Genomic DNA, 57,671 nt, shown 5'->3' on the forward strand with positions numbered 1-57,671 from the left:
CCGTGCACCAGCGGGTCCGCCGCCTGGAGCAGCGCGGCGTCATCCGCGGCTACAGCGCCATCGTCGACCCGCAGGCCATCGACCTGCCGCTGACGGCGTTCATCTCCGTCAAACCGTTCGACCCCAGCGCCCCCGACGACATCGCCGAACGGCTCGCCGACGTCCCCGAGATCGAGGCGTGCCACAGCGTCGCCGGCGACGAGAACTACATCCTGAAGGTCCGGGTGGCCACCCCCATCGAGCTGGAACACCTGCTCGCCCGGGTCCGCTCGCTGGCCGGAGTCTCCACCCGCACCACCGTCGTGCTCTCCACCCCGTACGAGGCCCGCCCGCCCCGGATCTGAACCCGGCGCGGGCACCGGGGAGACTGGAGCCCATGACCGACAGCTCCACCCCGGGACGGGCCAGGACCGTCCTGCTGCGCCGCGGCGAGGTGCACAGCCCCGCCGATCCGTTCGCCACCGCGATGGCCGTCGAGGGCGACCGCGTCGCCTGGGTCGGCTCCGAGGGCGCCGCCGACTCGCTCGCCGCCACCGCCGACGAGGTCGTCGACCTCGACGGCGCCCTCGTCACCCCCGCCTTCACCGACGCCCATGTGCACACCACCGCCACCGGGCTCGCGCTCACCGGCCTCGACCTGACCGGCTCCGCCACCCCGGCCGAGGCCCTGGAGCGGATCCGCGCCTACGCCGCCGGCCGCCCCGCCGGCGCCGCGCTGCTCGGCCACGGCTGGGACGCCTCCGGCTGGCCCGGCGGCCGGCCGCCCACCCGCGCCGAACTCGACGAGGCGGCCGGGCACCGTCCGCTCTACCTCAGCCGCGTCGACGCCCACTCTGCGCTCGCCACGACCGCGCTGCTCGACCTGGTGCCCGGCGTCACCGCGCTCACCGGCTACCGCGCGGACGGACCGCTCACCGGCGACGCCCACCACGCGGTGCGGCACGCCGCCGACGACGCCCTCACCGACGCGCAGCGCGCCGACGCCCAGCGCGCCACCCTGCGCCGCGCCGCCGCCCTGGGCATCGGCACCCTCCACGAGTGCGCGGGCCCGGACATCTCCAGCGAGGACGACTTCACCGCGCTGCTCGCCCTCGCCGCCGCCGAGCCGGGGCCGCGGGTCGTCGGCTACTGGGGCGAACTCGTCACCGGCGCCAAGGACGCCGCCCGGGTGCGCGACCTGGGCGCGGCCGGCGCCGGCGGCGACCTCTTCGCCGACGGCTCCCTCGGCTCCCACACCGCCCATCTCCACGCCCCGTACCACGACGCGGACCACACCGGCACCGCCCACCTGGACGCGCGCACCATCGCCGCCCACGTCGCCGCGTGCACCGAGGCAGGACTCCAGGCGGGCTTCCACGCCATCGGCGACGCCGCCCTCACCTCCGTCACCGAGGGCGTACGGGCCGCCGCGGAGCAGGTCGGCCTCACCCGGGTGCGGGCGCTGCGGCACCGGGTGGAACACGCCATGCTGCTCACCGGCGAGCACATCGCCGCCTTCGCCGAACTCGCGCTCACCGCCTCCGTCCAGCCCGCCTTCGACGCGGCCTGGGGCGGCGAGGAGGGCATGTACGCCCAGCGGCTCGGCACCGAGCGGGCCCGCACCCTCAACCCGTACGCCGCCCTGCTGCGCGCCGGGGTGCCGCTGGCGCTCGGCTCCGACGCGCCGGTCACCCCGCTCGACCCGTGGGGCACCCTGCGCGCCGCCGCCTTCCACCGCACGCCGGAGCACCGCGTTTCGGTACGGGCCGCGTTCGCCGCGCACACCCGGGGCGGCTGGCGGGCCATCGGCCGGGACGACGCGGGGGCCCTGGTGCCCGGCGCGCCCGCCGACTACGCGGTGTGGCGGACCGGGGAGCTGATCGTCCAGACCCCGGACGACCGGATCGCCCGCTGGTCCACCGACCCGCGGGCCGCCACGCCCGGGCTGCCGGACCTCACCCCGGGAACACCGGTGCCCGAGTGCCTGCGTACCGTGGTGGGCGGGCAGATCGTGTACGACCGGCTGAACGAGTGAGCCCGCGGCCCGCCGCATACCGCCGAACGACGTGCGCTGTACCGGTCGCCCGCGGCGGCCAGGCTGGCACTGACCTGGAGTTTTCCTGAGAAACCCCAGGTCACACGAGTGTTGACAGGCGGCGGTCGGCGGACGGTAGGTTCGGCCGGGTCCACCACAGGACGTCCGGCCGGCGCTCTTTCCGCGCAGTCGTCGAACGCCGCTGGGCCAGAGGGTGGGGCGCCGCCATAGGGCGCCCCGTCACTGGGAGCCAGGTCCAGCGCCCGCGGCACGGGGGCGGAAGGTTTCGTCCGGCCGGCTGGTGCGACCCGGGTGGGGCCCGGATGCTCAGTAGACAACGGCTCTCGGTCGATCCGCAGCCAGCGGGTCCCAGGTCGGCCCGAAGGGCACCGGGCCCCGATCCCGCAGCGTGGTGAACCCCGCCGCGCACCCTGCCGCGCGCGCTATCCGAGGTACCGTCACCTCAGCACCGCTCGATCTGCAGGAAGGCCACGACCGTGCCATCGGGCCCCGAAACCGCCGCCGTGAGCAGTCAGGACGGCGACGCGGCCACCCCGCGCGTCATCGCCCAGCCGTCGTCAGGGACGCCCCCGCGCCCCGGTGGCACCACCGCCGGGGCGCAGGAGCCGCCGCCCGCGCGCCGCCCCGGACGGCTGCGCCGGCTGGGCGCCGCCGCGCGCCGGCTGTGGCCGGCCAGCCTGGTGGCCGCCCTCGCCGGGGTGGCGCTCGCGCTGGCCTTCCCGCCCTACGACCTGTGGCCGCTGTCGGTCCTGGCGGTGGCCGCGCTCTCGTTCCTCACCCGGGGCCGCACCGGCCGGCAGGGCGCCTGGCTGGGCTTCGCGTTCGGGTTCCCGTTCTTCCTGGTGCTGCTCAAGTGGCTGAACACCATCGGCTGGGACGTGGTCGTCGGCCTCTCGCTGCTCCAGGCGCTGTTCCTGATGGTGCTGGGCTCCGGCCTGGCCCTCACCTCCCGGCTGCCGCTGTGGCCGCTGTGGGCGGCCTGCCTGTGGGTCGCCGAGGAACTGGTCAGGGACCGGCAGCCGCTCGGCGGCTTCCCCTGGGGGCGGCTGGCGTTCGCCAACACCCAGACCCCCTTCACCCCGCTGGCCGCGCTCGGCGGCGCGCCGCTGGTGACCTTCGCGGTGGCCCTGTGCGGGGCGCTGCTCGCCTGGGCCGGGTGGGCCGGATGGCGGCTGGTGGCCGAGCACCGGGCGGCGGCCGGGGGCCGCGGCGAGCGGCCCGCCCCGCGCCGCGCCCTGCCGGCGGTCGGCGCGGCCTCGCTGGCCGCCGCCGTCGGCCTGTCCGGGTACGCCGTGCCGGTGGGCACCGACGCCGCCGACACCGTGCGGATCGCCGTCGTCCAGGGCAATGTGCAGCAGCCCGGCATGGACTTCCTCGGCCGTCCGATGCTCATCCTCAACAACCATGTCGAGGCCACCGAGCAACTGGCCGCCGATGTCGCGGCCGGCCGGGTCGAGCAGCCGGACCTGGTGATCTGGCCGGAGAACGCCTCCGACCTCGACCCGTACAAGTACCCCGAGGCGCGGCAGGCCATCGACCGCGCGGTGGCGGCGGTCGGGGTGCCGATCCTGGTGGGCGCGCTGGTCGACCACCCCACGAAGGAGGGGTACGTCGAGAACCAGGGCATCGTCTGGGACCCGGTCACCGGGCCGGGCGCCTCGTACACCAAGCAGCACCCGGTGCCGTTCGGCGAGTACGTGCCCTTCCGCGAGCAGCTGAGCACCTTCATCTCGCGCCTGGAGCGGGTGCCCCGCGACTTCTACCCCGGGGACCGCACCGGCGTGCTGGATGTCGGACCGGCCCGGCTCGGCGATGTGATCTGCTTCGAGGTGGCCTACGACGGGATCGTGCGGGACACCGTCAACGCCGGGGCGCGGGCGCTGGTCATCCAGACCAACAACGCCACCTACGGCAGGACGGGACAGCCCGAGCAGCAGCTGGCGATGTCCTCGCTGCGCGCCGTCGAGCACGGCCGGGCGGTCGTGACCGCCGCGCCCAGCGGGCTGAGCGCCATCGTGGCGCCGGACGGCACCGTGGAGCAGGTGACCGAGGAGTTCACCCAGGACGTGCTGGTCGGCGAGCTGCCGCTGCGGGACGCCAGGACGGTCGCGGACCGGGTGGGCGCGGCGCCGGAGTGGGCGCTGGCGGGCCTGGGGCTGCTGGCCTGGCTGGCGGTGCCGGTCCGGGCGAGAGGGCGTACCGGTCGGGGGAGGGGCGAGCAGGGGGACGGGGCGGCGGACGCCGGAGCGGCGAGGTGACCGAGGGCCCGGCGCTGGACCGGGTGCTGGTGATCATCCCGACCTACAACGAGGCGGAGAACCTGCCGCCGCTGCTGGAGCGGCTGCGCCGGGCCGTCCCCGGGTGCGACATCCTGGTCGCCGACGACAACAGCCCGGACGGCACCGGCAAGATCGCGGACGAGGCCGCCGCCGCGGACGAGCGGATCAAGGTGCTGCACCGCCGGGGCAAGGAGGGGCTGGGCGCCGCCTATCTGGCGGGGTTCGAGTGGGGCCTGGCGCGCGGGTACGGCGTGCTGGTGGAGATGGACGGCGACGGCTCGCACCAGCCGGAGGAGTTGCCCCGGCTGCTGCGCGCGGTGCGGGCCGGCGCGGACGTGGTGATCGGTTCGCGCTGGGTGCCCGGCGGCCGGATCGTGCACTGGCCCAAGTACCGGGAACTGCTCTCCCGGGGCGGCAGCACCTACTCCCGGCTGCTGCTGGGGCTGCCGATCCGGGACGTCACCGGCGGGTTCCGGGCCTTCCGCGCGCCGGTGCTGGACGCCGGGCTGCTGGCGGACGTGGCCTCGCAGGGCTACTGCTTCCAGGTGGATCTGGCGCACCGCGCGGTGCGGGCCGGGCACCGGGTGGCGGAGGTGCCGATCACCTTCGTGGAGCGTTCGTACGGCGACAGCAAGATGAGCCGCGACATCGTGGTGGAGGCGCTGTGGCGGGTGACGGCGTGGGGCGTGGCGTCCCGGTTCAGGAAACTGACCCGGACCGGCACACTGGAACCATGACGAGCGGCTTCCCGAACCCGTACGAAGGTGCCCGCGGGCGCCCCTCCGGCGCGCACTCCGTGGCGACCCGGCGCCGGTCCCGGCCTCTGCTGCCCCTGGGGGTGGCGGTCTGGGCGGTGCTGGAGATCTGGCTGCTGACGCTGGTCGGTCAGGCGTGGGGCGGGCTCACCGTCTTCCTGATCCTGGCCGGCGGGCTGCTGGTGGGTGCCCTGGTGATCAAGGGCGCCGGGCGGCGCGCCTGGCAGCAGCTGACCGCGAGCGTCCGGGCCGCGCAGGAGCCGGGGGCGGCGAAGGAGCGCCCGGAGCCGGCGGGGCGGCGGCGCAGCAACGCGCTGACCATGCTCGGCGGCCTGCTGATCATGGTGCCGGGGCTGCTGTCGGACGTGCTCGGGCTGCTGCTGGTCTTCCCGCCGACCGCCGCGCTGCTGACCCGGCTGGGCGGGCACTGGCTGCGGCGCAGCACCGGTCCGGTGGGCGCGGTGTTCACCGATGTGCGCGCGGCGCAGCAGCAGATGCGGATGCGGCGCCCGGACGGCAAGGTCGTGCCGGGCGAGGTCCTGGACGAGGACGGTCCGGTCGTGGACGAGGACGGTCGGCGGGACCGGCGCGGGGAGGACGGGCGGCCGTGATCCCCCGTCCGGCCCATTCCCCGGACACGACAGCGCGAGGGCCCGGGTCACCGATGAGGTGACCCGGGCCCTTCCGCGACGCGTGCGCCGCTCCCGGTGGTCCGGCTGCCGTCAGGCGGACTTGCGGCTGTCGCGCGGGTGCACGGCGATGTTCATCGCACCGGAGCGCAGGACCGCCAGCCGTTCGGCCAGCACTTCCTCCAGCTCCTCCCGCGTACGCCGCTCCATCAGCATGTCCCAGTGCGTACGGGCCGGCTTGCCCTTCTTCTCCTCGGGGCTCTCGCCGTCCACGAGCAGGGCCTGCGCACCACAGACCTTGCACTCCCACTCCGGCGGGATCTCTGCCTCGACCGAGAACGGCATCTCGAATTGATGTCCGTTCTGGCATGCGTACTCCACGGCCTGGCGCGGGGCCAGGTCGATGCCGCGGTCGGTCTCGTAGCTGGTCACCACGAGCCGCGTGCCGCGAAGAGCTCGCTCACTCATGAATCGTGCCTCCCGGGCTCATCGCCCACAGGACAGGTGTCGCTGTCGTCATCGGTCAGGTCAACGTCCGGTCGGCGGTAAAGATTCCCGTGTGGGTCATGCGTCGCCCGTCGTGCCGACTCTTCTTGTACCCACCGACGTCCGGTTTGTCACATCAGGGCTGAGATGTCACCCGGCGTCCGCACAGGATGGCTCATGGTCACGGTCCGTCCGATGGGATCGAACGCGTAGAATACCCGGCTGCCGCTCCCGCGTCGAAATCCGGTCGGACATCCGCTCGGACGGCGACGGGAACACTCTGCCGAAAAGCCGCAGGAACCACTGCGCCACCGGGCCGATGGTGAGCGCGAAAACCGCCGTGCCGACACCCACCGTGCCCCCCAGCAGAAAACCGGCGGCCAGCACCGCCACCTCGATGCAGGTGCGCACCAGCCGCACCGAGCGCCCGGTCACCCGGTGCAGCCCCGTCATCAGCCCGTCCCGCGGCCCCGAGCCCAGGCGCGCGGTGATGTACAGCCCGGTCGCCGCCCCCAGCAGCACGATCCCGCCGGCCAGCAGCGCCACCCGGGCGGGCAGACCGGCCGGCTCCGGGATCACCCGCAGCGCGGCGTCCAGCGACAGCCCGACGAGGATCACATTGGCCACCGTGCCCACCCCCGGCCGCTCCCGCAGCGGGATCCACAGCAGCAGCACCAGCGCGCCGACCGTGATCGACACCGTGCCCATGCTCACCCCGGTCTGCCGGGAAACCCCCTGATGGAGCACGTCCCACGGGCTGGTGCCCAGCTCCGAACGGACCAGCAGGGCGCACGCCGTGCCGTAGAGCACGAGTCCCACGAACAATTGGACAAGCCGGCGGGCCCGGTGCATCTGGACTCCTGGTGACGGTGGTGCGGGGGTTCTCCCGGTGGACTGGACCATGGCATTGTGGGACGCGGTTGGATCGACCGGCCATGGCCAATCGAGGGAAGGTGGCCCGCAACCGATGCCCCAGTGGACCTCAACCGTGGGTGCCGCCCAGCTGGCCCGGCTCCTCGGCTCCCAGAAGGGCGCGCCCGGCGGCCGGCGCGCCCCCGCCTACCGGAACCTGGCCGACGGCGTCCGGCTGCTGGTGCTGGAGGGCCGGGTCCCGGTCGCCGCCCGGCTGCCCGCCGAACGCGAACTGGCCGCCGCGCTGTCGGTCAGCCGCACCACCGTCGCCGCCGCCTTCGACGCGCTGCGCACCGACGGCTTCCTCCAGTCCCGGCGCGGCGCCGGCAGCTGGACGGCGGTGCCGCCCGGCCGTCCACTGCCCACCCGCGCCCTCGACCCGCTGCCGCCCGAATCGGCCGAAGGCGTCATCGACCTGGGCTGCGCCGCGCTGCCCGCACCCCAGCCCTGGCTCTCCCGCGGCTTCGAAAGCGCGCTCGCCACCCTGGGACCGGCCGCCGGCACCCACGGCGACTTCCCGGCCGGACTGCCCGAACTGCGCCGCGCCCTGGCCGACCGGTACACCGCGCGCGGCGTGCCGACCATGCCCGAACAGATCATGGTCACCACCGGCGCGATGGGCGCGGTGGCCGCGATCTGCCGGATGTTCACCCCGGCCGGCGAACGGGTGGCGGTGGAGCACCCCAGCTACGCCAACGTGCTCCAGCTCATGCGGGAGGCCGGGGTACGGCTCGTCCCGGTACCGCTGCGCGACAACGGCCTGGGCGGCTGGGACCTGGCCGGCTGGCGGCGGGTACTGCGCGAGGCGGCACCCCGGATGGCGTACGTGGTGGCCGACTTCCACAACCCCACCGGCGCGCTGGCGAGCGACGAGCAGCGCCGGGAACTGGTGGCGGCGGCCCGGTCGGCCGGTACCGTCCTGGTGGTGGACGAGACCATGGCGGACCTGGCACTGGACCGGGGGCCCGGGGAGAGCGAGCCGCGCCCGGTGAGCGGGTTCGACCCGGGCGGCTCGACGGTCGTCACCGTCGGCTCGGCCAGCAAGTCGTTCTGGGCCGGCCTGCGGATCGGCTGGGTCCGCGCCACCCCCGACGTGATCCGCGCGCTGGTGGCCCGGCGCGCCTACGCCGACCTCGGCACCCCGGTGCTGGAACAGCTCGCGGTCGCCGCGCTGATGACCGGCGGCGGCTGGGACGCGGCCGTCGCCCAGCGCCGGGAGACCATCCGCGCGCACCGCACCGACGTGGTGGCGGCGCTGCGGGCCCGGCTGCCGGAGTGGGAGTTCGCGGTGCCGCGGGGCGGGCTGACCCTGTGGGTGCGCACCGGCGGGCTGTCCGGGTCGCGGATCGCGGACACGGGGGAGCGGTTCGGGGTGCGGGTGCCCTCCGGGCCGCGGTTCGGAGTGGACGGGGCGTTCGAGGGCTATCTGCGGATCCCGTTCACCGTGGGGGAGCCGACCGCCTCCGAGGCGGCGGCCCGGCTGGCGGCGGCGGCCCGGTTCGTCGCCGAGGGAGCGCCGCAGGTGGCGCAGACACCGAGGGGATACATCTCGTGACGGACATCATGATCGCGGCGGCGGCCACGGACGGGGGCACGGCGGCGGAGCTGGAGCGGCTGCGGGAGATCGAGCGCGCGGCCGGGGAGCCGTTCCGCGCGCTCGGCATGGCGGCGATCGCGGACGACGCGCCGCCCTCGCCCGCCGTCCTGGACGGCTACCGCCGGGCGGGACGGCTGTGGCTCGCGCTCCCGGACGGCGCGGGGCCGGACGCGGCCGTCGGCTATCTGCTCGCCGACGAGGTGGACGGCGGGGTCCACATCGAGCAGGTGTCCGTCCACCCGGCGTGGGGCCGGCGCGGCATCGGGCGCGCCCTGATCGACGCGGCGGCCCGGCCGGGCACCGCGCAGACCCTGACCACCTTCACCGAGGTGCCGTGGAACGCGCCGTACTACGCGCGGCTGGGCTTCCGCCCGCTCACCGAGGCGGAACTGACTCCCGGCCTGCGGGCGATCCGCGCCCACGAACGGGAACTGGGCCTGGACCGCTGGCCGCGTGTCTGCATGCGCCGGCCGGCGGCGGACACCGGGCCGGCCGCCGGCTGACCGTCCGTACGGTGGCTCACTTGGCGTCCGCGTAGCACTCCACCACCGCCGTCGTGAAGGGGAAGCGCGCCGGGGTGCGGCCGAAGACCGTCTCCGCCGCCGTCACCGACGCCCGTTCCAGGGCGGCGCGCACCGTGTCGGTCTCCTCCTCGGGGCAGTGCACGATCACCTCGTCGTGCTGGAAGAACACCAGCTCGGCCCGCATCCCGCGCAGCGCGCCGCGCAGCGCCGCGAGCAGCAGCAGGGCCCAGTCGGCGGCGCTGCCCTGGACCACGAAGTTGCGGGTGAAGCGGCCCCGGGCCCGGGCGGCGGGGGAGGTGTCGGACCAGTCCTCGCTCTGTGGCTCCGGCGGGCAGGTGCGGCCCAGCCAGGTGCGCACCAGACCGCCCTGCTCGCCGGTGCGGGCCGCCTCGTCCACATAGGCCACCGCCGCCGGGAAGCGGCGGCGCAGATCGGCGAGGTACCGCAGGCCGTCGCCCGAGGTCTGGCCGTAGATCGCGCCGAGCAGCGCCAGTTTGGCCTGCTCGCGGTCGCCGGAGAACGCGCTCCGGGACAGCGAGGTGTACAGGTCGGCGGCCGAGCCCGCCACCTCCAGCAGGCCCCGGTCGCCGGAGATCACCGCCAGCACCCGCGGCTCCAGCTGGTCCGCGTCGGCCACCACCAGCCGCCAGCCCGGGTCGGCGACCACCGCCCGCCGCACCACCCGGGGGATCTGGAGCGCCCCGCCGCCGTTGGAGGTCCAGCGGCCCGACGGGGCGCCGCCGGGTACGTACGTGGCGCGGAACCGGCCGTCCCTGACCCAGGTGCGCAGCCACGACCAGCCGTGCGCGGTGTGGATGCGGTACAGCTTCTTGTACTCCAGCAGCGGGGCCACCGCCGGATGGTCGATCTCCCGCAGCTCCCAGGCCCGGGTGGAGGTGAGCGTGATCCCGGCGCCCCGGAAGGCGCGGATGATGTCGGCCGGCAGATCGGGCCGCACCCGCTGCCCGGGGCCGAAGGCGCGGGAGATCTCCTCGGCCAGCTCGGCCAGCCGCCGGGTCTCCTGCCCGCCGGGGTAGCGCTCGCCGAGCAGTTCGTCGAGCATCGCCCGGTGGAGGTCAGCGCGCCAGGGCAGTCCGGCACGGGTCAATTCGGCGGCGACCAGGGCGCCGGCCGACTCGGCGGCGAGCAGCAGCCGCAGCCGGCCGGGGTGCGTGCCGCGGGCGGTGCGCTCCAGCTGGCCGGCGTACACCTCCACCAGCGCGGTGAGCGGGTCGGTGCCGGCCGGCAGCGGCGGCGGTCCGGTGTCGAACAGCGAGGGCTGGCCGGTGTCGGCCGAGGCCGGGCGCGGGTCCTCGGGGACGGGCAGCCCGTGCAGCCGGGCCCAGGCGGCGGGCAGTGAACGGGGCAGGCCGTAGCGCCCCTCGTGCCCGAGGAGCAGCGCCTCGGCCAGCTCCACGTCGTAGCAGCGCTCCACCCGCACCCCGGCGGCCAGCAGCCGGGGATGGAGCGCGGCCGTGGAGCGCCACACCCAGCGGGCGACCCGGGGCCGCGCGGCGACGGCGGTGGCCGCGTCCGGCTCGCGCGCCACCGGGCCGCCGATCCGGCCCCGGTCGTCCAGGGCGCACACCAGGGCCGAGCCGTCCGGCTGTTCCGCCAGGGCCCACCGGCCCCCGTATTCGTACACGTTCTCGATTCTGTCAGGCGGTACCGACACCGCGCGGGAACGACGCGTCCTATGATCGCGGCGTGAGCAGCCGTGAACAGCAAACCCGCCCGTCCGTCGCCGCGACCGGGGACACCGACCGCAGCGACCCGGCGTACCGGGCCTGGCTGAAGGAGGCGGTGCGCAAGGTGCAGGCGGACGCCAACCGCAGCGCCGACACCCATCTGCTGCTCTTCCCGCTGCCCGAGACATGGGGCATCGACCTGTATCTCAAGGACGAGTCCACCCACCCCACCGGCTCGCTCAAACACCGGCTGGCCCGCTCGCTGTTCCTGTACGGCCTGTGCAACGGCTGGATCCGGCCCGGCCGGCCGGTGATCGAGGCGTCCAGCGGCTCCACCGCCGTCTCCGAGGCGTACTTCGCGCGGCTGATCGGCGTCCCGTTCATCGCGGTGATGCCGCGCACCACCAGCCGGGCCAAGACCGAACTGATCGAGTTCCAGGGCGGTACCTGTCATCTGGTGGACGACCCGGCCACCGTGTACGACGTCTCGGCCGCGCTCGCCGCCGAGACCGGCGGGCACTACATGGACCAGTTCACCTACGCCGAGCGGGCCACCGACTGGCGCGGCAACAACAACATCGCCGAGTCCATCTACCAGCAACTGCGCCTGGAGCGCTACCCGGAGCCCGCCTGGATCGTGGCCACCGCCGGCACCGGCGGCACCTCGGCGACCCTCGCCCGTTATGTGCACTACATGCAGTACGACACCCGCATCTGCGTCGCCGACCCGGAGAACTCCTGCTTCTACGACGGCTGGCTGGCCGGCGACCCGTGCGCGGTGAGCGAGAACGCCTCGCGCATCGAGGGCATCGGCCGGCCCCGGATGGAGCCCAGCTTCGTGCCCGGCGCGATCGACCGGATGATGAAGGTGCCGGACGCCGCCACGGTGGCCGCCGTACGCGCCCTGGAAGGCGCCATCGGCCGCAAGGCGGGCGGCTCCACCGGCACCGGGCTGTGGAGCGCCCTGAAGATCGTCGCCGAGATGGTGGCCGAGGGACGTACCGGCTCGGTGGTCACCCTGATCTGCGACCCGGGCGACCGCTACCTCGACAAGTACTACTCGGACGAATGGCTGGCGCGGCAGGGGCTTGACATCGCCCCGTACCGGCACGCCATCGACGGCTTCCTGCGCACCGGCCGCTGGAGCTGCTGACGCCGCTGCGCCGGGCCCGGGCCGGGACCGGCCCCCGCCGCCCGGATCAGCCGGCCGCGCCCGCCGGCTCCGGCCCGGCGATGATCAGCTCGGCGACGTGCTCCTCGATCTCCTCCCGGTCGTCGGCCGCGAGCCCCGCGTCCATCACCAGGGTGTCCACCTCGTCCAGCGAGGCGAACGAACTGAGCCCCGTTGTCCCCCACTTGGTGTGGTCCGCGACCACGACCACCCGGCGGGCCGAGCGGATGAAGTGCCGATTGGTCTCCGCCTCGGCGAGGTTGGGCGTGGAACAGCCCGCCTCCACCGAGATGCCGTGCGTCCCGAGGAACAGCACGTCGAAGTGGAGCGAGCCGATCGCGGCGTCCGCGACCGGGCCGACCAGCGTCTCCGAGGGGGTGCGCACCCCGCCGGTCAGCACCACGGTCGCCGCCCCGCTCTCCACGCCGCGCCCCTCCGCCGGGCGGCGTGCGGCGTGGAACACATCGGCCACCCGCACCGAGTTGGTGACCACGGTGAGATCGGGGATGTCCACGAGCTGCTGAGCGACCGCGAAGGTGGTGGTGCCGCCCGCGAGCGCCACCGCCGTGCCGGGCACGACCAGGGACGCCGCCGCGCGGGCGATGTCGCTCTTGGCGGTCAGCTCCAGCTCCGACTTGGCCTCGAAGCCGGGCTCGTGGGTACGGGCCTGGTCGACCGGGACCGCCCCGCCGTGCACCTTCTCCAACGTGCCCTGCCGCGCGAGCACGTCCAGGTCGCGCCGCACCGTCATGTCCGAGACCTGCAGCATCCGCGTCAACTCGCTGACCCGGATTCCGCCTCGGCGGCGAACCTCCTCCAGGATCAGGGCGCGTCGCTGCCCGGCCAGCAGATTCTGGTTGTCGGCCACGGGATCCTCTCCGGGGTGCCGGGGGCGTCCGCGCGTGCGCGGGAGCCCCGGCGTTCGCCCCCTTGGCTGCTGAAGGAGTCATCTTCGCATGTTCGAACCACCGCCGACGCGGAGAAGCCTTCTATCATGAACACCTCACCGGAGCCCGCGGTGGAACTGCTGGTCCACGGAGTCGGTGGCACCACACCCCAGAAGATGCTGGAGGACCCCAGAACCACCCGCGTCACCGGCGACAACACCGCCTCCCTGCACCGGCGGACGGACGACGCGGCCGACCGGCCCTGGAGCGACACCACCCCGTCGCGCGAGGCCTACTCCTGGTCCAACCTCACCTCGGGCAACGGCGCACGCGCCCTGTGGCTGCTGTTACTCCCCTTCATGGTCGTCAACCTCGCCCACTGGATGCGCCCCGACGTGCGCGGCACCCGGCGCACCCAGCGGCTCTACGACCTCCTGGTGCGGCTCATCGCCCTCTCCCTCACCGTCCTGCTGGTCGCCGGAGCCTGCTCGGCCGCGCTCGACCTCCTCGCCTGGCAGTGCGGCGCCTCGGCCGCCTGCACCGCGCACACCTCCTGGCTCGGTTTCTGGGGCCCGGACGGCGGCTGGTGGGCGCAGCCGGGGCGCCGGCTCGCCCTGGCGGCCACCGTGCCGCTGGCGCTGGTCGCGCTGCTGTGGTGGCTCTCCCACCGCACCTGGAGCGCGTACGAGTCGGCCTCGCCGCCGGTGCGCGCCCTGCCGGACGGCCCCGACCGGCCGCTGCTGAGCCTGCCCGGTTTCTGGTACGGGCGCACCCTGGTGAGCCGGCTGCGCGCCGCGCACACCGCGGCCGGGCTGCTCACCGTCACCGCCGTGCTGCTCACCGCCACGGGAACCTTTGACCGCACGGTGGGCTGGTGGCTGCTGGCCACGCTGACCGCCGCCGGCTGGATCGCGGTCGCGGCCATGGAGCCGGGGCACGGCCGCAGCGAGGAGGAACCGGACGAGTCCGAGACCCCGGTGCTGGTCGGCCGGCTGCCGTGGGCGGCGCTGGCGCTGCTGGCGGTGACGCTGGTGCACACCGGGTGGAGCCGGCCGCACTGGGAGGCCGAGGGGGCGCTGCCCGCGGGTGACGGCTTCTACCCGGTGCTCGCCATCGTCCAGGGGGCGCTCGTGCTGGGCCTGGCGCTGACCGCGTTCTGGCTGCACCGGAACGCGCCGCGCATGGACCGGGGCGCGCTGCTCGGGCTCGGCGGCGCGTCGGTGGCCATGATCGCCTGCGCGCTCGCCGGGATGCTCACCGGCGCGGTGGTGCAGTGGCTCGGCGCCTGGCTGGAGCCGGGATCCGCGTCGACCGGCGCCCCCGGCGCGGTGATCGCCGGGCCGCCGGTGCAGCTCAGCTGGCAGTCCAGCACCATCCCGGCGCTGCTGGTGGTGCTGCTGGTGCTGGGGGCGGCGGCGCTCCGGTCGGTGCTGCGCCGCCGGGCCGCGCTGGAGCCCGGGGTGCGGGGCCGCTACCCGGACGAGAGCTGTGCGCCCGATCGCGAACGCAGTCGCGCCATCGCCTCGGCCATCGCGCGCGCCGGGGCCACCGACTCGGCGCCGAAGCTCATCGGCTGGCTGACGGCGGCCTCCGTGGTGCTCGGGCTCGCGGTGGTGGCCGGCGCGCTCACCGGGAAGCCGCCGGCGGTGGTCGCCGCGGACGCCCCGGGACCGGTGGCGGCGTTCGCGGAGTTCTCGCAGACCCTGGGCGCGTGGCTGGCCGGAATACTGGTCCTGGCACTGCTGGCGGTCGGCCGCCGCGCGTACAAGGACGCGGGGGCGCGGCGTACCGTCGGCATCCTGTGGGACGTGGGCACCTTCTGGCCGCGCGCGGCGCATCCGTTCGCGCCGCCGTGCTACGCGGAGCGCGCGGTGCCGGATCTGTCCTGGCGGATGGGCACCTGGATCGACGCGACCGGCGGCCGGGTCATCATCTCCGGGCACTCGCAGGGCAGCGTGCTGGCGGCGGCGGCCGTGTGGCAGCTGGACCCGGCGACCCGCAGCCGGGTGGCGCTGCTGACGTACGGCTCGCCGCTGGAGCGGCTGTACAGCCGCTGGTTCCCGGCGTACTTCGGGGCGCGGCGGCTGGCGGCGCTGGAGGAGGAGATGCCGTGCTGGAGCAATCTGTGGCGGGAGACCGATCCGATCGGCGGCCCGGTGGGCCGGCCCTCGGTGGATGTGGGGCCACTGCCCGATCCGCTGCACTACGGGCGCAATCTGCGCCGGCCGCTGCCCGAGCCGATCCTGGGACACGGGGACTACGCCGCCGACCCGGCCTTCGCGGAGACCAGGGCGGCGCTCTTCCACCGCCTGGCGGGCGGGCGGCCGGAGCCGGCGGTACCGCGCCAGCCGGCGGCGCGGGAGGGCCTGGACGCGGGGGAGCCGGAGCCGGAGCGGCCCGGTCCGTGAGGACCGGGCCGCTCCGGAACGCGGCAGCCCGCTCAGGCCGGCGGCAGGTCCTCCGGGTGGAGCAGGGTCAGTTCCTCGGTGCTGGGGTCGGGGAGCTGGGCCACCCGGCCCGCGTGCCGTTCCACCATCGCCTCGAAGGTCTGGCGCGCGGTGCGGCCGTTGCCGAAGGTGGGGCCCTTGGGCAGGTCGGTGAAGTGCTTCAGCAGCGCCTCGCGGGTGCCCTCGCCCAGCTCGTACTCCTGCTCGCCCGCCTGGCGGCTGACGATGCTGAGCAGTTCCTCGGCGTTGTAGTCGCCGAAGGTGATGGTGCGGGAGAACCGGGAGGCCACCCCGGGGTTGACGGCCAGGAAGCGTTCCATCTCGGCCGTGTAGCCGGCCACGATCACCACGACCGCGTCCCGGTGGTCCTCCATGAGCTTCACCAGGGTGTCGATCGCCTCGCGGCCGAAGTCGCGTCCGGCGTCCTCGGGGGAGAGGGCGTAGGCCTCGTCGATGAACAGCACCCCGCCGCGCGCCCGGTCGAACGCCTCCTGGGTGCGGATCGCGGTCGAGCCGATGTGCTCGCCCACCAGGTCCACCCGGGAGACCTCCACCAGATGACCGTGCTCCAGCACGCCGAGCGAGTGCAGGATCTCGCCGTACAGCCGGGCCACCGTGGTCTTGCCGGTGCCGGGGGCGCCGGTGAACACCAGATGGCGGCGGACCGAGGCGGCCTTGAGCCCGGCCGCCTGGCGGCGCCGGCCCACCTCGATCATGTCGATGAGGGCCTTGACCTCCAGCTTGACGCTGTCCAGGCCGACCAGGGACTCCAGTTCGGCCAGTACCTCGTCCGAGGGGCGGCTTTCGGCCACCGGCGCCGTATCCGCCGCGGTGCCCGCCTCGGGCGCCGCCGGCTGCTGGGCCTGCGCCGTCACCGTCGCGGTGGCCCGGGCCGGGAGGGCGGGCGCGGCCGGCTCGGCGGCGGTGCTGTCGCCCGGGGCGATCGCCTCGTCGCTGTGGCAGTCGGTCAGCACCGGGCCGTTCTCGGAGAACACGTAGCCGCCCCGGGAGCAGCGTTCGGTGCGGCAGCGGATGAGTTCGCTGCGGCAGCCGTCGATGATGTGGAAGCCGTAGCCGCGCGAGCCCGTCACCCGGCACCGGGTGAACGTCCCCCGGCCGCGCGCCGAGACGTAGAACCCGGCCTCGGCGGGCGCGGTGATGACGCAGTCCTCGACGGCCGGATCGGCGTCCTTGCTGATGATGACGCCCGTGGTCGCCTGGTCGATGGTGCAGCCGGTGACCGTGCCGCCGCTGCCCTGGTCCCGGAACCAGGCGCCGGTGCCCACCCGGTGCATCCGGGTGGCCTCCACCCGCGCGGTGGCCCCGTCGCTCACCGAGATCGCCGAACCGCGCACGTGCTCGATCTCGCTGTCCACCACATCGGCCCGCGACCCGGAGTCCAGCACGAACAGCGCGTCCGGCACATGATCGACGGTGCAGGACTCCAGGACGGTGGTGGCGCCGTCGCTGACCCACACCGCCGGGTAGTCGCCGGTCGACTCGTGGATGCGGGTGTGGTGGGCGTCCACGTGCGTGCCCGGGTCCCACACCGACACCCCGTTGCGGCCGAACCGCCGCACCGTGGAGCGCACCAGGGTGAGCACCGAACGGGACCGCAGATCCAGGGCGTTCTCCGGGATGTCGTGGATCTCGGAGTCGGTCAGGGTCAGCACGGCGTCCGACTCCAGGGTGACGCCGTCCCCCGTGGTGGCGCTGACCCGGCAGTCCGTCAGATGGGCGGTGGCGCGGTCCGCCAGGCGTATCCCGGCTCCCTTGATGTCGTGGATGTCGCAGTCCACCGCGTCCACCGCGCTGTCCCCGCCCACCACGGACAGCCCCGAGCCCTGGCCTCGCCGCACCCGGCAGCGCTCAAGACGCAGATGGGCCGGCCCGCGCACCGAGACACCGGCCTGCCCCGACTCGGCGACCTCGCACTCCTCGAACAGGCCGCCCGCCCCGTCACCGACGCCGATGCCGACGCCGGTGGCGTTGCTGACCTGGCAGCGCCGCACGGTGGGGCGGGCGCCGCCGCGCACCTCGATGCCGGAGGCGGAGGAGGTGCGGATGAGCAACTCGCTCAGTTCCGGGGTGCTGTTCTCGATGAGGACGGCGGGCGCGGCGATGTCCTGGCCCTCGATGCGCAGCCGTTGCACGATGGCGGAGCCGCGGACGGTCAGCGGTACGCCCTCGGCCGGCGCGATGCGCGCCGAGCCGTCCTTCTCGTCGGGGCCGCGCACGGTGACGGACTGTTCGATCACCAGGTTCTCGCGGTAGGTGCCGGGGCCCAGGACCAGGATGTCGCCGTCGGCGGCGGCGGCCAGGGCTTCGGCGACGGTGCCATAGACGGCGGTCCGGCGCCGCCAGCGGGAAGTTCCGGTGTGCGTGACCTGGACCGAGCCTTCTGCCATGGACTTGTGTGCCCCAACCTGATGCGATGACGGAGCGCGCTGACACGCGTACGAGGACCCACCGTAGCGTGCTGCGGGCTGATGGGATGACCGCAGCGGCCTGCGTAAACCCTATCTCGCACATCCGATCGTCCTCGCCCGGGAGAGTAACGGTTGGTGAGTCGGTGATGCCGGAGTGTGAGGAAAGTGCCGGGGGGCCGCCGGGTTACCCCTGATGATTTTCCGAGAATCCTCAAATGTCGCTCTCTTTTGAGTGATTGCCGACGGACTTTCGCTCCTCCTACCGTCTCGCTCCATGACGACTTCGACGGATCCGTCCGCGCACGGCACCCCGCCGCACTCCCAGCTCAGCCTGGCGACCGCGGCCGCCCGTAATCTCGCCACCACCACCAAGACGCCCCCACAGATGCAGGGGATCACCTCCCGGTGGCTGCTCAAAGTTCTTCCCTGGACGCAGGTGTCCGGCGGTACGTTCCGGGTGAACCGCCGCCTGAGCCACACCGTCGGAAACGGCCGGGTGGAATTCGTGTCCACCGGCGCCGAGGTACGCGTCATCCCCGCCGAACTCGGCGAACTCCCGCCGCTGGCCGGATTCACCGACCCCGACGTTCTCGGGGAATTGGCCGCCGCCTGTGTGCAGCGCGATTTCTCCCCCGGGGAAACGATCCTGGAGGCCGGCGCCCCCGCCGACACCGTGGTCCTGATCGCCCACGGAAAGCTCAGCGAGCGCGGCGCCGGATTCTATGACTCCGAGACCGAGTTCCGGGTGCTCGCCGACGGCGACTTCTACGGCCACGCCGCCCTCGCCGACGACGACCCCGGCGTCCTGGAACACGGCCTGACCGCGCTCACCAGCGGCACCGTCCTCACCCTGGACCGGGCCGCGTTCGAGCGGGTACGGGACCGCTCCGCCGCCCTGCGCGCCCACCTCGCCGAAGCCGGCACCCGCGAGGCCACCCGCCGCTACGACGCGCACGGCGAATCCGCCATCGAGCTGGCCGCCGGCCACGCCGGCGAGCCGGAACTGCCCGGCACCTTCGTGGACTACGACCTCAGCCCGCGCGAGTACGAGCTGAGCGTCGCCCAGACCGTGCTGCGCGTCCACAGCCGGGTCGCCGACCTCTACAACGAGCCGATGAACCAGGTCGAGGAGCAGCTGCGCCTCACCATCGAGGCGCTGCGCGAGCGCCAGGAGCACGAGCTGGTCAACAACCGCGAGTTCGGCCTGCTGCACAACGCCGACCTGCGCCAGCGCATCCACACCCGCTCCGGGCCGCCCACCCCCGACGACCTCGACGACCTGCTGGCCTCCGTCTGGAAGGAGCCCAGCGTCATCCTGGCCCACCCCAAGGCCATCGCCGCCTTCGGACGGCAGCTCAGCGAACGCGGCCTCTACCCCGGCAGCGCCGACATCGACGGCCACGCCGTACCCGCCTGGCGCGGCGTCCCGGTGCTGCCCTGCGACAAGATCCCGGTCACCGACCGGGGCACCACCTCCGTCCTCGCCCTGCGCACCGGGGAGAAGAACCAGGGCGTGATCGGGCTGCACCGCACCGGAATTCCCGACGAATACCAGCCCAGCCTCTCGGTGCGTTTCATGGGCATCAACGAGAAGGCCGTCATCTCCTATCTGGTGAGCGCCTACTACTCGGTGGCCGTGCTCGTTCCCGACGCCCTCGGCATTCTCGAAGACGTGGAGATCGGGCACTGACCATGACCACAGCCACCGATCCCGCCACCACCGCGGCGCCCTCCGCCACCAGTCTCGACACCGCCGCCGCCCGCAATCTCGCCAGCACCACCAAAACACCCCCGCAGATGCAGGGGATTTCCTCCCGCTGGCTGCTGAAGATCCTGCCGTGGGTGCAGGTCTCGGCCGGCACCTTCCGGGTGAACCGCCGGCTGAGCCACACCGTCGGAAACGGCCGGGTGGAATTCGTCAGCTCCGGCGCGCAGGTCCGGGTGATCCCCGCCCAGCTCACCGAACTGCCCGCCCTGCACGGGCTCACCGACCAGGAACTGCTCACCACCCTGGCCGGCCACTGCGAACAGCGGGAGTACGGCCCGGGCGACCGCATCGCCACCCTCGGCGACACCGTCGAGGAGGTGCTGCTCATCGCCCACGGCAAGATCAGGAAGCTCGGTCCGGCCGCCTACGACGACGCCGCCGAACTCGGCACCCTCGCCGACGGCGACTACACCGGCGACGAGGCCCTGGCCGCCACCGGTCCCACCTCCTGGCCGCACACCCTCAAGGCCGTCACCCGCGCCACCGTGCTCGCCCTGCCGCTCGCCCGGGTACGGGCGGTGGCCGATGTGGCGCCCGCGCTGCGCGACCATCTGGAGGCGGTGGCCGCCGCCACCCGCGACGCACCGGCCCGCAACAAGCGCGGCGAGGCCGACATCGCGCTGGCCGCCGGCCACACCGGCGAACCCGCCCTGCCCGGCACCTATGTCGAGTACGACCTGCACCCGCGCGAGTACGAGCTGAGCGTCGCCCAGACCGTGCTGCGCGTCCACACCCGGGTCGCCGACCTGTACAGCGAACCCATGGACCAGGTCGAGCAGCAACTGCGGCTGACCGTGCAGGCGCTGCGCGAGCGGCAGGAGCACGAGCTGGTCAACAACCGCGAGTTCGGCCTGCTGCACAACGCCGACCTGCGCCAGCGCATCCACACCCGCTCCGGGCCGCCCACCCCCGACGACCTCGACGAGCTGATCTCGCGCCGCCGCAAGACCCAGTACCTGCTGGCCCATCCGCGCACCATCGCCGCCTTCGGCCGGCAGTGCAGCGCCCGGGGCATCTACCCGCAGGACACCGAGGTCGACGGGGTGCGGCTGCGGTCCTGGCGCGGCATCCCGCTGCTGCCGTGCGACAAGATCCCGGTGACGGCGGCCGGCACCAGCTCCGTCCTGGCGCTGCGCACCGGGCAGGAGAACCAGGGTGTCGTCGGGCTGCACCAGACGGGAATTCCCGATGAATACGAACCCAGCCTCAATGTGCGTTTCATGGGGATCAACGACAAGGCGGTGATCTCCTACCTCGTCAGTGCCTACTACTCCGCGGCCGTGCTGGTGCCCGACGCCCTCGGCATTCTGGAGGACGTGGAAATCTGACCGCTTTCCGCCGCCGCTTTTCGGACATGACGGCCGCCGGCCTTCGCGGGGGATTCGCCCGGAGCCCCCGCGCGGGCCGGCCGGACAGCGGAAGGTGACCGCGCAATGACCGGGAGAGGACCGGCGCCGGCCCGGCCGCGCCGGTCCGACCCGCGCCCCGGCCCTACTGTTCGCTCCAGTAGCCGCCCTGATGCCCCTGGCCCTGACCCTGACCCTGCGGGGCGGCTCCCGGATACGGGTGCTGCTGCTGGTGCGGCTGCTGCTGTCCGGGGTACTGACCCTGGTACCCCGCTGACTGCTGGGCGGCCTGCGCGTAGTTCTGGCCCTGCCCCTGACTGTGCCCCTGGTTCGGATAGCCGTAGCCGCCGCCGGGCTGCATCGGCCGCGGCGCGGCGGGCCGGGGAGCGGCGGCCGGACGCATCTGCTGCGGGGCCGGGGCGGGAGCGCCCTGCTGGCCCGGGTACGGCCGCTGGGCCGGGGCCTGCTGGGGTATGTAGGCGGCCGGCGCCTGCGGCGCGGGCGCCGGAAGCTGCTGGCGCACCGGCATCGCCGAGGGGTAGTCGCCGTACCCGCCGGACTGGTATCCGTGCTGCTGCGGCGCCGGGGCGGCCGGCGCGGGCGCGGCGGCGGCCGAGGGCAGCGCGGGCAGGGCCGGAAGAGCCGGCTGCGGGCTCGGCGCGGCGGGGCCGCCGGAGGGGAATCCGTGCAGCTGGTCGTAGGGCAGCGAGACCCGGATGGGGGCGATCTGCGGGGTTCCCCGCTCGGCCACCAACCTGTCGTAGATGGGCGTGTCAGGGAATGACGGTGAGGAGTAGCCACCGCCGTAGGGGCGCGGGGAGGTCATGCTCCATAAGTTAAGCCCACCGTGAGGTGGTTGGGGAGAGCGATTAGCCGGTCTTTTGCCGTCCCTGGAGGTACCCCGAGCACGCGATACCCGTGAATATCGGGAAAACCGGAGAAAAGCGCCCGATGGGTGATCACTTGCCGGGGCCGCGGAGCACCGGGGGCGCCCCCGAGGGCAGTTGGCCCCGTGGTGGCATAGTTGATGAAGCGCCCCGAGGACAACGGCGCCGGCCCGGCCACCCGACGCGAAGGAAGCGAAGATGCTCAAAGGTGCGAATGTCCCGGTGACGGCACGGTCGGTACGTGTCGAGATCGGCTGGCAGACCGCCTCCGGCGCCCCCGACGTGGATGCCTCCGCCCTGCTGCTCGCGGGCCGCAAGGTGCGCTCCGACGCCGACTTCATCTTCTACAACCAGCCCCGGCACGCCTCCGGCGCCGTCCGGCACGAGGGCAAGCAGCCCGCGGGCGGCACCGTCACCGACCGGATCGGCGTCGACCTGGGTGCGGTGGAACCCGGCATCGAGACCGTGGTGCTGGCCGCCTCCGCCGACGGGGGGGCCTTCGGCCGGGTGCCGGGCCTGCACATCCGGCTCCTCGACGCCGACACCGGCGCCGAACTCGCCCGCTTCGACAGCGAGGACGCCAGCACCGAGACCGCCTTCGTGCTCGGTGAGCTGTACCGGCGCGGCGGCGGCTGGAAGTTCCGCGCCGTCGGCCAGGGCTACGACTCCGGGCTGGCCGGACTGGCCACCGACTTCGGCATCTCCGTGGACGACGCCCCGGCGGCGGCCCCGGCTCCGGCCGCCGCGCCCGCGCCCGTACCGGCCCAGGCTGCCCCGCCCGCCGCCCCCGTCCGGCTGAGCAAGGTCACCCTCACCAAGAGCGCCCCCAGCATCTCGCTGGCCAAGCAGGGCGCCACCTCCGGCACCATCCGCGTCAACCTCAACTGGCAGGAACGCGTCCAGGAGCAGCAGAGCTGGAAGCAGCGGTTCAGCAAGGCCATGGGCGGCGCCCTCGACCTCGACCTGTGCGCCCTCTTCGAACTGGCGGACGGCCGCAAGGGCGTCGTCCAGGCCCTCGGCAACGCCTTCGGCGCGCTGCACCAGCCCCCGTACATCCACCTCGACGGCGACGACCGCACCGGCGCCGTGGCCGCCGGCGAGAACCTCACCATCAACCTCGATCACGTACGTGACCTGCGTCGCATCGTGATTTTCGTAACCATCTACTCCGGCGCCACCAGCTTCCGCGACATCTCCGCCACCGTCACCCTCACCCCGCAGCACGGCGCCCCGGTCGAGTTCACCCTCGACGAGTGCACCGTCGACTCCCCGGTGTGCGCCCTGGCCCTGCTCACCAACCAGAACGGCGAGCTGGTGGTCCAGCGCGAGGCCCGCTACCTGGTCCCCGAGCCCCGGGTCAGCCCGCAGCGCACCGTGGACTACGCCTACGGCTGGGGCATGCAGTGGACCCCCGGCAGCAAGTGAACCTCGCGCCGCGCACGTAGGCTGCTGAGTGTGAAGATCGCACTCGTCGACTCCGGCCTCGGACTGCTGGCCGCTGCCGCCGCCGTACGCCGGCAGCGGCCCGACGCCGCCCTGCTGCTCTCCGGCGATCCCGAGGGCATGCCCTGGGGCCCCAGGGACCCGCAGGACATCACCGCCCGGGCGCTCGCCTGCGCCCGGGCCGCGGCCCGGTACCGGCCCGACGCGCTGATCGTCGCCTGCAACACCGCCTCCGTCCACGCGCTGGACACCATCCGGGCCGCTCTCGAACCGGACATCCCCGTCATCGGCACGGTGCCCGCCATCAAACCGGCCGCCGCCGCGGGCGCCCCCTTCGCCATCTGGGCCACCCCGGCCACCACCGGCAGCCCCTACCAGCGCCGGCTGATCGCCGAGTTCGCCGCCGGTGCCACCGTCACCGAGGTGCCCTGCCACGGCCTCGCCGACGCCGTGGAACGCGCCGACGCCCGCGCCGTCGAGGCGGCCGTGGCCGCCGCAGCCGAGCTGACCCCGCCGCACACCGCCGCGCTGGTGCTCGGCTGCACCCACTACGAACTCGTCACCGGACCCATCGCCGAGCGCCTGGCCCACCTCGGCCCGCTGCCGCTGTACGGCTCCGCCGACGCCGTCGCCGCCCAGGCCCTGCGCCGCATCGGGGCGGCCCCCGCACCGGACGCACCGGCCACCGGCTCGCTGCTGGTCCTGGCCGGCGGCCGGGAGGCATCGCTGCCGGCCGCCGCCCTGCGCTACCCGGAGACCCGCTCGCTCACCGGCGGCGCGAACCAGGTGGCCGCCTCGCCGGACCGGGCCCGCGCGATCCGCTCCAGCTGAAGGCCGTCCAGCGGCGGCAGCCCGTCCAGCGGGAACCAGCCCACCTCCGAGGACTCGTCGTCGTTCACCCGCGCCGTGCCGCCGGTCCACCGGGCCAGGAAACAGATGTTCATGTACTGACAGCGATCCCCGTTCGGGTAGTCCACCGGCGGCGTCGCCCCCACCGACAGCACCCGCTCCAGCGCGACCCGCACCGCCGTCTCCTCGTACACCTCGCGCACGATCGCCTCACCCGGCTCCTCACCCGGGTCCGGGATACCGCCGATCAGCGTCCACGCGCCGCTGTCGGAGCGGCGCACCAGCAGCACCCGGTCCCGTTCGTCGAGGACGACGGCGCTCACCCCCGGCAGCCACAGCAACTGGTGACCGGCGCTGCGTCGCAGCTCACGAATGAAATCCGGGGTAGCCATGGAACCACCCTAGTTCGTGATCACCACCGGCCGGACGGTCACACCTTGCGGTAGGTGTACGCGTCCGAGGCCGCCGCCGCCACCGCGGCGAGATCCGCCCCGGCCGAGGCCGTCACCAGCGCCGCCACCGCGCCCTCCACGAACGGGGCGTCCACCAGCTGGGTGTGCGGGGGCAGTTCGTCCCCCTCCGCCAGCAGCGCCTGCACCGTGAGCACCGCGCTGCCCAGATCGGCCAGCACCGCCACCCCCGCGCCCCGGTCCACCTGCCGCACGGCCCGGGTGATCAGCTCCGCGCTGGTGCCCAGACCGCCGTCCGCGTCCCCGCCGGCCGCCGCCACCGGCACCGGCGGGCCACCACCGGCCAGCCCGGCCGCCAGCCGCGCCACCGACTCGGCCACCTCCTTGCTGTGCGACACCAGGACCACGCCGACCAGCGGCTGCCGCTCATCGGACATCGCCGGCCACCTCCGCGAGCGTGGCGAACAGCAGCGCGGAGGACGCCGCGCCCGGGTCCTCGTGCCCGACGCTGCGCTCACCCAGATAGCTGGCCCGGCCGCGCCGCGCCCGCAGCGGGATCGTGGCCTCGGCGCCGCGCGCCGCCGCGTCCCCGGCCGCCGGATAGGACTCGGCCAGCGCCGCCACGGCCGGGAACAGCGCGTCCAGCATGGTCTTGTCACCCGCCTCCGACTTCCCCAGCACACCGACCGCCCGCACGCCCTCCTCCAACGCGGCCCGCAGCTCGGCGTCCGACACCTCGGGGGCGTCCCCGAGCGCCTTGCCGGTACGCCGCAGCAGCGTCCCGTACAGCGGCCCCGAGGCGCCGCCGACCTTGGACACCAGCGTCCGGCCGGCCAGCGTCAGCACCGCGCCGGGGGTGTCGGGCTCCTGCGGATCCCGCGCCGCCAGCGCCTCGGTCACCGCCTGGAAGCCGCGCCGCAGATTGGCCCCGTGATCGGCGTCGCCGATGGCCGAGTCCAGCTCGGTGAGCCGGCCGGCCTCCCGCTCCACCGCCCGCGCCGTCGCGGTCAGCCAGCGGCGGAAGAACTCCGCGTCCATCCCTGTCCTCACCCTCCCGGTCTCAGCGGCCCCAGCGCAGCCCCGGCGTGCTCACCGGGGCGTCCCACAACCGCAGCAGATCCTCGTCCACCTGGCACAGCGTCACCGAGGCGCCCGCCATGTCGAGCGAGGTCACGTAATTGCCGACGAGGGTACGCGCCACCGCCACCCCGCGCTCCGTCAGCACGCGCTGCACCTCCGCGTTGAAGCCGTACAGCTCCAGCAGCGGCGTACCACCGGTGCCGTTCACCAGCGCCAGCACCGGTCCGTCCGGGCGCAGATCCTCCAGCAGCGCGTCCACCGCCACGTCCGCGATCTCGCCCGAGGTCATCATGGCGCGCCGCTCCCGGCCCGGCTCGCCGTGGATGCCGATGCCCAGCTCCAGCTCGCCGTCCGGCAGATCGAAGGTCGGGCCGCCCTTGGCGGGGGTGGAGCAGGCGCTGAGCGCCACCCCGAAGCTGCGCGAGGAGTCCGCGACCTGCCGGGCGATGGCGGCCACCCGGTCCAGGTCCGCGCCCTCCTCGGCGGCGGCCCCGGCCAGCTTCTCCACGAACAGCGTGCCGCCCGTGCCGCGCCGGCCGGCCGTGTAGGTGCTGTCCGTGACGGCCACGTCGTCCTGCACCAGGACCTTCGCGATCCGGACGCCCTCGTCCTCGGCCAGTTCGGCGGCCATGTCGAAGTTGAGGACGTCACCGGTGTAGTTCTTGACGATCAGCAGCACCCCGGCGCCGCTGTCGACGGCCGCGGCGGCCCGCACCATCTGGTCGGGAACCGGCGAGGTGAAGACCTCCCCCGGACAGGCGGCGTCCAGCATCCCGTGCCCCACGAACCCGCCGTGCAGCGGCTCGTGCCCGGAACCACCGCCGGAGACCAGGCCCACCTTCCCGGCCACCGGGGCGTCCCTGCGGACGATCACCCGGTTGTCGACGTCGACGACCAACTCCGGGTGGGCCAGGGCCATTCCGCGCAGTGCGTCGGAGACCACCCGTTCCGGGACGTTCATCAGCATCTTCATCTGGCCAGCCTACGGACGCCCGCCCGGTACGGCACCCGGGCGGACGCGTCCGGGGGAGCGGGCGGATGCGGGCGCGGCGCCGGGCGGACAGGGTGAGGAGCGGACGGGGTGCGGAGCGGACGGAGTGCGGAGCCGGCATCCGACGCGTCCGCACGGAAGGAGGCAGCGGTGGCGCACGGCGAGCCGCGGGTGGCCCTGCTCATCGCGCTCACCTTCGCGACGGGCTCGGTGGACGCCGTCAGCTATCTGACGCTCGACCAGGTGTTCACCGCGAACATGACCGGCAATGTGGCGCTGCTCGGCTTCGCCGCCGCCGGACACGGCGAGGTGCCGCTGCTGCGCACCGGCATCGCGCTGCTGGCGTTCGTGGCCGGCGCGGTCGCGGCGGGGCGGCTGACCCGGCACACCGAGCCGGCCGGCGGCTGGCCGGGCCGGATCAGCGTGGCGCTGGGCGCGAGCACCGTGCTGCTGGCGTTGGTGGTCGTCCTGTGGCCGGTGGCCGGCCGTGACGTGCTGGCCGGGCTGCTCGGGCTGGCCATGGGTCTCCAGGGCGGGGCGGTGCGCCGGCTCGGGGTCGCCGACCTGCCCACCACGGTCATCACCAGCACCCTGACGGCGCTGGCCGTCGACGAACCGCCCCGCAGACGGCGCCGGCTCGCCGCACCGGTGGCCCTGCTGGCGGGTGCCGTCGCGGGAGCGCTGCTGATCCGCTGGCATCCCGTGCTCGGTCTGCTGCCCGCGCTGGCCACCCAGGCGGCGGTACTGGCGGCGGCCGGCGCCGTCGCCGACCCGGGCCGGCACCCGCGCGCGGCCCACCGGGACCCGGCGGATCGGGATCCCCCGCGCGGGTGACCCCGGAAGGGCGCCGGCCGGCCGGACCGGGCGCCGCGGCGCGGCCCGGTTTCCGGTCGGCCCGCCCGCCCGCCCCGGTTTCCGGTCAGCCCGCCCGCCCGGCCCGGTCTCCGGGCGGCCGGTCGGACCGGGGCTTGGGCCGCGCGCACGCGGCGGGTGCCGCACACCGTCTCCCGGCGGAGTGGCCAGCCGCCCCGGGCGGCGCGGCGGATCGTTGCGGGCCACGGCGCGGCCCGACGCGGTCTCCGGGCAACCGGTCGCTCCGCGCCTGGCCCGCCCGGCCTGCCCGGCTCGGCCCCGTCGGCCGCGGCAGCGGGTGGGCGCTCCCACGTCGCGCAGCGGGCCGGTGCCTGGTCAGGCGCGGGGTGGCCAGGGTGTCGCGCGGCGGGGGAGTGCGATGGCGAGGCCGGACGGGGAGTCCGGGCCTTCGGTGAGGGCGTGCGCCACCGGCGGGGGCAGCGGGGCGGTGCCGAGCAGTCCGGCGGTGACGGCGGCGGTGGTGCGGTGCCACGTTCCGGCCTGCCGCAGCATCGCGTGGTCGCCGCCCGCCAGCACCAGCCGGCACACCGGGGTACCGGCGCGGCGGGCGCGGGCGGCCAGGGCGGCGGAGGCCGCCGGGTCGGTCACCCGGTCCCGCTCCGCGTGCACGATGACCGTCCGGACGTCCGGCAGCGCGGGCACCGGGTCCTGCGGCGGGCACCACGGTGCCAGCGCCACCACGCCGGTGACCGCGGGGTGTCCGGCCGCCCGGAGTGCCGCCCGGCCGCCCATCGAGTGGCCCACCAGGACCACCGGCACCGGGCCGAGCCGTCCGGCGAGCCGGTCGAGTGCCGCCTCCGTGTCCCGCACCGGATCCTCGTGCCGGCCGTTCCAGCCCCGGTGCCGGTAGCGCACGATGCCGGTGACCACCGCGTGGCCCGCCGTCGCGGACCGGATCGCGGACCGGAACGGCAGCATCCGCAGCACGGTGGGGCCGAACCGCGCCGGACGGGAGTGCCCGTCCGCGCGCCCGCCCGGCAGCAGGAGCACGGCGCCCCGTACCGGTCCCGGCGGGGGAGCGTCCAGGGCGAGCCGCCGGTACTCTTCCCCCGCTTCCCCCGCCGTCCCCGTTTCCCCTGCCGTCATGGCCGCCTCCCGCCGCAATCCCGCCGCTCCGTGCCGTCTCCGTCACCTCATTCGGAGCCGGTCGCGGCCCGGATGGGTGCCGGAGGGCGGGACCGCGCCCCGGGTCAGCCGCGCATCAGCTCCGCAAGCAGTTCGAGCTGTTGCGGGTCCTCCAGGGCGGCCCCCACCCCCACCGGTCGCCACCAGCGGCACGGCGGGGAACGGGCCGCGCTGCGCCCGGACCCAGTCCGGCGTGAGCTGCGCGGCCGGGAACACCTTGAGCCAGCTCAGCCCGCGCGCCAGCGCCTGGGCGATCTCGCCCGCGGTCGCCACCCCGGGCAGCAGCGGCAGCCCGTGTTCCCCGCACGCCCCGGCGACCTCCGGCACCAGTCCCGGGGACACGGCGAACGCCGCCCCCGCCGTCACCACCTCGCCCACCTGCGGCGCCGTCAGCACCGTCCCGGCCCCGACCGGCAGCCCCCGCTCCCGGCCGGCCGCGGCGGCGGCCCGCAGGGACGGCAGCGCGGCCGGGTCCTGCACGGGCACCTCGATCATCCGGATGCCCAGCTCCCAGGCCCGCTCGCACCGGGCCACGGTGCCCCCCGGGTCGTACCCCCGCAGGATGCCCATCACCGGGCCGGTGGCGAACGCGTCCGCGAAGAAGGCGGCGGGCGGCGGGGGCAGATCCGTCATCGGCTGGCTCCTCAGCGGCGGTGCGGCGGCGGGTCGCCGCTGGTCCCGGTCTCCCCGGCATCATCGGCCAGGGCCCGGCCGGCCGCGAGCGAGGCGGCGTGCACCGCGTGCGGATACCGCAGCAGATCGGTGCTGTCCGCCCACTGGTCCACCGCCCCGACCGGCGGCAGCGCCCGCAGCCACGGGTCGGTGACGGTCTCCTCCAGCGCCCGCGCGAAGCGGTCGGCCCGCAGGACCGCGAACGGCCGTCCGTGGTAGGGACGGCACGCCGGATCCAGCGGCGGAGTGAGGCCGGTGGCGTTGTGCAGCGCGGCCACCATCCCGTACGCCGTGCACAGCGCCGCCTCCCGGCCGGGCTGGTCCGCAGCTCCCAGCACGCCGCGCAGCACCGGCGTGAGCGTCCCGGCCACCGGCAGCCGGGCGAACGCGGCGCCCAGCCACTTGGCGTACGGCGCGTACCGCCGCTCCAGGAGCAGGCACAGCCGCATCAGCTCCCTCACCAGCCGGGCGGCCACCACCGCGGCCCCCAGGTCGTCGCCGGTCTCCGCGCAGCGGCCCACGAACGCCTCCTCCTGAGCGAGCCGCTGCCACTGGCAGGCCAGCACGTACCGCCAGACCTGGTCCGGGTACCAGGCCAGCGCCTCGCGGACGGGGCCGAGCGTGCCGAGGCCGTCGTGGAACACCGCGCCACCGGTGGTTTCGGCGAGCCGCTGCTGCGGCAGCGCCAGCCACTGCCGGACGTCCGGCCGCCGTGCCGCGTCCTGCGTCAGACCGAGGCGTTCGGTCAGCCAGCTGTCGAGGTCGTGCACGTCCACCCGGTGGTTGACCGGCCCGCCGGAGAGGCTCATGCGCCCCACCGGGTCCCGCGGATCGCCGCTCTCCTCGAAGTGGGTGGGCCAGCCGCGCACCTCCTTCGGCAGCCGTTCGGCCAGCATCCGCCGGATCGCGGCGCCGTGCCGGGCCCGGTCCCGCGGCGTCAGGAACAGCTCCAGGCGCGGCCCCCACTCGTGGTCGGCCGAGCGGGGCGTGTCGAAGCCCAGCACCTCGGAACCGGCGCCGATACGGGCCGCGGTGTGCCGCAGTCCGGGGAAGGCGTCGTCGAGGAGGGGCCGCACCGCCTCCTCGTACAGCGCCCGGGACAGGACGAGGCCGGGCAGGAAGGAGGCGGCGGAAGAGGTCATGCCGTCACGGTGCGGCGGCGGGCGCCGCCGCGCCACCGGTTTTCCGCGCCCTACGGTCGCGGGCGCCGCCCGGCCCGCCGGTACCCCCCCCACTGGCCCCCGGCACCCCCCGCGGCGGCCCATCCGTGACATCCCGCCCGTTCCCCTGTTCGCACGGCGCGCGGACACCGCCATGCTGGCCCTCGGCAGCCAGGCCCGCTCCGCCGCACCACCCCGGACCAACGGAAGGAACCCGTCATGCCCCGTGTGCTCCTCGTCAGCGGTAGCCCCTCCGCCGACTCCCGTACCGCCGCCGCCGTCCAGCTGGCCGGCGCGCCGCTGGCCGCCGCCGGGCACCGCACCGACACCCTCGCCGTACGCGACCTGCCGCCGGACGCCCTGCTGCGCGCGGACACCGCCGACCCCCGGCTGCGCGAGGCCGCCGCCCGGGTGGCGGCGGCCGACGCGCTGGTGATCGGCACCCCGGTGTACCGGGCGTCCTTCTCCGGTCTGCTGAAGTCCTGGCTCGACGTCCTGCCCCGGCACGCGCTTCGCGGCAAGGCGGTCCTGCCGCTGGCCACCGGCGGCAGCCTCGCGCACGCGCTGGTGCTGGACTACGCGCTGCGCCCGGTGCTCGGCAGCATGGGCGCCGCCCCCGTCACCCAGGGCTGCTTCGTGCTGGACGCGGCGGTGACCAGGCCGGCGGACGGCGCGTCGGCCCGGCTCGACCCGGAGGCGTCCGCCCGGCTGGCCAGGGCGGTCACCTGGCTGGGTGACGCCCTGCCCGGCCCGGTTGCCGCCGTGGCCGCCGCCTGACGCCCCGCCCGGCCGTCCACCCGCCGCCGCCCCGGCCCGCGCGCCGTGGCCGGGGCGGCGGGGGCCGTCATACTGGGCGCGTCGGAGGTGTCTTTCGCCCGGGTCGGAAATGGCGGAAGAAGGGGGACATGACGGAGCGTCCGGTGGTGCACGGCCGGTACCAGCTGCTGGAGCTGATCGGCCGGGGCGGCATGGGGGAGGTGTGGAGCGCCCGGGACGAGGCGCTGGACCGCCGGGTGGCCGTCAAGTGCCTCAAACCGCTCGGCTCCGGCCGTGACGCGTCCGCCCTGCGGGTGCTGCGGCAGCGGTTCCGGCGCGAGGCACGGGTGGCGGCCGGCCTCCAGCACCGGGGGATCACCGTGGTGCACGACTTCGGGGAGACCGAGGACGGGCTCCTCTACCTGGTGATGGAACTGCTGATCGGCCGCAACCTCAGCCAGCTGCTCGGCGAGCGGCGCGGCGCCCCGCTGCCGGTCGCGGACGTCACCGACATCGCCGCGCAGACCGCCGCCGCTCTCGCCTACACCCACGAACAGGGCGTGGTGCACCGCGATCTCAAGCCCGCCAACGTGATGCGGCTGACCGACGGCACGGTGAAGATCTGCGACTTCGGCATCGCCCGGCTCGCTCACGACATCGGGTTCTCCAGCAAACTCACCGGCTTCGGCATGGCCATGGGCACCCCGCACTACATGTCGCCCGAGCAGATCGCCGGGCTGCCCGTGGACCACCGCGGCGATCTGTACTCACTGGGCTGCGTGCTGTACGAGCTGGCCACCGGCGCACCGCCGTTCGACCTCGGCGACCCCTGGGCCATCCTGGTCGGCCACCGCGACCAGGCGCCGGCGCCGCCGCGCAGCCTGCGCCCCGAACTGCCCGAGCCGCTGGACCGGCTGATCCTCGCCCTGCTCGCCAAACGCCCCGAGGACCGGCCCTCCGACGCCGCCGTACTGGTCCGGGAGCTGGTCGCCACCGCCGGGCAGGCCGGGGCCGGGCCACCGCTGCCGGAGTGGACCCGGGGCATGCGCGCCGGGTCCCGCGCCAGCGGCTCGTGGTCGCTGCGGCTGCCGCCGCCGGACCGCAGCGCCGGGCTCACCGGGCCGTGGACGGGGCCGGTCGCGACCGCGCTGCCGCACCCGAGTCCCGCGCCCGAGTACCTCGCCGTGCTGGCCGGCCGGCACCGGGCCGCGCTCGGGCTCGGCCGGCTCGGCCGCTGGCCCGAGGCGTACGAGGCGCACCGCGCGCTGGCCGCGGAGCGCGAACGGGTGCTCGGCGCCGGCCATCCCGACACCCTCGCCAGCCAGTACGAACTGGCCCACGCGCTGCGCCGGCTCGCCCGCTGGGACCGGGCGCTGGCCGCCTACCGCCCGGTCGCCGCCGCCGGCGGCCCGCTGGCGCTGGAGGCCCGCTTCGGGATGGGCGTCTGCCTGGGCCGGCTCGGCCACCTCGACCGGGCGCTGGCGCTGTACCAGGAGCTGATCGCCGTGTGTGCCGGGACGTTCGGGGACCGGCATCCGCGCACCCTGAGCGCCCGGCACGGCCGGGGCATCAGCCTGGGCCGGCTGGGCCGCTGGGAGGAGGCGCTGGCCGAGGCGCGCCAGGTGTGGTCGCTGCGGGCCCGGGTGCTGGGGCCGCACGATCCGGACACCCTGGTGAGCCGGCGGGAGATCGCCATCGCGCTGGGCTGGCTGGGCCGGTGGGAGGAGGCGCTCACCGAGTACCGGCTGGTGCGCCGGGCGCGCGAGGAGACGCTGGGGGAGGCCCACCCGGACACGGTCACCTCGCGCAACGACGAGGCGCACTGCCTGGAACAGCTGGGCAGGGCCGGGGACGCGGCGCCGCCGTACCGGCGTTCGGCGGACGGGTCCGGCGGCCGGCCGGGAAACGCCGCGGGCGGCCGGGACGGTGTGCGGAAGGGGCGTCCCGGTCCCGGTGGATGACCGGCGCGGGCCACGTACCATTGCGGGTATGTCCTTCCTCCGCCGCCGCAGCGCCGCGTCCCCCGCCGGCCCGGACTTCGACGTACTGGCCATGGATCCCGGTGACTGGCCGGGAGTTCTGGGCGCCGGGCTGCTGCCCGCGCCCGACGGCACCTGCCAGGGTGTGGTGCTGCGCTACGACCTGTTCGGCGGGCGCGGCCCGGCGATGGTCATCGGCAATCTCCCCGAGGGTTCCCCGGCCCGTGACATCGACGAGGACGATGTGCCGTTCGAGGTGCACCAACTCCTCGCGGCCCTGGAGATCGACGAGGAGGTGCGGGTCACCGGCTCGGAGGACATCCCCGTCATGCACGACGACAATCTGCTGATCGTGCACCGGATCACCTGCTCCGAGGGCCGGATCTCCTGCGTCCAGTTCGACCGCAGCGACGGGGTGCTGGTCACCATCGCCAGCTGGGAGCGGCCGATCACCGACGAGCTGTACCGGCTGCTGAAGCCGCTGCCGGCGGAGATGTTCCAGCAGTAGCGGCGGCCGGCAGGACCCGGACGTCGGCGGCCCGTACGTAGCCGATCCGGTGGCCGAGCTGGATCTGGTGGTACGTCTCGCCCCTGACCACCCGGTGCCGGGCGGGGTCGAAGGAGCGGGCCGCGAGGAACTCGCTGTCCGTGGTGAGCCCCAGCGCGTACTCCTGGTCGGCCGGGACCTCGGCGATCGGCGTCACCGGCTCGGGCGGCAGATCCTCCGGGTACGCGGCGGCCTCCGGGTAGGCGCGGCCGTACACCGGCACGGTGTCCTGCTTCCCGGTGCCGCTCGCGCCGGTCACCCGCGGGCCGTCGGCGCGGTGCGCGGTGGGGGCGCCGGGCGGGTTGTGGAACCAGCCCTTGCGGCCCTCGAACCAGATGGCCAGCCACTCCCCGCGCTCCTCGGCGACCACGAACGTCTGTCCGGCGGCGGCGCGGGCGCCGGTGTCCCCGATGTCGAGCGAGGAGTTGCCCAGCAGCGGCGCCCCGGGGTCGGGCGAGGTGCGCAGCGCGACGCCGGAGAAGTCCGCGCCGGTGCCGCCGTCGTAGGGCGGGTCGATCACCACCAGCGGTCCTTCCGGGTCCGCGCCGGCCGCGTCGGCGAAGGGCGCGCCGAGCAGGTCGAAGTAGTGCGCCCAGTCCCAGTACGGGCCCGGGTCGTTGTGCATGCCGGAGGCGTTCTCGGGCAGGGTCGGCGGCACATTGTGGTGGCCGAGGACGTGCGCGCGGTCCAGCGGGATGTCGTGCAGCGCGGCGAGATGGCGCACCAGACGGGCCGAGGCGCGGTACATCGCCTCCGTGTACCAGGTGCCGGGCTCGGCGAGGAAGCCCTCGTGTTCGATGCCGATGGACTTGGTGTTGACGTACCAGTTCCCGGCGTGCCAGCCGATGTCCGCGGTGGGCAGGTGCTGGGCGATCAGGCCGTCCGAGGAGCGCAGCGTGTAGTGCCAGGAGAGGTAGCGCGGGTCCCGGACGAGGTCGGTCATGCTGTCGAAGTAGCCCTCGACGGTGTGCAGCACGAGGTACTCGATGCGCTGGGAGGCGGGCCGGTCGGCCTTGTCGTGATTGCCGTAGTCGGGTTCTCCATCGGCCCCCGGGTACTCCTCGTACGCGGCGGGCCGGCGTACGCAGCTGACGTCCGCCGGGCATTCGGGCGGCGGCTCCTCGGCGGCGGAGCCGGTGGCGTCCGCGGCGGCGGGCAGGCCGAGCAGGGCGAGTTGCCCGGTGGCCGGGTCCTGGCGCCCGGCGGCGGGGAGCCGCAGCTCCTGGCCGTCGGAGGTGCGGCGGGCGGGCCCTTCGGCGAGCACGGCGTAGACCTCGTCGGCGAAGGCGGCGGCGCCCTCGGCGGTGCCGGCGCCCGAGTAACGGGCCACCGCGCCGTACCAGTCGGCCGGGTCGGCGCCGGCCGGCAGGCCGAGCCCGCGCTGCGCCTCGGCGAGCAGCGCGGCGCCGCCCGCGGCGTTGGCGGCCGGGTCGGTGCGCAGGGCGCCGGCACTCAGCCCGGTCAGCCCGGCGGCGCGCTCGACGGTGGCCCAGCCGTCGCCGCCGTCCCGCAGATGCAGGCTGCCGTGGCCGCCGGCGACGCTGGGCGCGCCGTCGTGGTGCTCCCAGCGGGAGTGCAGATAGCCGAGGGCGAGCAGCAGCGCCTCGGGGACGCCGTACTCCCGGGCCGCCGCGCCGTACGCCCGGCGCAGGGCGTCCTCGGGCGGCGGCGCGGCGTGCGCGGTGACCGGCAGCAGCAGGGCGGCGGTGGCGGCGAGGCCGGCCAGGGCGCGGGCGGTGCGGGCGGTGCGGGCGGAGCGGGCGGAGCGGGCGGTGCGGGCGGTGCGGGCGGTGCGGGCGGCGCGGCGGCCGGGGCGGGGTACGGGCTGCACCATCGCAGAACTATCCGTCCGCCAACGGGCGGTCAATCACCCCGCCCGCGCGCCGCCCGCCCGCGTCACCCTCAGCGGGTCCCCACCGCCGCCCGCACGGCCCGCCGCGCCAGCGCCCAGTCGTCGTGCAGCCGGCGCAGCAGCAGCCGCTGCTCCTCGCCGTACGCCATCCCGCCCGCCGTCGCGGGTCCCGGCGCCGCCCGCATCGCCCGGTGCACCGCCTCCTCGCAGATCCGGATCTCCCGGGTGAGGATCAGCATCAGATTCACCAGGAAGGCGTCCCGCCCGGCCGGGCCCGAGGACTGCGCCGTCTGGCTGATCTGGCGGCGGGACTGCGGCGCGTCGCCCAGACAGGCCCACAGCGTCGCCAGGTCGTACCCCGGCAGATACCAGCCCGCCGCGTCCCAGCCCACCAGCACCGGACCGGTCGGGGACAGCACCACACTGCTCACCAGCGCCTCGCCGTGACAGAACTGCCGCGGCAGCTCCTGCCCCGGGTCCCGCAGCCCGCGCAACCCGTGCAGCAGCGCCTGGAGATCGTCGATGTCCCGGTCGGTGAGCAGCCCCAGCGCGTGGTAGCGGGCCAGCTGCGCCGGATAGTTGACCGCGTCGTCGAACGCCCCCGCCGGGGGCCGCCACTGCCCCAGCCGCACCAGCGAGCCCAGCAGCGCCCGCTGGTCCGTCACGCTCGGCGGCGACAGCGGGTGCCGCACGGTGCCGGCCGGCCGGCCCGGGATGAACTCGGTGACCAGCGTGCAGCTGTGCGGGTCGGCGGCCACCAGCTTCGGCACCCGCACCGGCGGCCGGTGCCGCACGAAGCTGCGGTACGCCGCTATTTCCTTGCGCGTCCGCTCCGCCCGCGCGGGCTGCGCCGGGGCGTCCAGCAGGCACTTGGCGACGGCCGCCCGCCGCCCGGTCATCCCGGCGATCACCAGGGACTGGCCGCGCTCGCGCAGCACCTGGACGGCGTTGAACTCGGGGCAGATCTCCTGCACGGCGGCCAGCGCGGTACGCAGCCGGGCCCCCCGCGCGCCCGAGAAGTCCAGCCGGGGCCCGCCCTGGGGCGGCACGCCGCGGCCCGCGGGCCGGCCGGCGCGGTCGGCGGCACGGGTGGCGCGGTCCGCGGTACGGGTGGCCTGCTCCGCCGGACGCGGCCGGGTGAACACGGGGGTGGATGCTGAGTACATGGGCGGGCAGGGTCCCTTCGTACGTCGTGCGCCGGGTACGTATGAGAGCGCTCCCGACCCGGGCCCGCACCGGCATCCTGGGGAATGCCGACCGGGGACCGGACCGGGGTGGCGCGGTTCTACCTGACTCCCCCGGACGGGTGGCGTACCACCGAGCGGACCCTGGCGAACCCTGGCGAATGGGAATCCCGCGGCCTCCCGGCGGTTACTGTCAACTCAGCCGAGATCCTGGGGGCTTGACGTGAGCAGACGACCCAACACCCGCCTCGCCGACCTGTTCGGGCTGGCGGGATGGTCCAAAGGTGAACTCGCCCGGCTGGTGAACCGCCAGGCGGCGGCGCAGGGCCATCCCCAGCTCGCCACGGACACCTCACGGGTACGGCGCTGGATCGAGCTGGGGGAGACCCCGCGCGACCCGGTGCCCGGCGTGCTGGCGGCGCTGTTCACCGAGCGACTCGGCCGTGTCGTGACCATCGAGGATCTCGGGTTGCGCCGGCCAGGGGATGCGGGGACGCGTCAGTCCATCGACGGGCTGCCGTGGGCTCCCCGGCGGACGGCCGAGGTTCTCACCGAATTCACGGGAATGGACCTCATGCTCAACCGACGCGGCATGGTGGGCGCGGGCGCCGCGCTCGCCGCAGGCTCCGCACTCAGCGACGCCATGCACGACTGGCTCCTGACCCCTCCGGGGACAGGCGCCTCCTCCCCCTCCGACCTCACCCGCGGCAGTACCGACACGGCGGGCCTCGACCGGTACGAGGCGGCCCCCGTCGGCTCCGAGGAGATCGACGCGCTGGAGAACTCCGTCGACGTGTTCCGCGCCTGGGACGCCAAGAAGGGCGGCGGGCTCCAGCGCAAGGCGGTGGTCGGCCAGCTCAACGAGGTGGGCGGCATACTCGCCTACCGCCATCCCCCGCATCTGCAGCGCAGATTGTGGGGCGTGGCGGCCAACCTGGCGGTGCTCGCCGGCTGGATGTCCCACGACGTGGGCATGGAAACCACCGCCCAGAAGTACTTCGTGATCGCCACCCACGCCGCCAAGGAGGGCGGTGACCGGCCCCGGGCCGGCGAGGCGCTGTCCCGGGCGGCGCGGCAGATGGTGCACCTGGGCCGGCCCGACGAAGCGCTGGACCTGATGCAACTGGCCAAGCGCGGCGCCGGGGACGAGGCGCTGCCGCGCACCCGCGCCATGCTGTACACCATCGAGGCGTGGGCGCAGGCGTCCCTGGGGCGCGGCCAGGCGATGCGCCGCACCCTGGGGGAGGCCGAGGACCTGTTCGTCTCCGACCGGACCGATGTGCCGCCGCCCAGCTGGATGCAGATGTTCGACGCGGCGGATCTGCACGGCATGCAGGCGCTGGCGTACCGCACCCTGGCCGAACACGACCCGAGTGCCGCGCCGATCGCCGAACGGCACGCGAACGAGGCGCTGGAGCTGCGGATCAGGGACCGGCAGCGGTCCATGCTCTTCGACCAGCTCTCGCTCGCCTCGGCCCACTTCATCGCCGACGAGCCCGACCAGGGCACCAACACGGCGCGGCTGGCCCTGGCCAGCATCCGGGAGAACTCGTCCCTGCGGACCTGGGAGCGGCTGCGCCAGATGTACCGGCTGACCGGCTCGTACGAAGGGCTGGGGACGGTGCGGGAACTGCGGGAGGAGATCGAGGCGGCGATGCCGCGGGGCCTGCCGGCCTCCGGCGTCCGGGTCTGAGGACGCCGGGCACCGGGCGGGCGGCACCGGAAACGGCGGCCCCCGGCTTCCGCGGCGGCCCCGTGCCGTCCGGGGGCCGGGGGCCGTGCCGTTCCGTGCACCGGGCGTGGCGGGTCCGCGCCGGGCTTGGCGTCTTCGCGTCTTCGCGTCGTCCGGCGGGAGGCGGGCGCGGCCCCGGGCCGGTCAGCGGCGCGGACCGGACGGCGCGCGGCTGCTCCTTGTCCTCAGCCCCGACGCCGGCCGCGGGCCGGAACCCGGTGCGGGCACGATCCGGGCAGCGGGGGGCGGCTCTCGGTCACGCACGGACCCGGGCCACCAGCACACAGGCGTCGTCCTCACGTGTCCCTCCCGTCCCCCGTGCCGCACGCGCGATGATCCGCAGGCACTCCGCGGCGCTGCCCGCCAGCGCCAGCCGGCCCGCCAGCGCCAGCAGCCGGTGGTCGCCGTCGTGCCCGGCCGCAGCGCCCCCGGTCCGGCTGTCCGAAAACAGCCCGTCGGTGTGCAGGACGAGTACGTCTCCCGGCTCCAGCCGCTCCGTCCGTTCCGCGTAGACGGCGCCCGACACCGTTCCCAGCAACGGCCCGGCCGGGCGGGCCAGCGCCCGCCCGGACCCGCCCCGGCACAGCAGCGGTGCCGGGTGGCCCGCCTGCGCCCAGGTCAGCAGCCGCTCGTCCGGCCGGTAGCGGCAGCACACCGCGCTGGCCAGCAGGGGATCTCTGCCCCGGTCCAGCAGTTCGTTCAGATGTCCCAGCAGATCCCCGGGGCCCGCCCCGGTGAGCGCGATGCCCCGGATGGCCCCCAGGGTCGCGGCCGTACCGGCGGTCCCGGCCGTCGCCGGGCCCGGCAGGTCGCCCAGACTGAGCACGCCGGTGCCGTCCGCCAGTTCCAGGGAGTCGTACCACTTGCCGCCCGGGACATCGCCGTCCCCCGCGGGCAGACAACGGGCGGCCAGCTCCAGGGAACCGGCGCGCCCCCGCTGCGCCGGTACCGTCCGGGAGCCGGCCGCCGGCCACGGCGCCGGGCCGCGCACGGCCGGCTCCCGGAGCCCGGCCGCCGGCCGCGCCCCGGCCGGTGCCGGCTGCCGCTCCCGGCGGGGCTCGCCGACCGGGAGGTCGTCCGTGCCGCCCGGCCCGCCGACGTCGCGGATCACCGCCCACATCGCGACCGTGCCGCCCCGCTCGTCCAGTACCGGCTCCCCGGCCATCCGGACCGTGCGGCGGGTCCCGTCCGGCCGGTTGACGCGCACCTCGCAGTCCATCGCCCGGCCGTCCACCAGACAGCCGGTCATCGCCGCCGCCAGCACCGGCTGGTCCTCCGGCACCAGGCACGACGGCAGCTGGTCCAGGGTGAGCGGCCCGTCCCCGACCGGCCGGCCGAAGATCGCGAACAGTTCGTCCGACCACACCACCCCGTCGGTCAGCAGGTTCCACTCCGCGCTGCCGATCCGGGCGTCCGGCCCGCCCTGCCCACCCGCCCCGGGCCGGTCCGCCGCCGCGTACGGCTCGGCCGGCACCGGCCGCAGCTGGGCCACCTGCCGGCCGAACTCGTCCAGCCGGTCGGTCGCCGCCTCCCAGGCCGCCCGGCGCAGCGGGGACCGTTCCGCGCGGCCCAGCTCCTGCGCGTCCTCGCGCAGCCGGCGCGCCCGCGCCAGCAGGACGTCGAACGCGTCGGCGGTACCGAAGTCGTCGAAGGTGCCGAAGGTGTCACTCCCTGCGGGCAGGTTGTTCGCGGAAGGTTCCGAATGAGGGGAGGAGAGCATGTCTGATCCCTGAATACCTGGTACGGCGCGGTTCGTGCCGGGCGCCGCCGCCGATCGAAACCGGGCGCGCGGTTGACTACTGACTGTGCCATGCCCGGCGCCGCTCCGTAAGAGATTCGGCCGGTTGCTCCCCGGCCCGGTCCGGGGCACTTCGACAGCGGCGGGGACTCAGGTGTAGACAGGCTCCCAACGGCAAGGATGACCGGCGTCCCCACTGCTCGATCCGGAAATCCCGTTGCCACCGGACTTCCCCGACCGGATGCTGACTCATATGTTCGCCAGTCCCATCGAAACAGACATAGCGCCCAGCGGAAGCCTTCTCGGCCTCCTCCAGCGAGGGCGCGGCGACGGATGGCTGCACGCCCTCGCGGCGCCCCGCCCCGACGCCGTCGCCGCGCTGAACCACTGTGTGCTCCGCGATCCACGCCCGGACTGGCAGCTCGAACACCGCTCGCTCTACTACGCCCGCCTCTACCGGGAGCTGGACGCCCCGCTGGACGCCGTACGGGAGCACCTGTTCGACCCGGTGGACGCCCTGGAGGAGTGCGAGCAGCGCACGGGGCTCGCCCTGTCCGTCCTCGGCCACCTGGTGACGGCGGGGCGGCGCGACGCCCTGGCGCTGCTGCGCCGCTACGCGGTGAGCGGCGCCAACTGGCGATGGGCCCTGGACGAACTGGCGGTGCGCGAGGACGACACCGAGCTGCGCGATCTGGGCCCCGCCGTCCTCGCCCGCTTCCCCGCCACCGAGGCCGGCGACCGCGCCCTCGCCGACGCCGTCCGCGACTCCTTCGAACCGCGCCCCTGGCACATCTGGGCCGAGGACCCGGCCCGCCCCGCGCAGCGCGCCCGGCTGGCGCGCGCCCTGGAGACCGGCGATTTCGACCGCTGGCAGCGGCAGCTGCGCCCCGCCACCCCGCAGCCGGGCTGGAGCGTGCCCGCCGTCCTGGAGTGGGCGCGGGAGGGGTACGAGCAGACCCCCCGGCAGTGGCGGGAGGCCGCCGCGGCCCGCTGCCTGGGCGCGGTGGCCGGCCCCGGCGACCGCGAGACGCTGCTGCGGGCCGCCGCCGGGGACCACAGCCCGGTGGTGCGCGCCGCCGCGCTGCGCCATCTCGCCGAACGCGGCGACCCGGCGGTCTTCGAGCTGATCCAGCGGGCGGCACAGGACCCGCGGCCGGAGCTGGCCGGGGCGGCGGTGACCGCGTACGCGCGGATGAACGACGACGGCGCGCTGCGGCAGGCCCGGAGCTGGCTGGAGCGCACCGACGAGCTGGGCTCGACCGCCGCCGTCATGCTCGCCCGGCGCGGCTCGGCGCCCGACGCCCCCGGCGTGCTGGCCGCGCTGCGCAGGGTGGTGCGCACCCGGGGCACGGACGCCGCGGAACTGCGCGCCCTGGTGGAGGGCGTCGCCCGGCTGGCGATCGGCCCGGCCGTCCCGGTGCTGCGGCACATTTACCGGCAGACCGTCTCCTCCCAGCTGCGCGGCCACACGGCCCGCGCGCTGGCCGCCACCGACCCCACCTTCGCCTCCGGGTTCGCGGTGGAGTGCCTGTGGGACTGCGAGGAGGACACCCGCGAGGTCGCCGCCCGGCACGCGGCCACGGCGGACACCCGGGTCCTGGAGCGGCTGCGCACCCTGGCCGCCGACCCCACCGAGCAGGAGGGCGTCCAGACGGCGGTCCGCGGCCGGCTCGCGCCGTCCTGACCGGCCCACCGGCCCGCCCGCCCCGGCCCGGCTCCGTACGCCGCGCCCCCGCGCGCCCCCGCCCTCCGGCGTACCGCCGCGCGCCCCCGGGCCGGCACGGCGAACACCACCGCCCGGCCGCCCCCGGTTGGCCGCGCCGCAGCCAACGGGCCGCCCCCGGTGGCAGCATGGGGCGGGTGAGTGGACGCTGGGAATTCTGGATCGACCGGGGCGGTACCTTCACCGATGTCGTCGGGCGCCGCCCCGACGGGTCGCTGGTGACCGCCAAACTGCTCTCGCACGACCCCGGGCGCTACCGGGACGCCGCCGTCGCCGGGATCCGGCGGATGCTGGGGCTCGCGCCCGGCGAGCCGGTGCCCGCCGAGCGGATCGACCTCGTGAAGATGGGCACCACCGTCGCCACCAACGCCCTGCTGGAGCGGCGCGGCGAGCCCACCGTGCTGCTGATCAGCGCCGGGTTCCGCGACGCCCTGCGGATCGCCTACCAGAACCGGCCCCGGCTGTTCGACCGGCACATCGTGCTGCCCGAGGCCCTCTACGAACGCGTCATCGAGGTGCCCGAGCGCATCGGCGCCGACGGCCGCACGGTACGCGACCTGGACGAGGACGCCCTGCGCGGCGACCTGGCCGCCGCCCACGCCGCCGGGTTCCGCAGCGCCGCCGTCGTCCTCCTGCACGGCTACCGGTACCCGGAGCACGAGCGGGCCGTGGCCCGGCTGGCGCGCGCGGCCGGGTTCACCCAGGTCTCCGCCTCGCACGAGGTCAGCCCGCTGATCCGGCTGGTCTCGCGCGGCGACACCACCGTCGTCGACGCCTATCTCTCCCCCGTACTGCGCCGGTACGTCGAGCAGGTGGCCGGCGAACTGCACGGCGTGCGGCTGATGTTCATGCAGTCCAGCGGCGGGCTGCGGGAGGCCGGGCACTTCCGTGGCCGGGACGCCGTGCTCTCCGGGCCGGCCGGCGGGGTGGTCGGCATGGCGCGCAGCTGCGCCGAGGCCGGGTACGACAAGGTCATCGGTTTCGACATGGGCGGTACCTCCACCGATGTCTCGCACTGTGCCGGGGAGTTCGAGCGCGTCTTCGGCACCTCGGTCGCCGGGGTGCGGATGAGCGCGCCCATGATGGACATCCACACCGTCGCGGCCGGCGGCGGCTCGCTGCTGCGGTTCGACGGCGCCCGCTACCGGGTCGGCCCCGCGTCGGCCGGCGCCGTACCGGGCCCGGCCTGCTACCGGCGCGGCGGCCCGCTGGCCGTCACCGACGCCAATGTGATGCTCGGCCGGATCCAGCCCGCCCACTTCCCGGCGGTCTTCGGCCCGGACGGCGACCGCCCCCTGGACGCGTCGGCCGCCGCGGACGGCTTCGCCGCGCTCGCCGCCGAGATCTCCGCCGCCACCGGGGACACCCGCACCCCGGAGGAGGTCGCGGCCGGCTTCCTGGAGATCGCCGTCCTCAACATGGCCAACGCGGTGAAGAAGATCTCCGTGCAGCGCGGCCACGACGTGACCCGCTACGCCCTGGCCGGCTTCGGCGGCGCCGGCGGCCAGCACGCCTGCGCCGTCGCCGACGCGCTCGGCATCGACACCGTCGTCGCCCCGCCGCTGGCCGGGGTGCTCTCCGCGTACGGCATCGGCGTCGCGGACGCCACCGCGCTGCGCGAGCGCTCGGTCGAACGCGAGCTGACGGCGGACGGACTCCCCGCAGTGCGCGCGCTGTGTGCCGACCTCGCCGCCCGGGCCCGCCGCGAACTGGTCTCCGACGGGGTGCCCGAGGCGTCCATCCGCACCGTGTCCCGGCTCCACCTGCGGTACGCCGGCACCGACGCCGCGCTGCCCGTGGCCCTGGCCGGCCTGTCCGAAATGGCCGAGGAGTTCACCGCCGCCCACCGGGCCCGCTACGGCTTCACCATGGACAAGCCGCTGGTCGCCGCCACCGCCGTCGCCGAGGCCGTCGGCTCCGCGGGCCCCGCCGCCCCCGCCCGGCTCGCCCCGGCCCGCGCCGCCCACGAGGCCCCGCCCGCCCCGGTGGACCGGGTCCGGATGTACGCCGCCGGCCGCTGGCACCCCGGCACCCCGCTGTACCGGCGGGCCGACCTCCGTACCGGCGACACCGTCGACGGGCCGGCCCTGATCGCCGAGCCCGACGCCACCACCGTCGTGGACCCCGGCTGGCGGGCGAGCGCCGGGGAACACGGACATCTCGTCCTGGAACGGGTGGTGCCCCGGCCCCGTACCACCGCCATCGGCACCCGGGTGGACCCGGTCCGGCTGGAGGTCTTCAACAACCTCTTCATGGCCATCGCCGAACAGATGGGCGTGCGGCTGGAGAACACCGCCCACTCCGTCAACATCAAGGAGCGGCTGGACTTCTCCTGCGCCCTCTTCGACGCCGGCGGCAACCTCATCGCCAACGCCCCGCACATCCCCGTCCACCTGGGCTCGATGGGGGAGTCCATCAAGGAGGTGCTGCGCCGCAACACCGGCACCATGCGGCCAGGCGATGTGTACGCGATCAACGATCCGTACCACGGCGGCACCCATCTGCCCGATGTCACCGTCGTCACCCCGGTGTTCGACGACACCGGCCGCGAGCTGCTGTTCCTGGTCGCCTCCCGCGGCCACCACGCCGAGATCGGCGGCATCACCCCCGGCTCCATGCCCGCCTTCAGCCGCACCGTCGAGGAGGAGGGCGTGCTCTTCGACAACTGGCTGCTGGTCCGCGACGGCACCCTGCGGGAGGCCGAGACCCGCGCCCTGCTCACCGGAGCCCGCCACCCCTCCCGGAGCCCGGACGCCAACCTCGCCGACCTGCGCGCCCAGATCGCCGCCAACGAGAAGGGCATCGCCGAACTGCGCGCCATGATCGACCGCTTCGGCCTCGACGTGGTGCACGCCTACATGGGCCATGTGCAGGACAACGCCGAGGAGTCGGTACGCCGCGTCATCGGTGCCCTGCACGACGGCTCCTACCGCTACGAGACCGACGCCGGCGCCGTCATCCAGGTCACCGTCACCGTGGACCGGGCCACCCGCTCCGCCGTCCTGGACTTCGCCGGCACCTCGCCCCAGCAGCCCGGCAACACCAACGCCCCCTCCTCGGTGGTGACGGCGGCCGTCCTGTACGTCTTCCGCACCCTGGTCGCGGACGAGATCCCGCTCAACAGCGGCTGCCTCAAGCCCCTGGACATCCGCATCCCGCCCGGCTCCATGCTGGCCCCCGTCCCGCCGGCCGCCACCGTGGCCGGCAACGTCGAGACCTCCCAGGCGGTCACCGGCGCCCTGTACGCCGCGCTCGGCGTCCAGGCCGAGGGCTCCGGCACCATGAACAACCTCACCTTCGGCAACGACCACCTCCAGTACTACGAGACGATCGCCAGCGGCTCGGGCGCCGGGGACGGCTTCCCCGGCGCCGACGCCGTCCAGACCCACATGACCAACTCCCGCCTCACCGACCCCGAGGTCCTGGAGTGGCGCTACCCGGTCCGGGTCGAGGACTTCCGCATCCGCGAGCACAGCGGCGGCGCCGGCCGCTGGCCCGGCGGCAACGGCGTACGGCGCCGCATCCGGTTCCTGGAGCCGATGACCGTCACCCTGCTCACCGGCCACCGCCGCGTCCCCCCGTACGGCATGGCCGGCGGCGCGCCCGGCGCCCTCGGCGCCAACACGGTACGGCGCGCCGACGGCCGCACCGAGCCGCTGGCCGGCGCCGACACCGCCGAGGTCGGCCCCGGCGACGAACTGATCATCGACACACCCGGCGGCGGAGGGTACGGCCCGCCCCCGGCCTGACCCGGCCCGTCACGGCACGCCGGGCCCGTACCGCCCGGCGTGCGGAGCGAACAGATCGAGCAGCCGGGTGCGGGCCGCCCGCACCCGGTACGCCAGGATCTCGGCGATCACCCGCAGCAGCGCGTACCCGAAATCCGGATCGTCGTCGCACACCGCCTGCACCTGCGCGCCGTCGAAGGCGTACGCGCGCACCGGCGACAGCGCCTCCGCGCCGAAATCCCACTCGTACGGCGGAAACAGCCACGACCAGCCCAGCAGATCCCCGGTCTCCAGCGAGGAGACCGGCGTCGGGCGCGGCCCCGACAGCCGAAGATCCAGCGTCACCGTGCCCGAACGCAGCACCCAGAACCGGTCCGCGCGGCCCTTCTCCTCGAAGATCCGCTCGCCCTGCTCGAAGGACACCTCCTGCGCCAGTGCCATCAGCCGCTCCCGGTGGATGGGCGGCAGCACCCGCAGCAGGCGCTTGGAAGCCGTCATCGCCGCGCCTCCTCCCGTGCCCGTACCGTCCCCGCTCCTCCATGGCACCCCATTCGGGGGAATCGCGCATCCGCGGCCCACCGCGCGCGTCCCGGCCGGGCGGCGTTCAATGGGAGACGTGACCGCCAGCCCCGCTCCGCTGCCCCCGGACGCCGCCGTGGTGCTGGTTCTCGGCGCGGACGACGAGGTGCTCGGCTGCACCCCGGGCGCCGAGGATCTGCTGGGGCAGCCCGCCGCACGGATCACCGGGCAGCGTCTGGACCGGCTGCTGGAGTACCGCGAACCCGGCGTCGCCCTCCTCACCCGCCCCGGCCACGCCGACCCCCTCCGGCTGCGCCTGAGCACCGTCGAGGTGGCCGGCGGCGGCCGGACCAGGCGGCTGGCCACCCTCACCCCCGAGGAGGCGGTCCACCGGCACGAGGAGGACCAGGCGGTGGTGCGCGCGCTGTTCTCGCAGCGCCTCGTCGGCATCGCCATCCACCGCGCCGATCTGCTCGCCACCCGCCTGAACATCCGCCCCGAGGTCCTGCTGCGCAGCACCGGGAACGCCGGGGAACCGCCGTCCGCCGGCGCCGCCGACGCCGCCCGGGACATCGCGCTGCCCGCCCGGATCGCCGACATGCTGGTACCGGACGACGCCGCGGCCATCAGCGACCGGATGCGGCAGGTCGTGGACAGCGGCGAGCCCATCATCGACTGGGAGCACTCGGCACGGCTGCGGGACGCGCCCGACACCGAACGGGTGCTCAGCATCCAGGTCTTCCAGCTGCGCGACCCCGGCGACCGGGTCCAGGGAGCGGTCAGCATCTTCACCGACGTCACCGAGCAGTACATCGCCCGCCGCCGGATGGCGCTGCTGCACGCGGTCGCCGAACGCATCGGCGCCACCCTGGACCTCGCCAGCAACGCGCAGGAACTCGCCCGGGTGCTGGTGCCCGGCTTCGCCGACCTCGCCGGCGTCGACATCTCCAGCCGCATGCTGGGCGGCGACGAACCCGACTGGACCGTCCCCGGCGCCCAGCTGCGGCGGCTGGGCGGCGAGACCAGCCGGCCGCAGTGGCCGGCCGAGGTCTACCCGCCCGGCGCCCGCTTCCTGATCGAGGAGTTCGCCGACCCCCGGCTCTCCGACAGCCGGGCCCTGCGCGAATCGTGGCCCGACGCCGTACGCACCCGGCGGATCACCCTGCCCGGCACCGACCCGGGACCGGCCGCCCACCAGCTGCCGCAGGGCGCCGGCTCCCGGATGATCGTGCCGCTCACGGCGCGCGGCCAGGTGCTCGGCGCCCTCCACCTGTGGCGGGCCCCCGGCCGGCTCCCCTTCACCCGGCAGGACGCCTGGCTCGGCGAGGAGATCGGCTCCCGCGCCGCCCTCAGCCTCGACAACGCCCGCCGCTACACCCGCGAACACCGCACCGTCGAAACCCTCCAGCGCAGCCTCCTGCCCCAGCCCGTCGTCGAACTCACCGCCGCCCGCACCGCCGGCAGCTACGTCGCCGCCCGCACCGCCGCCGGCACCGGCGGCACCTGGTACGACGTCATCCCGCTCTCCTCCGCGCGGGTCGCGTTCGTCATCGGCGACATCGCCGGCCACGGCCTCAACGCCACCGCCACCATGGGCCGGCTGCGCACCGCCGTGCAGACCCTCGCCGACATCGACCTGTCCCCCGAGGAACTGCTGACCCGCCTGGACGACCTGGCCATCCGGCTGGCCGACGCCGAACACGAACCGCGCGACGGCACCGGCGCCGTCGGCGCCACCTGCCTGTACTGCGTCTACGACCCGGTCACCGGCGACTGCACCATGGCCGGCGCCGGCCGGGTACCGCCGGTCGTCGCCCGCCCGGGACAGCCGCCCGAGACCGTACCGCTGAAGGCCGGGCCACCGCTCGGCGTCGGCGGCGAGCCCTACGAGTCCGTCCGGGTGCGCCTGGAACCCGACAGCTGGCTGCTGCTGTTCAGCGACGAACTCGTCGCCGCCCGGGCCGGGGACGGCGACATCCTGGAGCCGGCCGAGCACACCCCCGAGGAACGCATGAACCTGCTGCGCGCCGAGATCGCCGCGGCCGACGGCCACACCCCCGCCGAACTCGGCCAGTCCGTCCTCGACGCGCTGCTGCCCCGCCGCGCCCCCGACAGCGAGGTGGCGCTGCTCGTCGCCCGGGTGCGCTGCCTCGCGGAGGAGAACACCGCGCACTGGAGCTTCGCCGCCGACCCGGCCGTCGTCGGCGAGGCCCGCAACGCCATCCTGGGCCGGCTGGCCGAGTGGGGCCTGGAGACCAACGCCTTCGCCACCGAACTGATCGTCAGCGAACTCGTCACCAACGCCATCCGTTACGCGGGCGGCCCGGTCGAACTGCGGCTCATCCGCGACGAGACCCTGATCTGCGAGGTCTCCGACCCCAGCGAGACCCAGCCGCACCTGCGCCGCGCCCGGCCCACCGACGAGGGCGGCCGGGGCCTGTTCCTGGTGGCGCAGCTCGCCCACCGCTGGGGCAGCCGCTACACCGCCCGCGGCAAGACCATCTGGACCGAACAACTCCTGGAACCGGAACCGGGGTAGGCGCGGTGAACGGCGGAGCCGAGGACACTCCCGGCAGCATGTCCGGCGCCATGCCCGACCGCTCGACCGGCGTCGCGCTGGCCGCGCTGATGCGGCAGGCCGTCTTCGTCCAGGACGCGGACGGCGCCATCGTGCTGTGGGGACCCGAGGCCGAGCTGCTGTTCGGCCACCGCGCCGAGGACGCCCTGGGCCGCGACGCCGGGGAACTGCTGCTGCCCGACGGCCCGCCCGGACTCGCCGAGGGCTGGCAGCGCGGCGCCCGCGCCGGACCCGAATGGGCGGGCACCCTGCCGGTCCGGCACGCCGACGGCCACACCCGGCTGGTCGAGATCCGCAGCCGGCCCGCCCCCGCAGCCGACGGCGGACGACGCGTCATCAGCCAGGCGGCGGACGCCGGGACGCTGCGCGACCTCGCCTCCGACCTCGCGCTGTCCACCGGGCTGATCAACCAGTCCCCGGTCGCCCTCGGCCTGTTCGACACCGAACTGCGCTGGCGGCGCATCAACCCCGCGCTGGCGCGGCTGCACGGCGTACCGGCGGACGAGCTGATCGGCAAGCCGTTCGGCGCGATCCTCAGCGAGAGCGACACCAGCGGGGTCGGCGCGGTGCTGCGCCGGGTGCTGGAGAGCGGCAGACCCGTCATCGACCACCGCACCACCGGACGTACCCCGGCCGACCCCGACCACGACCACGTGTGGTCCGCGTCCTTCTACCGGCTCGACGAACCCGGGGGCCGGGTCCTCGGGGTGGCCATGTCCGCCATCGACGTCACCGAGCGGGTACGGGCCACCACCGAGGTGGCCAGGGCCAGGGTCCGGCTCGCCCTGATCGCCGAGGCCGGCACCCGCATCGGCACCACCCTCGATCTGCGGCAGACCGCCCGCGAACTGGCCGAGTCGGCGGTGCCGCGCTACGCCGACCTGGCCGCCGTCGACATCCTGGACGCGGTGCTCGGCGGCGGCGCGGCCCCGCCGGTGCGGGAGGACGGCTCGGCGGTGTTCCGGCTGCTGGCCCTCGAAGGCACCCGGGGCACCCCGCTGGAGGGCCGCACCCGGGAGATCGGCGGCCCGGTGACCTTCGGCCCGGAACGGGCCACCACCCAGGCGGTGCGCCTGGCCCGGCCCCTCCTGCTCTCCGACGCCCGGGGCCCCGGGCTGCGCCGGCTGGCCCGCGACGAAACCGGCGCCCGGGTCCTGGAGTCGGCCGGTGTGCACTCCGCGCTCGTCACCCCGCTGATCGCCCGCGGCGAGGTACTGGGCGCCCTCACCCTGCTGCGCACCGGCGGCAGCCGGGCCTTCGACGAGGAGGACCGCGACCTCGCCGCGGAACTCTCCGCGCGCGCGGCGATCAGTGTGGACAACGCCCGGCTCTACACCAGGGAACGCAACACCGCCCTCACTCTCCAGCGCAGCCTGTTGCCCCAAGTACCCGAGGACCGCGCCGACATCGACATCGCCTACCGCTACCGGCCGGCCGTCTCCGAGGTGGGCGGCGACTGGATCGACGTACTGCGGCTGTCGGGGCACCGGTTCGGCCTGGTGGTGGGCGACGTGATGGGCAAGGGGGTGCGCGCCGCCGCGATCATGGGACAACTGCGCTCCACCATCCGGGCGCTGGCCCGGATGGGCGTGCCGCCGGCCGAACTGCTCGGCCATCTGGACAACATCGCCGAGTTCCTGGGCGACTCCATCGCCACCTGCCTGTACGCGGTGTGCGATCCGCGGGCCGGCTGGTGCGAGATGGCGGGCGCCGGACACCTGCCGCCGGTGCTGGTCCGGCCGGACGGGCGCGGTGAACTGCTCCAGCTGCCCGAGGCGGTACCGCTGGGCGTGGGCGGGGTGCCGTTCCGCAGCGCCCGGTGGGCGCTGGAACCGGGGGCGACGCTGGCCCTGTTCACCGACGGCCTGGTGGAGGAGCGGGGGCACTCGATCGACGAGGGGCTGCGGGCCGTCCTGCGGCTGCTGGAGGGGCCGCCGGGGCCACTGGAGGAAACCTGCGACACTGTGCTGGGCACCCGCACGCACGGCACTCCGCAGGACGATGTCGCGCTGCTGCTGGCCCGGGTGCACCGGGGCGGGTCCGGGGGCGGGTAGCGCTGCGCGCGACCGTACGGCCGGGTGTCCCGCTTTCGTCCGCTATCCGCATCAACCGAACCAACCGCACCATCCGAACGATCTGGGTCATCCGAACCATCCGTGCCGAATCGATCTTTGTCAGTGTCACCACCTAATGTGGGATCCGTGACCGCACCCGCAGGAACGCCCCACGCGCCGCCGGCCCTGGGCCCCGCCGCCGACGAAGGGCTCGCCCGGCGGCTGCGCGCGCTCGCCTGCACCGCGCCGCTGCACGACCTCGACGCCCGCAAGGCCAACCTCGCCGGCGAGTACGGCATATACACCATGGCCGAGGTGGCGCTCGCCGCCATCGACCTGGTCACCCTCAGCATGGACTTCGACACCGGCGCCGACCACGAGCAGGTCGTCGCCCGCCTGCTGCCCCGCGTCGCCGCCCAGGCGCCCGGCCGCGCCGCCGCCGAGCACGACCGGGTCGCCCGCTGGGTCCTCGACAACCTCATCAACGTCGGCAGCGTCGACCGCGGATTCCGCGCCGTCTACGGCACCTTCGGGCCCGACGGCGCCTACGTCCGCCGCGACTACGACTTCAAGCTCATCGAGGAAGTCCCGGGCCCCGGCGGCGGGGTGTACCTGCGCACCACCGACGAGGCCGTCAACGTCCTGGTCGGCGCCCTGGACACCGACGTCACCAGCGCGCAGATCGCCGCCGAGGTCAAGCTGGAGGTGCTCATCAGCCGCGGCCGGCTGGCGGACGCCCAGCTCGCCGCCGAAGCCGCCCGCTACCGCACCGTCCAGTACGCCGAGACCCTGCGCCGCGCCCTGGAGGCCACCCGGCGCAACGTCCGGGCCGTCGACTGGCTGCGCACCGTCCCCGACCTGATCACCGAGGCCCTGGACCACATCGCCGACCGCTACCGGCACGAGAACGCCATCCTCACCAACATCCGGCGCGCCCGCGACGAGGCGATAGAGCCCGAACACAAGCTGCGCGCCGCCGAGCTGGTCGACATCGTCAAGGACTGCATCCGCCGGCACACCCAGCTCCAGTCCCGGCTGCTGGAGGCAGGACCGCTCTTCCGCGCCGAGCAGGACCGGCAGGCGTTCGCCCCGCCCGCCGCCCGCGCCGGAGTGGACCTGTACGGGCAACTGCTCGCCCCGCTGCTGCCCGAGCCGCTGGAGCGCGCCGCCCGGGTCACCGACGCCTGGTTCGCCCGGGGCACAGGACCGCGCACCCCCGGCGCGGTACGGCTGGCCGACCTCACCGAACTGCTCCTCACCCCGCCGGTGCCCCGCGAACACCTCGGCGCCGAACTGCCCGAGCCGGATCTGGTCGCCACCCCCGACGACTCCCGGTTCAGCGAGGAACAGCTGGCCACCGCCCTGGACATACTGGACCTGCCGCCCGACGCGCCGCGCCGGCTGTCCGGGCTGCTGGAACAGGCCCGCCGCCGGGCCCCCGGCGACCCCGAACTGCCCTACCTGCTGACCCTGCTGGCCGTGCATGCCGCCAGCCCCCCGGTCGGCACCGCCTACCGGCAGGGCGAGAAGCGGCTGCTGTTCGCCGTCGACGACGGCACCCCCCTGCACGACCCGGAGTACGGCGGCGCCGACCTGATCGTCGGCACCGCACTGCTGGACGCGGCCGGCATGGCCGCCGATCGCTCGGAGAGCCCGTCATGACCACCCCCGCCGACACCCCCGTCAGCGACCCCGGGGACGAGCGGGACGGCACCCCGTCCGCCCCCGCCACCGGCACCGCGCCGGTGACCCCGGCGGACGCCGCCGACGCCGCCCGGCTGGTCTCCTTCGGCCTCCAGCCCAGACTGCTCCCGGCCCGCGACACCGAGTACGCCGGCCTGCTGCGCCGCTACCAGGAGGACCCGGCCTTCGCCCGGCTCGCCGACGCGGTTGCCACCGGTCTCGGGCTGATCGTCCTGGAGGTGTCCACCCGCGCCGGGATGGCGCTCACCGCCGCCGAGGACTCGGTGTTCGCGGTCCGCATGAGCGAGTACGCCCGCCGCACCACCGCCGACTCCGCCGACCGCTTCCTGCACGGCCTCGCCCACCTCGCCGTCGCCGCCCTCGCCTTCCCGCGCCCGCAGGACCTCGCCGACGACGGCTACATCGGCCGGATCACCATCAACGGCGTCGACTCCTTCGTCCGCCAGGCCTGCCGGCGCCTGGAGGAGCGCGCCGCGGAAGCCGGTGAGAACTCCGACCCCGCCACCGGCGCCCCGGGCCTGGAGGCCGCCTGGCGGGTGTACGCCCGGCGCAGCGCCACCGGCGCCACCAAGGACGCCCGGCGGCTGGCCGGTTCGACCACCGGCATCGTCGGCAAGGCGGTGGCCTTCCTCACCGACTCCGGCTTCCTCCAGCGCACCGGGGACGACGCCGGCGGCGCCTACCGCACCACCGCCCGCTACCAGCTCCAGGTCCGCGACATGGCCGCCGGCGCCGCGCTCGCCGAACTGCTGGAGCTGGGCATCGTGCCGGTCAGCGACGGCACCGCCTCGCTGCTGCCGCCCGACACCACCGACGACCTCGACCTGGTGGACGGCGCGGGACTGCCGTTCCACAGCTGACCCGCCCGCCCCCGCGCACCGCACCGCACCGTCCGCCGCCCGCCCCGCCCACGCCACGAGAGCCCAGCCACATGTACGAGTTGTCCCGGGTCCGCCTCTACTCGATCGGACCGGCCGGCGCCCGCTACGCCGACACCGTCCTCGATCTGCGCGGAGTCGGCGACGTGGTGCCGCAGCCCGCCCCCGCCCAGGCCGACTTCTTCGAGGAGGAGCCCACCGGCCCGCCGCGCCGCCCGGCCCCGGCCGGCGTGCTCTTCCTGGAGAACGGCGGCGGCAAGTCCGTACTGCTCAAGCTGATCTTCTCGGTGATGCTCCCCGGCCACCGCAACACCCTCGGCGGGGCCAGCTCCGGTGTGCTGCGCAAATTCCTGCTCGCGGACGACTGCGGACACGTGGCCCTGGAGTGGCAGCACACGCTCACCGGCGAGAGCGTGGTGGTCGGCAAGGTCAGCGAGTGGCGCGGACGCCAGGTCTCCGGCGACCCGCGCAAGTTCGCCGAGGCGTGGTACTCCTTCCGGCCCGGCCCCGGCATGAACCTCGACTCCCTGCCGGTCGCCGAATCCACCGCGCTGCGGCCCCGCGAGGAGCAGGCCGAGGGCACCTCCGGCGCCCGCGGCAGACGCCGCACCATGAAGGGCTTCCGCGACGTCCTCACCGAGACCGGCAAGGCCTACCCCAACCTGGACGTGGTGTGGGAGGAGATCCACGAACGCTGGATCGAGCAGCTGCAACGGCTCGGCCTCGACCCGGAACTCTTCCGCTACCAGCGGGAGATGAACGCCGACGAGGGCGAGGCCGCCGGCCTGTTCGCCGTCAAGAACGACTCCGACTTCACCGACCTGCTGCTGCGCGCGGTCACCGACACCCGCGACACCGACGGGCTCGCCGACCTCGTGCACGGCTTCGCCCACAAACTGGGCCGCCGCGCCGAACTGACCGCGGAACGCGACTTCACGGCCGGCTCGCTCGATCTGCTGAGCCGGATCGGCGAGGCCGCCGCCGAACGCGAACAGGCCCGCACCGTGCACACCGCGGCCGAACGGCGGGTCCGCGCCCTGGCCGGCCGGCTCGCCGCCCGCGCCCGCACCGAGCGGGAGCGGGCGGCGGAGCTGGCCGCCTCGGTCGAGTCCGCCGAGGCCGCGGTCGCCGCAGCCGGACGCGAACGGGCCGACGCCTCCGCCATCGCCGCCGAACTCGCCTACCGCAACGCCTCCCTGGCCCTGGCGGCGGCCGAGAAAGCGGCAGCGGCCCAGCGCCGGGAGCTGACCGACGCGCGCACCCTGCACGCGGCCTGGCAGGCCGCCGAGACGGTGCTGGCCCACCGGGCCGCCGCCGACCGCTCGGCACGGGTCGCCGCCGCCATCCGGGAAGCCGAACGGGACGCCGCCCCCGCGCTCGCCGCCCGCGGCAAGGCCGCCGGCGAACTGGTGCGCGCCCTGCACGCGGCGGCCGAGGACAGCGAACGGGCGGCCGGAGAACAGGAGGAGCGCTCGGCGCAGCTCCAGCGCGAGTCGGAGTCCGCCCACCGCGACGCGACCGCCGCGGCCACCGAGGCGCAGCGCGCCCGCAGCGAATCCGAGCATCTGCGGCAGCGGCTGGCCGAGGTCGAGGCGGAGACGGCCGAAGCGGTCCGCAACGGCTGGCTGGAAGGCGCCGACCCGGCCCGCGCCGCCCTGTCCGCGAGCGACGCCGAGAAGAGCGCCGCCGCGGCCTGGGAGACGGCCCGCGAGGCGGCGGCGCTGGCCGGCGAACGGCTGCGGGACGCCACCGCTGCCCACTCCGGCGCCGACCTGCTGGCCGCCCGCTCGATGGACGCCGCCACCGCGGCCGAGGCCGCCTGGCAGGCCGAACACGCCACCGCCACCGCCCTGGCCCGCGAACCCCGGCTCGCCGAACTCCTCGGTCTGGCCCAGGCCGCCGGCGCCCCACCCGAGCCCACCGAGGACGCCGCGCCCGCCCCGGGCCGGGCCGACGCGCCCCGCGGCACCGACGACGGGCCGCTCACCGCCGAGGAACTGGACCGCAACGCCGAAGCGCTCACCGCCCTGCTGGAGGAGCGGGTCGGCGGCGCCGAACGGCTGCTGTTCGAACTGCGCACCGCCGCCGCCGACGACGCCCGCATCCTCGGCGCGCTCGGCGACGGCGGCCTGCTGCCGCCCGGCCCCGACGTGCTGGCCACCGTCGAATTCCTCGGCGAGCACGGTATCCCCGCGCTGCCCGGCTGGCGCTACCTCGCCCAGGCCGTCGACCCCGCCGACCACGCCGCCGTGCTGGCCGCCCGGCCCGAACTCGTCGACGGCGTGATCATCACCGACCCCGGCAGCCACGCCCGCGCCCGCGAAGCCCTGGCCGGCGCCGCCCTGCTGCCCCGTTCCACCGTCGCCGTCGGCACCGCCGCCGCGCTCCTGGCCCCCACCCCGCCGCCCGGCGGCCCGGACAGCGGGGTCTTCCTCGTCCCGCCCAACCCGGCCATGCACGACGAACGCGCCGCCGACGACGAACGCCAGGCGCTGCGCCGGCGCGCCGGCGAGCGGGACACCGAGATCCGCACCCTCGCCGCCCGGCTGGCCGGCGACCGTACCCTGGCCGCCCGGCTCGCCTCCTGGCGGGCCTCGTGCCCCGCCGGCCGGCTCGCCGAACTCGCCGCCGCCGCCGAGGAGGCGGGCGAGCGCGCCGCCGCCGCCCGGCAGCGGCTCACCGAGGCGAGCGCGGCCCGCGCCGAGGCCGAGGAGGCCGCCCAGGAGGCCACCCGGATCCGCGACGAGGCCCAGGACCGCGTCCAGCGCGCCCGCCGCTCCGCCGACGCGCTCGCCGGACTCGCCTTCCGGCTGCGCGAACGCGCCGGCTGGCAGTCCCGGCTGCGGGAACTCGCCGTCGAGGCCGCCGACGCCGAAGCCGCCGCCGTCACCTGCCTGGAGCGCGCCCGCGCCGCCGACGAGGACCGGCGCGCCGCCCAGCGCGCCGCCGACGACACCCGCCGCACCGCCCGCGCCCTGCGCGCCGAACGCGCCCAGATCACCGGCGTCCCCGACGACCTGCCCGCCGAGCCGCCCACCGCCGCCCTCCCCGACCTGCGCGAGGCGTACCGCACGGCCTCCCAGCTGTACGAGAAGGTCGGCGTCGGCGCCGACCTGCGCGCCGAACAGGCCCGTGCCGAGGGCGACGAGAGCGCGGCGAGCGCCGCCCTGGAACGGCTCACCAACAAGGTCCGCACCCGCGCCGCCAGACTCCTCGCCGAACTCGACGGCGCCGACGGCCCCTCCCGGCAGGCCGCCGCCGCCCGCGCCGAATCCCACGTCCAGCTGCTGGAGACCCGCTCCTCCACCGCCAGCGAACAACTGGGCCGGCTGCGCGGCGAAGCCGAACGCCTCGCCCCCGCCGAGGGCGAGGCCCACACCGAACTGCCCGCCGACCGCGTCCCCACCGACGCCGGCCACGCCCGCGACCTGCTGCGCACCGCCACCGCCGAACTCGCCGCCCGCGAGGACACCCTGACGGCCGCCCGCGCCGCACTGGAGGAGCTGGTACGCGAGCACCACACCGCCCGCGACGGCGCCGGCGGCTTCGAGGAGACCGCCGCCCTGCTGCGCGACCTGCTGCGCGATCCGCAGCCGGAACAGCCTCCCGGCGACGGCGCGGACCCGGACACCCCCTACCCCGGCACCCTCGCCGAGGCCCGGCAGTCCGCCACCGACGCCCGCCGCGCCCTGCGCTCGTGCGCCGCCGCCCTCACCGCCGCCGACGCGGCGGTCCGCGACGCCGGCGACCTGCTCGTGCGGCACGCCAACTCCGCCCGCTACGAGCAGGTCCGCACCCCCGCCCGGCAGCAGATCCGCGAACTGCCCGCCGCCGCCCTGCCCGAGCACGCCACCGCCTGGGCCGAGGCGTTCGCACCCCGGCTGCGCGTCCTCACCGACGAACTCGCCCAGCTGGAACGCAACCGCGACTCCATCGTGGACCGGCTGCGCGGCCTCGTCGAATCCTCCCTGGCCACCCTCCGCTCCGCCCAGCGGCTGTCCCGGCTGCCCGAGGGCCTGGGGGAGTGGTCCGGGCAGGAGTTCCTGCGCATCCGCTTCGAGGACCCCGACCAGGCCACCCTCAGCGAACGGCTCGGCGAGGTCATCGACGAGACCACCCGCGCCGCCGTCAAGAAGAACTCCGACCTGCGCCGCGACGGCATGTCCCTGCTGCTGCGCGGCACCCACGCCGCCCTGCGCCCGGGCGGCGTCGCCGTCGAGATCCTCAAGCCCGACGCCGTCCTGCGCGCCGAGCGG

General features: G+C 75.3%; 42 protein-coding genes (2 of these 42 running past the window's edge). 25 read left to right on the plus strand and 17 right to left on the minus strand.

Translation table 11 applies throughout. From position 1 onward, the window contains the following. The 5 genes from BM385_RS04530 to fxsA form a co-directional block, all read left to right on the plus strand. Positions 1 to 344: the 3' portion of an Lrp/AsnC family transcriptional regulator gene (locus BM385_RS04530; protein ID WP_019434598.1), read on the plus strand. Its footprint begins 97 nt before the window's first position; 344 of the gene's 441 nt are visible here — the last part of the coding sequence; the start codon falls outside the window, past its left edge; the stop codon is at positions 342 to 344. Between the two features lie 32 nt (positions 345 to 376). Further along, positions 377 to 2,014, plus strand: a complete 1,638-nt coding sequence (locus BM385_RS04535) for an amidohydrolase (protein WP_093842260.1) — start codon at positions 377 to 379, stop codon at positions 2,012 to 2,014. Between the two features lie 524 nt (positions 2,015 to 2,538). Further along, entirely contained in the window at positions 2,539 to 4,293 is a 1,755-nt protein-coding gene (gene lnt / locus BM385_RS27625) for an apolipoprotein N-acyltransferase (RefSeq protein WP_380980083.1), read from the plus strand. Next, the gene (locus BM385_RS27630) at positions 4,290 to 5,051 is read left to right on the plus strand and encodes a polyprenol monophosphomannose synthase (protein ID WP_019434595.1); all 762 of its coding nucleotides are present in this window, start codon (positions 4,290 to 4,292) and stop codon (positions 5,049 to 5,051) included. The genes lnt and BM385_RS27630 overlap by 4 nt, the downstream gene beginning before the upstream one ends. After that, positions 5,048 to 5,680, plus strand: a complete 633-nt coding sequence (gene fxsA, locus BM385_RS04545; RefSeq protein WP_019434594.1) for an FxsA family membrane protein — start codon at positions 5,048 to 5,050, stop codon at positions 5,678 to 5,680. Before BM385_RS27630 ends, fxsA begins: the two co-directional genes overlap by 4 nt. Before the next feature lie 111 nt (positions 5,681 to 5,791). Here fxsA and BM385_RS04550 read toward each other — a convergent pair whose 3' ends face one another. Together BM385_RS04550 and yczE are read right to left on the minus strand one after the other, a co-directional pair. Beyond that, positions 5,792 to 6,166, minus strand: coding sequence for an RNA polymerase-binding protein RbpA (locus BM385_RS04550; RefSeq protein WP_026047558.1), 375 nt, complete (start codon positions 6,164 to 6,166; stop codon positions 5,792 to 5,794). Between the two features lie 168 nt (positions 6,167 to 6,334). Next, a complete protein-coding gene (yczE, locus tag BM385_RS04555) occupies positions 6,335 to 7,036 on the minus strand; it encodes a membrane protein YczE (protein WP_037756201.1) in 702 nt (233 codons plus the stop codon). A gap of 115 nt (positions 7,037 to 7,151) precedes the next feature. Between yczE and yczR the strand changes: the two genes are divergently transcribed. Then, complete coding sequence (gene yczR / locus BM385_RS04560; protein WP_078576192.1) at positions 7,152 to 8,651, plus strand: MocR-like transcription factor YczR; 1,500 nt, start codon at positions 7,152 to 7,154, stop codon at positions 8,649 to 8,651. An 8-nt stretch (positions 8,652 to 8,659) separates the two neighbouring features. Beyond that, positions 8,660 to 9,196, plus strand: a complete 537-nt coding sequence (locus BM385_RS04565) for a GNAT family N-acetyltransferase (protein ID WP_093842568.1) — start codon at positions 8,660 to 8,662, stop codon at positions 9,194 to 9,196. A gap of 16 nt (positions 9,197 to 9,212) precedes the next feature. Here the strand turns inward: BM385_RS04565 and BM385_RS04570 are convergent, their stop codons facing one another. Continuing rightward, positions 9,213 to 10,862: a bifunctional 3'-5' exonuclease/DNA polymerase gene (locus BM385_RS04570; RefSeq protein WP_093842261.1), complete on the minus strand. Its 1,650-nt coding sequence runs from the start codon at positions 10,860 to 10,862 to the stop codon at positions 9,213 to 9,215. A 62-nt stretch (positions 10,863 to 10,924) separates the two neighbouring features. On the opposite strand from BM385_RS04570, the gene BM385_RS04575 reads away from it, so the two are divergent. Then, positions 10,925 to 12,058, plus strand: coding sequence for a PLP-dependent cysteine synthase family protein (locus tag BM385_RS04575; RefSeq protein ID WP_093842262.1), 1,134 nt, complete (start codon positions 10,925 to 10,927; stop codon positions 12,056 to 12,058). A gap of 46 nt (positions 12,059 to 12,104) precedes the next feature. Here the strand turns inward: BM385_RS04575 and BM385_RS04580 are convergent, their stop codons facing one another. Next, a complete protein-coding gene (locus BM385_RS04580; protein ID WP_093842263.1) occupies positions 12,105 to 12,944 on the minus strand; it encodes a DeoR/GlpR family DNA-binding transcription regulator in 840 nt (279 codons plus the stop codon). 126 nt (positions 12,945 to 13,070) lie between these two features. Between BM385_RS04580 and BM385_RS04585 the strand changes: the two genes are divergently transcribed. Next, on the plus strand, positions 13,071 to 15,371 hold the full coding sequence (locus BM385_RS04585) for a hypothetical protein (RefSeq protein WP_093842264.1): 2,301 nt from the start codon (positions 13,071 to 13,073) through the stop codon (positions 15,369 to 15,371). A 32-nt stretch (positions 15,372 to 15,403) separates the two neighbouring features. Here the strand turns inward: BM385_RS04585 and BM385_RS04590 are convergent, their stop codons facing one another. After that, entirely contained in the window at positions 15,404 to 17,818 is a 2,415-nt protein-coding gene (locus tag BM385_RS04590) for a right-handed parallel beta-helix repeat-containing protein (RefSeq protein ID WP_019434585.1), read from the minus strand. A gap of 295 nt (positions 17,819 to 18,113) precedes the next feature. Here BM385_RS04590 and BM385_RS04595 point away from each other — a divergent pair, with 295 nt between their 5' ends. Both BM385_RS04595 and BM385_RS04600 read left to right on the plus strand, forming a co-directional pair. Continuing rightward, on the plus strand, positions 18,114 to 19,529 hold the full coding sequence (locus BM385_RS04595) for a family 2B encapsulin nanocompartment shell protein (protein ID WP_019434584.1): 1,416 nt from the start codon (positions 18,114 to 18,116) through the stop codon (positions 19,527 to 19,529). Positions 19,530 to 19,531: 2 nt separating this feature from the next. After that, complete coding sequence (locus BM385_RS04600; protein ID WP_019434583.1) at positions 19,532 to 20,935, plus strand: family 2B encapsulin nanocompartment shell protein; 1,404 nt, start codon at positions 19,532 to 19,534, stop codon at positions 20,933 to 20,935. A 163-nt stretch (positions 20,936 to 21,098) separates the two neighbouring features. On the opposite strand, the gene BM385_RS04605 is transcribed toward BM385_RS04600, so the two are convergent. Next, positions 21,099 to 21,779 (minus strand): DUF6643 family protein, encoded by a 681-nt coding sequence (locus tag BM385_RS04605; RefSeq protein WP_093842265.1) that lies wholly within the window; start codon positions 21,777 to 21,779, stop codon positions 21,099 to 21,101. Positions 21,780 to 22,038: 259 nt separating this feature from the next. Here BM385_RS04605 and BM385_RS04610 point away from each other — a divergent pair, with 259 nt between their 5' ends. Together BM385_RS04610 and BM385_RS04615 are read left to right on the plus strand one after the other, a co-directional pair. Then, complete coding sequence (locus BM385_RS04610; protein WP_019434581.1) at positions 22,039 to 23,265, plus strand: TerD family protein; 1,227 nt, start codon at positions 22,039 to 22,041, stop codon at positions 23,263 to 23,265. Between the two features lie 30 nt (positions 23,266 to 23,295). Beyond that, positions 23,296 to 24,114, plus strand: a complete 819-nt coding sequence (locus BM385_RS04615) for a glutamate racemase (protein WP_019434580.1) — start codon at positions 23,296 to 23,298, stop codon at positions 24,112 to 24,114. Here the strand turns inward: BM385_RS04615 and BM385_RS04620 are convergent. From BM385_RS04620 to dhaK, 4 genes are read right to left on the minus strand one after another with little or no spacing between them, the layout of a single operon-like run. Beyond that, complete coding sequence (locus tag BM385_RS04620) at positions 24,030 to 24,524, minus strand: NUDIX hydrolase (protein WP_026047556.1); 495 nt, start codon at positions 24,522 to 24,524, stop codon at positions 24,030 to 24,032. The two genes, BM385_RS04615 and BM385_RS04620, sit on opposite strands and share 85 nt — an antisense overlap. Before the next feature lie 38 nt (positions 24,525 to 24,562). Then, a complete protein-coding gene (locus BM385_RS04625) occupies positions 24,563 to 24,979 on the minus strand; it encodes a PTS-dependent dihydroxyacetone kinase phosphotransferase subunit DhaM (protein WP_019434578.1) in 417 nt (138 codons plus the stop codon). Then, a complete protein-coding gene (gene dhaL, locus BM385_RS04630) occupies positions 24,969 to 25,580 on the minus strand; it encodes a dihydroxyacetone kinase subunit DhaL (protein WP_019434577.1) in 612 nt (203 codons plus the stop codon). Before dhaL ends, BM385_RS04625 begins: the two co-directional genes overlap by 11 nt. Before the next feature lie 22 nt (positions 25,581 to 25,602). Continuing rightward, positions 25,603 to 26,595 (minus strand): dihydroxyacetone kinase subunit DhaK, encoded by a 993-nt coding sequence (dhaK, locus tag BM385_RS04635; protein ID WP_019434576.1) that lies wholly within the window; start codon positions 26,593 to 26,595, stop codon positions 25,603 to 25,605. 168 nt (positions 26,596 to 26,763) lie between these two features. On the opposite strand from dhaK, the gene BM385_RS04640 reads away from it, so the two are divergent. After that, complete coding sequence (locus tag BM385_RS04640) at positions 26,764 to 27,447, plus strand: YoaK family protein (RefSeq protein ID WP_175542919.1); 684 nt, start codon at positions 26,764 to 26,766, stop codon at positions 27,445 to 27,447. A gap of 354 nt (positions 27,448 to 27,801) precedes the next feature. On the opposite strand, the gene BM385_RS04645 is transcribed toward BM385_RS04640, so the two are convergent. The 3 genes from BM385_RS04645 to BM385_RS04655 are packed head-to-tail and all read right to left on the minus strand — an operon-like array spanning position 27,802 to position 30,425. Then, positions 27,802 to 28,572 carry an alpha/beta hydrolase gene (locus BM385_RS04645; RefSeq protein ID WP_086024464.1) on the minus strand — a complete coding sequence of 257 codons (771 nt, stop codon included), beginning with the start codon at positions 28,570 to 28,572 and terminating at the stop codon, positions 27,802 to 27,804. A 42-nt stretch (positions 28,573 to 28,614) separates the two neighbouring features. Continuing rightward, entirely contained in the window at positions 28,615 to 29,244 is a 630-nt protein-coding gene (locus BM385_RS04650; RefSeq protein WP_051131168.1) for a bifunctional 4-hydroxy-2-oxoglutarate aldolase/2-dehydro-3-deoxy-phosphogluconate aldolase, read from the minus strand. Between the two features lie 11 nt (positions 29,245 to 29,255). After that, positions 29,256 to 30,425, minus strand: a complete 1,170-nt coding sequence (locus BM385_RS04655) for a DUF4037 domain-containing protein (protein WP_093842569.1) — start codon at positions 30,423 to 30,425, stop codon at positions 29,256 to 29,258. Between the two features lie 237 nt (positions 30,426 to 30,662). Here BM385_RS04655 and ssuE point away from each other — a divergent pair, with 237 nt between their 5' ends. The 3 genes from ssuE to BM385_RS04670 all read left to right on the plus strand — a co-directional run bounded on the left by ssuE (position 30,663) and on the right by BM385_RS04670 (position 33,686). After that, positions 30,663 to 31,220, plus strand: coding sequence for an NADPH-dependent FMN reductase (ssuE, locus tag BM385_RS04660; RefSeq protein WP_093842267.1), 558 nt, complete (start codon positions 30,663 to 30,665; stop codon positions 31,218 to 31,220). A gap of 128 nt (positions 31,221 to 31,348) precedes the next feature. Next, positions 31,349 to 33,160 (plus strand): serine/threonine-protein kinase, encoded by a 1,812-nt coding sequence (locus BM385_RS04665; protein ID WP_093842268.1) that lies wholly within the window; start codon positions 31,349 to 31,351, stop codon positions 33,158 to 33,160. A gap of 28 nt (positions 33,161 to 33,188) precedes the next feature. Next, positions 33,189 to 33,686, plus strand: coding sequence for a hypothetical protein (locus tag BM385_RS04670; protein WP_019434570.1), 498 nt, complete (start codon positions 33,189 to 33,191; stop codon positions 33,684 to 33,686). Here the strand turns inward: BM385_RS04670 and BM385_RS04675 are convergent. Both BM385_RS04675 and BM385_RS04680 read right to left on the minus strand, forming a co-directional pair. Beyond that, positions 33,628 to 35,559 carry an N-acetylmuramoyl-L-alanine amidase gene (locus BM385_RS04675; protein ID WP_093842269.1) on the minus strand — a complete coding sequence of 644 codons (1,932 nt, stop codon included), beginning with the start codon at positions 35,557 to 35,559 and terminating at the stop codon, positions 33,628 to 33,630. The two genes, BM385_RS04670 and BM385_RS04675, sit on opposite strands and share 59 nt — an antisense overlap. Positions 35,560 to 35,627: 68 nt before the next feature. Beyond that, a complete protein-coding gene (locus BM385_RS04680; RefSeq protein ID WP_093842270.1) occupies positions 35,628 to 36,743 on the minus strand; it encodes an aminoglycoside phosphotransferase family protein in 1,116 nt (371 codons plus the stop codon). A 241-nt stretch (positions 36,744 to 36,984) separates the two neighbouring features. Here BM385_RS04680 and BM385_RS04685 point away from each other — a divergent pair, with 241 nt between their 5' ends. Then, complete coding sequence (locus BM385_RS04685; RefSeq protein WP_019434567.1) at positions 36,985 to 38,454, plus strand: DNA-binding protein NsdB; 1,470 nt, start codon at positions 36,985 to 36,987, stop codon at positions 38,452 to 38,454. Between the two features lie 295 nt (positions 38,455 to 38,749). Here BM385_RS04685 and BM385_RS04690 read toward each other — a convergent pair whose 3' ends face one another. Continuing rightward, on the minus strand, positions 38,750 to 40,213 hold the full coding sequence (locus BM385_RS04690) for a SpoIIE family protein phosphatase (RefSeq protein WP_093842271.1): 1,464 nt from the start codon (positions 40,211 to 40,213) through the stop codon (positions 38,750 to 38,752). 271 nt (positions 40,214 to 40,484) lie between these two features. On the opposite strand from BM385_RS04690, the gene BM385_RS04695 reads away from it, so the two are divergent. Both BM385_RS04695 and BM385_RS04700 read left to right on the plus strand, forming a co-directional pair. Continuing rightward, complete coding sequence (locus tag BM385_RS04695) at positions 40,485 to 41,915, plus strand: HEAT repeat domain-containing protein (protein WP_093842272.1); 1,431 nt, start codon at positions 40,485 to 40,487, stop codon at positions 41,913 to 41,915. A 176-nt stretch (positions 41,916 to 42,091) separates the two neighbouring features. Beyond that, positions 42,092 to 45,703, plus strand: a complete 3,612-nt coding sequence (locus BM385_RS04700) for a hydantoinase B/oxoprolinase family protein (protein WP_026047552.1) — start codon at positions 42,092 to 42,094, stop codon at positions 45,701 to 45,703. A 9-nt stretch (positions 45,704 to 45,712) separates the two neighbouring features. Here BM385_RS04700 and BM385_RS04705 read toward each other — a convergent pair whose 3' ends face one another. Then, positions 45,713 to 46,180: a Crp/Fnr family transcriptional regulator gene (locus tag BM385_RS04705; RefSeq protein WP_019434563.1), complete on the minus strand. Its 468-nt coding sequence runs from the start codon at positions 46,178 to 46,180 to the stop codon at positions 45,713 to 45,715. Positions 46,181 to 46,298: 118 nt separating this feature from the next. Between BM385_RS04705 and BM385_RS04710 the strand changes: the two genes are divergently transcribed. From BM385_RS04710 to BM385_RS04730, 5 genes are all read left to right on the plus strand, one after another. Then, on the plus strand, positions 46,299 to 48,740 hold the full coding sequence (locus BM385_RS04710) for a SpoIIE family protein phosphatase (RefSeq protein ID WP_175542920.1): 2,442 nt from the start codon (positions 46,299 to 46,301) through the stop codon (positions 48,738 to 48,740). Positions 48,741 to 48,778: 38 nt separating this feature from the next. Further along, positions 48,779 to 50,833 (plus strand): SpoIIE family protein phosphatase, encoded by a 2,055-nt coding sequence (locus BM385_RS04715; protein ID WP_246338180.1) that lies wholly within the window; start codon positions 48,779 to 48,781, stop codon positions 50,831 to 50,833. Positions 50,834 to 50,980: 147 nt separating this feature from the next. After that, positions 50,981 to 52,495: a hypothetical protein gene (locus BM385_RS04720; RefSeq protein ID WP_093842275.1), complete on the plus strand. Its 1,515-nt coding sequence runs from the start codon at positions 50,981 to 50,983 to the stop codon at positions 52,493 to 52,495. Further along, on the plus strand, positions 52,492 to 53,397 hold the full coding sequence (locus tag BM385_RS04725) for a hypothetical protein (protein WP_093842276.1): 906 nt from the start codon (positions 52,492 to 52,494) through the stop codon (positions 53,395 to 53,397). The genes BM385_RS04720 and BM385_RS04725 overlap by 4 nt, the downstream gene beginning before the upstream one ends. A gap of 71 nt (positions 53,398 to 53,468) precedes the next feature. Further along, positions 53,469 to 57,671, plus strand: partial view of a coiled-coil domain-containing protein gene (locus BM385_RS04730; protein ID WP_093842277.1) — the 5' portion only. Its footprint extends 471 nt past the window's final position; only the first 4,203 of its 4,674 coding nucleotides appear in the window; its start codon is at positions 53,469 to 53,471; its stop codon lies off the right edge, out of view.

Source organism: Streptomyces harbinensis, assembly GCF_900116145.1.
GTDB lineage: Bacteria > Actinomycetota > Actinomycetes > Streptomycetales > Streptomycetaceae > Streptomyces > Streptomyces carpaticus.

Excerpts from the sequence above, each read along its gene's own strand:
- BM385_RS04655 (WP_093842569.1), bottom strand. The coding sequence starts at position 30,425 with ATGACCTCTTCCGCCGCCTCCTTCCTGCCCGGCCTCGTCCTGTCCCGG.
- BM385_RS04620 (WP_026047556.1), bottom strand. The coding sequence starts at position 24,524 with ATGGCTACCCCGGATTTCATTCGTGAGCTGCGACGCAGCGCCGGTCAC.
- BM385_RS04675 (WP_093842269.1), bottom strand. The coding sequence starts at position 35,559 with ATGGTGCAGCCCGTACCCCGCCCCGGCCGCCGCGCCGCCCGCACCGCC.
- BM385_RS04645 (WP_086024464.1), bottom strand. The coding sequence starts at position 28,572 with ATGACGGCAGGGGAAACGGGGACGGCGGGGGAAGCGGGGGAAGAGTAC.
- BM385_RS04690 (WP_093842271.1), bottom strand. The coding sequence starts at position 40,213 with ATGCTCTCCTCCCCTCATTCGGAACCTTCCGCGAACAACCTGCCCGCA.
- BM385_RS04550 (WP_026047558.1), bottom strand. The coding sequence starts at position 6,166 with ATGAGTGAGCGAGCTCTTCGCGGCACGCGGCTCGTGGTGACCAGCTAC.
- BM385_RS04695 (WP_093842272.1), top strand. The coding sequence starts at position 40,485 with ATGTTCGCCAGTCCCATCGAAACAGACATAGCGCCCAGCGGAAGCCTT.
- BM385_RS04725 (WP_093842276.1), top strand. The coding sequence starts at position 52,492 with ATGACCACCCCCGCCGACACCCCCGTCAGCGACCCCGGGGACGAGCGG.
- yczR (WP_078576192.1), top strand. The coding sequence starts at position 7,152 with ATGCCCCAGTGGACCTCAACCGTGGGTGCCGCCCAGCTGGCCCGGCTC.
- BM385_RS04680 (WP_093842270.1), bottom strand. The coding sequence starts at position 36,743 with ATGTACTCAGCATCCACCCCCGTGTTCACCCGGCCGCGTCCGGCGGAG.
- BM385_RS04605 (WP_093842265.1), bottom strand. The coding sequence starts at position 21,779 with ATGACCTCCCCGCGCCCCTACGGCGGTGGCTACTCCTCACCGTCATTC.
- BM385_RS04670 (WP_019434570.1), top strand. The coding sequence starts at position 33,189 with ATGTCCTTCCTCCGCCGCCGCAGCGCCGCGTCCCCCGCCGGCCCGGAC.
- BM385_RS04585 (WP_093842264.1), top strand. The coding sequence starts at position 13,071 with ATGAACACCTCACCGGAGCCCGCGGTGGAACTGCTGGTCCACGGAGTC.
- BM385_RS04610 (WP_019434581.1), top strand. The coding sequence starts at position 22,039 with ATGCTCAAAGGTGCGAATGTCCCGGTGACGGCACGGTCGGTACGTGTC.
- BM385_RS04650 (WP_051131168.1), bottom strand. The coding sequence starts at position 29,244 with ATGACGGATCTGCCCCCGCCGCCCGCCGCCTTCTTCGCGGACGCGTTC.
- BM385_RS04595 (WP_019434584.1), top strand. The coding sequence starts at position 18,114 with ATGACGACTTCGACGGATCCGTCCGCGCACGGCACCCCGCCGCACTCC.
- dhaK (WP_019434576.1), bottom strand. The coding sequence starts at position 26,595 with ATGAAGATGCTGATGAACGTCCCGGAACGGGTGGTCTCCGACGCACTG.
- fxsA (WP_019434594.1), top strand. The coding sequence starts at position 5,048 with ATGACGAGCGGCTTCCCGAACCCGTACGAAGGTGCCCGCGGGCGCCCC.
- dhaL (WP_019434577.1), bottom strand. The coding sequence starts at position 25,580 with ATGGACGCGGAGTTCTTCCGCCGCTGGCTGACCGCGACGGCGCGGGCG.
- BM385_RS04590 (WP_019434585.1), bottom strand. The coding sequence starts at position 17,818 with ATGGCAGAAGGCTCGGTCCAGGTCACGCACACCGGAACTTCCCGCTGG.
- BM385_RS04715 (WP_246338180.1), top strand. The coding sequence starts at position 48,779 with ATGTCCGGCGCCATGCCCGACCGCTCGACCGGCGTCGCGCTGGCCGCG.
- BM385_RS04535 (WP_093842260.1), top strand. The coding sequence starts at position 377 with ATGACCGACAGCTCCACCCCGGGACGGGCCAGGACCGTCCTGCTGCGC.
- ssuE (WP_093842267.1), top strand. The coding sequence starts at position 30,663 with ATGCCCCGTGTGCTCCTCGTCAGCGGTAGCCCCTCCGCCGACTCCCGT.
- BM385_RS04600 (WP_019434583.1), top strand. The coding sequence starts at position 19,532 with ATGACCACAGCCACCGATCCCGCCACCACCGCGGCGCCCTCCGCCACC.
- BM385_RS04705 (WP_019434563.1), bottom strand. The coding sequence starts at position 46,180 with ATGACGGCTTCCAAGCGCCTGCTGCGGGTGCTGCCGCCCATCCACCGG.
- BM385_RS04625 (WP_019434578.1), bottom strand. The coding sequence starts at position 24,979 with ATGTCCGATGAGCGGCAGCCGCTGGTCGGCGTGGTCCTGGTGTCGCAC.
- yczE (WP_037756201.1), bottom strand. The coding sequence starts at position 7,036 with ATGCACCGGGCCCGCCGGCTTGTCCAATTGTTCGTGGGACTCGTGCTC.
- BM385_RS04665 (WP_093842268.1), top strand. The coding sequence starts at position 31,349 with ATGACGGAGCGTCCGGTGGTGCACGGCCGGTACCAGCTGCTGGAGCTG.
- BM385_RS04565 (WP_093842568.1), top strand. The coding sequence starts at position 8,660 with ATGATCGCGGCGGCGGCCACGGACGGGGGCACGGCGGCGGAGCTGGAG.